Below are 57,193 nucleotides of genomic sequence, written 5' to 3'. Positions count from 1 at the left end.
CCCGGCTGGCGGCCGGTGGCGACACCCCGGAACTCCCGGAGTCGTTGCGCGACGGCTTCTTCCTGTCACCCACCGTGCTCGCCGACGCCACCATGTCGATGGGCGTGGCGTCCGAGGAGATCTTCGGTCCGGTGGCCGTCGTGATCCCGTTCGACGACGAGGACGACGCCGTGCGGATGGCCAACGACAACCGCTACGGCCTGGGCGCCGGGGTGTGGACCCGCGACGTCGGCCGGGCACACCGGGTGGCGGGCCGCATCGTGGCGGGCATGGTGTGGGTCAACGACCATCACCGCCTCGAGCCCTCACTGCCCTGGGGTGGGGTCAAGGAGTCCGGCACCGGCAAGGACGCCGGGGCGGAGTCCTTCGACGACTTCTCCTGGGTCAAGACCATCGTGGTGCGCACGGCTGCCGAGCCGGTCGACTGGTACGGCGGCCGCGAGCACGGGCGGTTGAACTGATGAGCGCCGCGCAGGCGACCGGGTGGCGCCACGAGATCACCCGCGTGCAGTGGCTGGTGCTGGCCGGCACCACCCTGGGCTGGGGTCTGGACGGCTTCGCCGCGAGCCTCTTCGTCCTGGTGCTCGGGCCCACCATGGGCGAATTGCTGCCGCACAGCGGCATCGAGGCCTCCGCCTCCGCGGTCGGCTACTACGGCGGCATCACCGTCGCACTGTTCCTGTTGGGCTGGGCGGTGGGCGGCATCCTGTTCGGGATGCTCGCCGACTACTTCGGCCGCACCCGGGTGCTGTCGGTGGGCATCCTCACCTACGCGGTGTTCAGCGCGTTGGCCGCGTTCTCCGACACCTGGTGGCAGCTGGGCCTGCTGCGCTTCGTCGCCGGCGTCGGATCCGGCGTCGAGGCCCCCGTGGGCGCGGCGCTGATCGCCGAGACGTGGCGCAACCGCTACCGCGCCCGTGCGGGCGGTCTCATGATGGCCGGGTACGCCGGCGGCTTCTTCGCCGCGGCCGCCGCCTACGCGGTGCTGGGCCACTACGGCTGGCGGGCGATGCTGCTGCTGGCCGGCGTTCCGGCGCTGCTGGTGTGGTTCATCCGCCGCTACGTCCCGGAGCCACCCGAGGTCCAGGCGAGCATGGACGCGCGACGCAGCCGGAAGGACGTCGGCGGCAAGGCTTCCCGTGAGCGCTTCGTCCTACGCCGGCTGTTCGCGCCGCCGTTGCTGCACCCCATGCTGGTGTGCACGACGCTGGCGACCGGTGCGCTGATCGCGTTCTGGAGCGTCAGCACGTGGTACCCCCAGGTGATCCGCGGCATCACCGCCGCCGAGGACCTCTCCCGCGCCGTCGCCGACCACCGAGTGGCCATGGCGGCCATGCTGTTCAACGCAGGCGGCATCATCGGCTACGCGTCCTGGGGCTTCCTGGCCGACGCCATCGGCAGGCGCACCAGCTTCGTGGTGAGCTTCGCGGTGTCGGCGGCGTCGGTCGCGTGGGCGTTCCCGTTCGAACGCAGCTACGCCGAACTGACCGTCGCCATGCCCTTCCTGGGCTTCGGCCTCTTCGGCGCCCTGTCCGGAACGTTCATCTACGGACCCGAACTGTTCCCCCCGAGCGTGCGGGCCACCGCACTGGCCACCTGCAACAGCGTCGGCCGCATCGTGACGGCGCTGGGACCGCTGACCGCGAGCGCCATCGCCACCTCGTGGTTCGGGGGCAATCTCGGCATGGCCACCGCATCGGTCGCGGCCCTCGGACTCGTCGCCGTCGTCGGTCTCGGCTTCGCGAAGGAGACCCGGGGCCTACCCCTGCCGACGGACGCCGACGTCCCCTCCGGCGCGATTCCGACCGATCCCACCCCGGCCACCCTCACCGGCCCCCGCAACGAGAAGAGCTCGTCATGACCAGCTACGCCCACGCCACCGCCATCGTCGTCGGCGGTTCCATCGGCGGCCTCACCACCGCACTACTGCTGCGCGACATCGGATTCCACGTCGACGTCTACGAGCGCACGCCGACCGCGCTGGACGGCCGCGGCAGCGGCATCGTGCTCCAGCCCGACACGGTGCGCTGGTTCACCGAGCGCAGCTCCCAGCACCTCGACGACCTGAGCACCTCCACCAACTACGTGCAATACCTCGATCGCACGGGTGACGTCGTCTACCGCGAGCAGGCCACCTGGACCTACACGTCGTGGGGCACGTTCTACCGCGCCCTGCTCGCCGACTTCGGTACCGACCACTACCACTACGGCGAGTACGCGTGCGGCTTCGACCAGGACGACGAGCGCGCCTCCGTCCGCTTCGTCAGCGGCAGAACGGAATCCGCCGACCTGGTGGTGTTCGCCGACGGCGTGACGTCGGCCGCGCGTGAACGCTTCGATCCCGACGCGCGGTTGCGCTACGCCGGCTACGTCGGCTGGCGCGGAACGTGCCGACTGCGCGACCTGAGCGCGCAGGCCCGGGCCACGCTCGCCGACGCCATCACCTACGACGTGATCCCCCACTCACACATCACGATGTATCCCATTCCGGGTGAGACGAGCCTGGCGCTCGAGGACCGGCTGATGAACTACGTGTGGTACCGCAACGTGCCCGCGGGACCCGACCTCAGCGAGATGCTGATCGACAAGCGCGGTTTCGGCGGCACCGTCTCGGTGCACCCCGGGCAGGTCCAGGACCGCTACGTCGCCGAGCTGAGGGCCGCCGCGTCGGAGCTCCTCGCCCCCACCGTCGCAGAGGCCGTGCTCGCCACCGAACAGCCCTACCTGCAGGTGCTCTCGGACGTGCGCTCGTCCCGGATGGCGATGGGACGCGTGGCGCTGATCGGCGACGCGGCGTGCGCCTCGCGCCCCCACGCCGCGGCCGGGACGGCCAAGGCCGCTGCCGACGGCTGGGCGCTGGCCGATGCGCTGGTCGACGCCGGCGGCGACATCGCGGCCGCGCTCACCAAGTGGGAACCCGCCCAACTGCAGCTCAGCGATGCGCTGCTGCGTCGCGTCGTGGCGATGGGCGAACGGTCGCAGTTCGAGAACACCTGGACGCCAGGAGATCCCGACCTGCGCTTCGGGCTCTACGGCCCGGGGCACTGAGGCCGCCGTGTCCGCCCTCTTCAGCCCATTGACCCTGCGCTCGGTGACGTTCGCCCACCGCGCCTGGATGTCGCCGATGATGCAATTCGCGGCGGTGCCCGCCGGTCCCGACGAAGGCGCCCCGACGGATTGGCACGTCCAACATCTCGGCTCGCGCGCGACCGCAGGCGCCGCGCTGGTGATGACCGAGGCCACCGCCGTTCACCCCGTGGGCCGCAGCAGCGTCTACGACCTCGGACTGTGGAACGACCGCCAGGCGGCCGCCCTGCGCAGGATCACCGACGTCGTCGGCTCCCAGGGCGCGGTGCCGGGCATTCAGCTGGTGCACGCCGGGCGCAAGGGTGCGACGGGCCGGCCCTGGGGCGAGCCTGGTCCGCGTTGGGACACCGTGGCGCCCAGCGCCGTTCCGTTCGGCAGGCTGCCGAGCCCCGCCGAGCTGTCCGTCGCCGAGATCGCCGGCATCGTCGAGGCGTTCGCCGCCGCCGCCGCCCGCGCTGCCACGGCGGGCTTCCGCGTGCTGGAACTGCATGGCGCACACGGCTATCTGATCCACCAGTTCCTCTCGCCGCAGTCGAACGTGCGCACCGATCACTACGGCGGCGGCCTGGAGAATCGGCTGCGCTTCGCGCTCGAGGTGGTCACCGCCGTGCGTGCCGTGTGGCCCGCCCAGCTGCCACTGCTGTTCCGGGTGTCGGCCACCGACTGGCTGGCCGGAGACACCGCCGATCCCCGGCCCGGGTGGACCGTCGAGGACACCGTCGTGCTCGCCACGCGCCTGAGGGACCTGGGTGTGGACCTCGTCGACGTGTCCACCGGGGGCGCGGTGCCCGACGCCGCGATCCCGGTGGCGCCCGGCTATCAGGTGCCGTTCGCCGAGCGCATCCGTGACGCCGTCGGCATTCCGACCAGTGCGGTCGGACTCATCACTACCGCAGACCAGGCCGAGGAGATCGTCGCCGGCGGCCGGGCCGACGCGGTGTTCTTGGCCAGGGAACTGCTGCGCAACCCGGGGTGGGTCTGGCAGGCCGCGCACCACCTCGGCGCGTCGGCCCACCATCCACCGCAGTACGCGCGGGCATTCGCCTGACCGCATTGCTGCTAGCCGGAAACATCGCGGCCCGGGTGGCCGGAAGCCGGGTTGACCGGGAGCGGGGTCGACGTGGACGCCGGGATGCACCAAGATCAACGTGTCGGCGACGCTCGAGCCGCCCGACCCGAGCCAGGGAGGACAGCCCCATGAACCACCACGATCACGCCGTCGCGCGCCCCGTGCCGGTGCGCCGCGCCGCGGTGCTGCTGGGCGGGCTCGCCGCCGTGACCATGGTCGCGCTGGTCGGGTGCTCGAACAGCGAGAGCCCCGCCCCGTCGTCGCCGTCGTCGACCACGGAGACCACGTCGGTCACCACGACGACGGAGCAGCCGGCCCCCACCTCGGCCACCGAACCGCCGGCGGAGCCCACCGAGAAGAGCATCAACCCCACGGGCGGCAACCTGTTCACGCCGTCGGTGCTCGCCCCGCCCGCGCCCACCGAGCCGCCCGGCGTCCACCGCAACAACTGAGACCGGATCGCCGAGAAGGAAGCCATGTCCATGACCCACACCTCGCGCCGCGACGTCACCTTCACCGCGGGAATCGTCGCCGCCGCAGCGGCCGCGCTGCTCGCCGGCTGCGGTTCGTCGTCGCAGGAGTCGCCGTCCACCTCGACGACGCCGACCACGTCGGCCACGACGTCGGCGCCGGAGACCACCCCGTCGGGCGCCGTCACTCCCGAGCCCACCGAGAAGGGCGTCGAGCCCACCGGTGGCAACCTGTTCACCCCGGACGTCAAGGCGCCGAACCCGCAGACCATCGCGCCGGGGCAGCACCCAGGCATCAACGGCATCCCCTGATCGGCCTGAACACCGGTGCGCGTCAACGGATTTCGTTCCGGGGCGCGTGCCGATGCCCGGGTAGCCGTCGCGACGGATTCGGACACGGGGACGGCCTATGACTGCCCACCGATCACGTCAGCCACGTTCCGCCGCCTTTTAGCGCCACGCCTATTGCCTCATGAACTCGTATCCGTTGCCGGTGCTCGTCGACGAGGCAGCGGTCGATGGTCGCCGCCGACATCACACTCAGCAACACGGCGGCGCCCTCGGTGATGGTCAGCTTCCCGAAGCGCCTCAAGACCGCGACCAGTTAGTGAGCATTGGAGCCAGCCGCTTGCCGGCCGGCATCTCGAACACCTGCCAACAGACCCTCGGGTCAACGCGGACCGGCAGATGTCAGACCTCGAATGTATGTTCGAAGCATGCGGGCGGGGATGGTGTCAGACGCGGTGTCAGACGCGGTGGCAGCGTTGCGCGCCGCCGTCGACGCGCTGGCCGCCTGCGACCTCGAATCACTCGACGCCGCTGAACGGGTGGGACTCCTCGCCGAGCTGGAGACCCACCGCTGCCAGATTCCGGCGGTGGAGCACCGGCTCGTTACCTCCCTGAACGCCGACACCCCGCCATCCCAGTTGGGTGCCAAGAGTCTCGCCGACGCACTCCAGGTGCGGCTGAACCTGCACCCCAGGGAGGCCAAGCGCCGCGTCGCCGTGGCCGCTGACCTCGGCCCCCGACGGTCCCTGACCGGCCAACCCATGCCACCCAAGTTGCCCGCCACCGCGATCGCGGTGGCGCGCGGGGTGATCAACGCCGACCACGTGACCGTGATCCGGGACGCCGTCGCGAAGATCCCCGGCCACGTCGACCCGATCCGACGACAAGCCTTGGAGGTCGCCTGGGCGCGGGCGGCCACCACCATGGCGCCCCATCAGCTCGCCACTGATCTCAAGCGTGCGCTGTACCTGCTCGATCAGGATGGACCGGAACCCACCGACGAGGACGGGGTGCGGCGTCGCGGCATGACCGTCGGCAAGCAGGGCCCCGACGGCACCGTCGCCGTCTCGGTGGTGATGACCGCCGCCGCCTGGGCCGCACTGGAAGTCCTGTTGGCGAAGTTCGCCGCCCCCGGCATGTGCAACCCCACCGACGAGCACCCGTGCACCTCCGGCACGCCGTCGCAGGCGCAGATCGACGCCGACGACCGCACCCTGGCCCAGCGCCGCCACGACGCCTTGGCGTTCCTCCACCGCACGGCCCTGGACAAGGGCGAGTTGGGCCGGCTCAACGGGATTCCCACCGCGATCCTGATCCGCACCACGTTGAGCGATCTGGAGTCCCGCGCCGGCGTCGGGGTCACCGGCGGCGGCACCGTGCTCACCCGCCGCGAGATCCTGCAGCTCGCCGCCCAATCCACCACCACCGGATTCCTCACCCTGTTCGACGATGCCACCGGCAAGGTCCTCGACCTGTTCCAGACCCGCCGCACCGCCACCGTCGTGCAACGCCTCGCCCTGATCACCCGCGACGGCGGCTGCACCAAACCCGGCTGCACCGTCGGGGCGTACGGCTGCCAAGTCCACCACGCCAAGAAGGACTTCGCCCACGGCGGCAACACCAACGTCAACGACACCGCACTGGCCTGCGGCGCGGACAACCGCCTCGTCGGCACGACCGGCGGCTGGACCACCCGCATCAACGCCCGCCACCAGGTCGAATGGCACCCACCCCCACTACTGGACCGCGGCCAAACCCGGGTGAACACCTACCACCACACCGAACGACTCCACCCACCACCGGGTGGCGCGGAAAGTGGCTGCGCGGTGGGAGATTCGCCACAGAAGACCCCGGGCGAAGGCATCGAGGCGGGCGGGGGTGCCCGCGCGGATGCGTCCGTCGACGAGGACGCGGACCGCGAGTTCCACGCCGAATTCGACGTCACCGATCCCTGGGCGCCGGAACATCACGCTCCCGGCGAGACCGTCACCCGCACACCGACGGACCGACTCGGGCGCGACGACCCGTGGGCGCCACACGAGGCGGTCGACGAGAGACCCGGCGGCCCTGAACCACCTGGCGCAACCGGGCGGTAGCGGTGCCCGCCGACCCGGCCGACCCGCACCGACGCGCTACTCCAGGGGTTCCAGCTCCTGCAGCAGCGTCGGCAGCAACTCACTGACCGTCGGGTGGATGTGCATGGTGCGCGAGATCGCGGTGTACGGCAGGTCGGCGGTCATCACGTCCAGGACGTCCTGGATCACCTCGTCGCCACCGACACCGAGGATCGCCGCACCCAAGATCCTCTCGGTCTCGGCGTCGACGACGGCGGACATGAAACCCTGCGTCTCACCCTTCTCCACCGCGCGACCCACCCGCGTCATCGGCCGCTTGGCGACCAGCGCCTTGCGCCCCGACGCGCGCACCTGCGCCACGGTCATCCCCACCCGGCCCAGCGGCGGATCGACGTACAGCGCATACGTCGGAATCCGGTCGCTCACCCGGCGCGGGTCGTCGTCGAGCAGGTTGGCGGCCACGATCTCGAAGTCGTTGTACGACGTGTGCGTGAACGCGCCCTTGCCGTTGCAGTCCCCCAGCGCCCAGATGCCGTCGACGGTGGTGCGCAACTGATCGTCCACCTCGACGTACCCGCGCCCGTCGGTGCGCACCCCGGCGGCCTCCAGACCCAGGTCGTCGGTGTTGGGCCTGCGCCCCGTCGCCACCAGCAGGTGCGACCCGACGATGGGGTCACCACCTCCCCCGGTGTGCAACGCGAAACCCTTGTCGCGCTTGTCGATTCGCATGTCCGACGCACCGACGTGCACCTCGATGCCCCCGCCCTCCAAGATGTCCCGGATGGCCGCAGACACGTCCTCGTCCTCGCGCGGCGTCAGCCGCGGCCCGCGTTCGACCACGCTGACACGCGCCCCGAATCGGCGATACATCTGCGCGAACTCCAGCGCGATGTAGCTGCCACCGACGACCACCAGATGCTCGGGGAGCGCATCGAGTTCGAGGATGCCGACGTTGGTGAGGTAGTCGATGTCCGCCAAACCCGGGATGTCGGGCACCGTGGCCCGACCGCCCACGTTCAGGAAGATCTGCGGCGCGGTCAGCACCTCGTCGCCCACCCGCACCTCGTGTGGACCCTCGAACCGGGCGTGCCCACGGATCAGCGTGCATCCGGACATCCCCTCGAGCCACTCCTCCAGCCCCTGCCGGTCGTCGAGCACGATGCGGTCCTTGCGCGCCTTGACCGCCGCCATGTCCACCGTCACCGGGCCCGTGCTGACGCCGAAATCGGCTGCGCGGCTGGCGATGTGGGCCGCATGAGCACTGGCGACCAAGGTCTTGGTGGGTATGCAGCCGGTGTTGACACACGTGCCGCCGACGAGGTGGCGTTCGATCACCGCCACGGTCTTGCCCGCCGCGGTCAACCTGCCCGCCAGCGACGGTCCGGCCTGGCCGGCACCCACCACGATGGCGTCGAATTCGCGTGTCACCACGTCAGATTACGTGGACCAGGGCAGCGACGGCGAACCCACCGAGCACCGCGAGCACGTCCTCGGTGAGCGCCACCGGCAGGTCCTTGCCGCTGCGCGCCACCAGTGCGCGTCGCGCGTGGAAGCCCGTCAACGTGCCCAGCACCGCGCCGACCATGCCCGCGCCGATCGAGCTGTACGTGTAGTGGAAGCCCGCGCCGATCACCGCACCCGCGAACGCACCCGTCACCAGGCGCGCCACGAACTGCATGGGCACGGTGCGCGCCGGCGTCGACGGCAGCTGATCGGTGACCAACTCGACCACCAGCAGGATGCTGAGCACCGCCACCGTGATCGGGTGGCCGACCCACTGCGCCCAGGTGCCCTCGACGGGCAGCCAACCCAGCATCGCTCCCCAGGCCACGGCAGCGGGTGGCGTCAACGCCCGCAACCCTGCGATGACGCCGATCAACAGGGCCAGCAGCAAGACGAGCGCGTGCGTCATGGCCGCACGCTAACACGTCAAAAGCGACAAAACCTGATGTCGGAAGCCAAGATCGCCTTGGCACCGATGGCCGCGATCTCGTCCATGATCGCGTTGACGTCGCGCCGCGGCACCAGTGCGCGCACGGCCACCCAGTCCGGGTCGGCCAGCGGCGCAATGGTCGGCGACTCCAAACCCGGCGTGACGGCGACGGCGCGCTCCAGCGCGGCCCGAGGGCAGTCGTAGTCGAGCATCAGGTACTGCTGGCCGAACACCACACCCTGGACGCGGGCGGTCAGCTGATCGCGCGCAGCCGCGTTCGCGGGGTCGGCATCGGCGCGCTCGATGAGCACGGCCTCCGACTCGCACAGCGGGTCGCCGAACGCCACCAGCTGATGCAGGCTCAGCGTGCGCCCCGAGCCGACGACGTCGGCGATGACGTCGGCGACGCCGAGCTGGATCGAGATCTCGACTGCCCCGTCCAGCCGGATCACCGTGGCGTCGATGCCCTTGGCGGCCAGGTCTTTCCGGACCAGGTTGGGAAACGACGTCGCGATGCGCAACCCCGCGAGGTCGGCGACCGTCCACTGCCTACCCGCCGGGCCGGCGTACCGGAACGTCGACCCGCCGAACCCCAGCGCCAGTCGTTCACGCACGGAGGCGTCCGAGTCGGCGGCCAGGTCGCGGCCGGTGATGCCGAGGTCGAGCTGTCCGGACCCCACGTAGATCGCGATGTCCTTGGGGCGCAGGAAGAAGAACTCGACGTTGTTCACCGGGTCGATGACCGTCAGGTCCTTGACGTCGCGTCGGCGACGGTACCCCGCCTCGGACAGGATCTCGGCGGCCGACTCGCTGAGGGCGCCCTTGTTGGGCACCGCGACGCGCAGCATGGCCGACGAGCCGTTCCCCCCGCCGGCCTGGGACACGGCGCTCACAGCTTGGCGTACACGTCGTCGAGGGTCAGGCCACGCTTGATCATCAGCACCTGCGTCCAATAGAGCAGCTGGCTGATCTCCCCGGCCAGCTCGTCGTCACCCTCGTGCTCGGCGGCGATCCACACCTCGCCGGCCTCCTCGAGGATCTTCTTGCCGAGCCCGTGCACGCCGCCGTCCAGCGCGGCGACGGTGCCACTGCCCGCCGGGCGGGTGCGCGCGCGCTCGCTCAATTCGGCGAACAGGGCTTCGAAGGTCTTCACGGCACGCGATTGTTTCACGTGCGCGCGCGACGGGTCACGCCGGTTCGCGGCGGCTCAGGTGGCGGCCGTCCTGCGGTCGTCCGCCAGCACCTCGGCGTGCATGTCTTCCAGCGAGACGCCCTTGGTCTCTCGCACCCACTTCGCCACGAACAGGAACGACAGCACCGCGCACAGCGCGTAGAAGCCGTAGGCCAGCCCGAGGGTGTTGCGCAGCTCGGGGAACGTCGCGGTGACGAGGCAGTTGGCGATCCACTGCCCGGCCGCGGCCAGACCCAGCGCGGCCGCGCGGATGCGGTTGGGGAACATCTCCCCCAGCAGTACCCACACCACGGGACCCCACGACATGCCGAACGCCACGACGAACAGGTTGGCGGCCACCAGCGCGATGGGCCCGGTGGCCCCACCCAGCTGCGGCTGGCCGTCGACCTGTGTGGCGGTGCCGAAGATGACGGCCATGGTCGCGAGCGTCACGGCCATGCCGGCCGACCCGATGAGCAGCAGCGGCTTGCGGCCGATCTTGTCGATCAGCGCGATCGCGATCAGCGTGGTCGCGATGTTCACGATCGACGTGATGACCGTGATCGTGAACGACGAACTCTCGTCGAAACCGACGGCCTGCCACAGCACGTTGCTGTAGTAGAAGATCACGTTGATCCCCACGAACTGCTGGAAGATCGACAGGCCGAGGCCCACCCAGACGATGCCGTAGATGCCGCCCGTCGGCTTGCGCATGTCACGCCACGACGGCGGCTTCTCGGCGTCGAGCGTCGCCTTGATCCGGTCGATCGTGATCTCGAGGTTGCGTTCACCCAACAGCAGCGTGAGCACCCGGCGCGCCTCCGGAATACGGTGCGTGGCAACGAGATAGCGCGGCGACTCCGGGATGGTGAACGCGAGCGCGCCGTAGACGACGGCCGGGATCGCCATCATCAGGAACATCCACCGCCACGCCTCGAGGCCCAGCCACAGCGGCTCGCTCGCGCCACCGGCGAGCTTGGCCAGCAGCGCGTCGACGGCGAGCGACAGGAAGATGCCGCTGACGATGGCCAGTTGCTGCAGCGAGCCGAGCCTGCCACGGATGCCCGGCGGCGACGTCTCGGCGATGTAGGCGGGTGCGATCACCGACGCCACGCCCACGGCGATGCCGCCGATGACGCGCAGCACGATGAACATCCAGACGTGGGTGGCCAGACCGGTGCCGATGGCGCTGACGAAGAACAGCACTGCGGCGATCTTCATGACCGACAACCGGCCCAGCTTGTCGGCGATGCGGCCGGCTGTCAGCGCGCCGGCCGCCGCGCCGATCAACGCCGAGGCCACCGCCCAGCCGAGCACGAAGTTGCCCATCTGGAAGTGCTTCTGCACCGATTCCACCGCGCCGTTGATGACGGCGCTGTCATACCCGAACAGCAGACCGCCCAGCGCGGCGACCGACGCGATCCGGATGGCGCTCTTGCCCGAGGAATAGTGGTCGTCGAGGAACGGCGAGGCCGAATCGTCGACCGGAGGACCCTGACCAGCCATGTGTCGCCCCTTCGCAGCGCTGCGGTGACCCGAGCGGGTTCACGGGGTCATTCAAGCACCGCGGGGCCCGGTCCACGGGCGATCCGAGATCGCGATGGCGTCTCGAGGCAGGGACGTTTCAGCGCACGTCGGCGCCGCACCCCTGGCCGGCGTGAATCCCCGCCAGGTCGGCGACCGTCACGACGTCCAGCGAGTCGACACGCGTGCGGCGCGCGCCCAGCGGCACGTCCACCTCCGAGGGCACCACCACCACGACGCACCCGGCGGCCTCCGCCGAGGTGGCCCCGGCCACCGAATCCTCCACCGCCAGGCAGTCGGCGGGATCGAGGTCCAAGAGTTCGGCGGCACGCAGGTAGATGTCCGGCGCCGGCTTGCCGCGGGCCACCTCGTCGCCGCACACGGTCACCGTGAAGTAGTGCCGCCCGATGCTGCTCAAGGCCTGATCGGCGAGGTCCCGGCGGGTGTTGGTGACCAGCGCCATCGGAACGTCCTCTGCGGCGAGCGCATCGAGCATCTCCTTCGCGCCGGGCTGCCACGGCAGCCCGGCGGCGAACAGTTCCCCGGTGTAGGAGTGCAGCCAGTCGCTCTCGCGGCGCATCGCCGCGAGGTCGCGCTCCAACCCCAGGTCGTCGAACACGATGGCCATGAGGTCGTCGGCCGACGCACCGATGGTGGTCTCGCGGACCTCGGGGGTCAGCTCGGCGCCGCGGCGCCGATACAGCTCCTGGAGCGCGACGTCCCACAGCTTCTCGGAGTCGACGAGGGTGCCGTCCATGTCCCAGAGCACTGCGCGCATGTGTTCGATTGTCGCATCACCATGCGGGTGCCCCGGCTCACACCAGACCTTTCGGGGGTGCCGCTAGTCCTCCGGGTTGTAGCCCAGGTTGGGCGCCAGCCAGCGTTCGGCCTCTTGCAACGTCCAGCCCTTGCGCCGGGCGTAGTCGGCCACCTGATCCTGCGCCAAGCGGCCGACCACGAAGTACTGCGACTGCGGATGCGAGAAGTACCAGCCGCTCACCGCGGCCCCCGGCCACATCGCCATGGACTCCGTCAGCTCGATGCCGGTCCGCTTCGTCACGTCGAGCATTTCGAAGAGGGTCTCCTTCTCGGTGTGCTCCGGGCAGGCGGGGTAGCCGGGCGCAGGCCGGATCCCGACGTAGCGCTCCCCGATCAGCTCCGCGTTGTCGAGCTGCTCGTCGGGCTGATAACCCCAGAACTCCTTGCGCACCCGCTCGTGCATCCGCTCGGCGAACGCCTCGGCCAGCCGGTCGGCCAGCGACTCCAGCAGGATCGCGCTGTAGTCGTCGTTCGCGGCCTTGAACTCGGCGATCTTGTCCTGTCCACCGAGCCCGGCGGTGACGGCGAAGGCCCCGACGTAGTCCGCGGTCCCGGTCTCCTTGGGCGCGACGAAGTCGCCGAGCGACCGGTTCGGGATGCCGGGCCGGTGCTCCCCCTGCTGGCGCAGGTTGCGCAGCGTCGTCAGCACCTGCGTGCGGCTCTCGTCGGTGTAGACCTCGACGTCGTCGCCGACGGCGTTCGCGGGGAAGAAGCCGATGACCCCGTTGGCCGTCAGCCACTTCTCCTTGATCAACGTGTCGAGCATCTCCTGGGCGTCGTCGTACAGCTTGCGGGCCGCCTCGCCCGACGCCGGGTTGTTGAGGATGTCGGGGAACCGGCCCTTCATCTCCCAGGCGTTGAAGAACGGCTGCCAGTCGATGTACTCGCGCAGTTCGGCCAGGTCGTAGTCGGAGAAGTCCCGCACGCCCAGACCCTGCGCGGGCACCGGTGGCGCGTAGCCGTCCCACTCGATCGGCGTGCGGTTGGCGCGCGCCTTCTCCAACGTCAGCATCGGCCGCTCGTTCTTCTGCGCATGCCGCTCCCGCAGCGACGCGTAGTCCGCCGCCGTGGCCTCCAACAGGGCGGGCCGCTGCTTGTCGTCGAGCAGTGCGGCGGCCACCGGCACCGAGCGCGACGCGTCCTTCACCCAGACCACCGGACCGGACCGACGCGGCGCCACCTTCACCGCGGTGTGGGCGCGCGACGTCGTGGCCCCGCCGATCAGCAGCGGGATCTCGAGGCCCTCCCGCTCCATCTCGACGGCGAAGTTGACCATCTCGTCCAGCGACGGGGTGATCAGCCCGGACAGCCCGATGATGTCGGCGTCGTGTTCCTTGGCCGCGTCGAGGATCTTCTGGGCGGGCACCATCACGCCGAGGTCGATGACCTCGTAGTTGTTGCACTGCAGCACCACGCCCACGATGTTCTTGCCGATGTCGTGAACGTCGCCCTTGACCGTCGCCATGATGATCGTGCCGTTGGTGTCCTTGGTCTTGGTCTGCGACGCTTCCTTTTCCGCCTCGATGTACGGCAGCAGGTAGGCCACCGCCTTCTTCATCACGCGGGCGGACTTCACGACCTGGGGCAGGAACATCTTGCCCGAGCCGAACAGGTCGCCGACGACGTTCATGCCGTCCATCAGCGGGCCTTCGATGACCTCGATCGGACGGCCGCCGGCTGCGGCGATCTCGGCCCGCAGTTCCTCGGTGTCGTCGTCGACGTGCGCGTCGATGCCCTTGACCAACGAGTGCGTGATGCGCTCGCGCACCGGCAGGCTGCGCCACTCGGCCGCCGCAGGATCGTCGGCCTTCTCGGACGTGTTGAACCGCTCGGCGATCTCCAGCAGGCGTTCGGCGGCGTCGGGGCGCCGGTTGAGCACCACGTCCTCGATGCGGTCCCGCAGCTCGGGGTCGATCGAGTCGTACGGCACCAATGCGCCTGCGTTGACGATGCCCATGTCCAGCCCGGCCTTGATGGCGTGGAACAGGAACACCGCGTGGATGGCCTCGCGCACCGGGTTGTTGCCACGGAACGAGAACGACACGTTGGAGATGCCACCGGAGATGTGCACCCCCGGCAGGTTCTCCTTGATCCACGCGCACGCCTCGATGAAGTCGATGCCGTAGGTGGCGTGCTCCTCGATGCCGGTGGCCAGCGCGAAGCAGTTCGGGTCGAAGATGATGTCCTCGGCCGGGAAGCCGACCTCCTCGGTCAGGATCCGGTAGGCGCGGCCGCAGATCTCCTTGCGCCGCTCCAGGTTGTCGGCCTGGCCCTGCTCGTCGAAGGCCATGACGACGACGGCGGCGCCGTACTTGCGGCACAGCCGGGCCTCGCGGACGAACTTCTCCTCGCCCTCCTTCAGGGAGATCGAGTTGACGATCGGCTTGCCCTGCACGTTCTTCAGGCCGGCCTCGATGACGTCCCACTTCGAGGAGTCGATCATCACCGGGACGCGGCTGATGTCGGGCTCGGCCGCGATCAGCTTGGTGAAGCGATCCATGGCGGCGACGCCGTCGATCATGCCCTCGTCCATGTTGATGTCGATGACCTGCGCACCGACCTCCACCTGCTGCAGGGCCACCGACAGGGCAGTGTCGTAGTCGCCGGCCTTGATGAGGTTGCGGAACCGGGCCGAGCCGGTGATGTTGGTGCGCTCGCCGATGTTGACGAACAGCGAGTCGGAGGTGATGTTGAGCGGCTCCAGCCCCGAGAGCCGGGTCGCGACCGGGATCTGCGGCAGCTCGCGGGGCTTTCTGCCCTCGACCACCTTCGCGATCTCGGCGATGTGCGGCGGTGCCGTGCCGCAGCAGCCGCCGACCAGGTTCACCAGCCCGGCCTCGGCGAACTCGGCGATGTAGGACGCCTGCCGCTCGGGTGATTCGTCGTACTCGCCGAACGCGTTGGGCAGGCCGGCGTTGGGGTAGCAGGACACGAACGTGTCGGCGATGCGGGCGACCTCGGCGATGTAGGGCCGCATCTCGGGGGCACCCAGCGCGCAGTTCAGCCCCACCGCGAGCGGCCTGGCGTGCCGGATCGCGTTCCAGAAGGCCTCGGTGACCTGACCGGACAGGGTGCGACCGGACGCGTCGGTGATGGTGCCGGAGATGATCAGCGGCCAGCGGCGGCCGCGCTGTTCGTACAGCGTCTCCACGGCGAACACCGCGGCCTTGGCGTTCAGCGAGTCGAAGATCGTCTCGATGATGAGCAGGTCCGCACCGCCGTCGACCAGACCGTTGGCGGCCTCCAGGTAGGCCGCCACCAGCTGGTCGTAGGAGACGTTGCGCGCGCCGGGGTCGTTGACGTCGGGCGAGATCGACGCCGTACGCGTCGTCGGGCCGATGGCGCCTGCGACGTAGCGGGGCCGGTCCGGGGTGCCGAACTCGTCGGCTGCCTTACGCGCCAGCGCGGCCCCCGCATGATTCAGCTCGTACGCCAGGTCGACCATGTCGTAGTCGGCCAGCGAGACGGCGTTGGCGTTGAACGTGTTGGTCTCGAGGATGTCGGCGCCCGCCTCGAGGTACTCGCGGTGGATGCCCTCGATGAGCTGCGGCTGCGTCAGGGTGAGCAGGTCGTTGTTGCCCTGGAGGGCGGTCGGCCACTCCGTGAAGCGGTCACCGCGGTAGCCGGCCTCGTCGGGCCGATCCCGCTGGATGGCGGTGCCCATGGCGCCGTCGATGACCACGATCCGCGATCGGAGGGCGGCCGTCAGCTCCGCAGTGCAGTCCGGCCGGATGTTCGGCTCGAACGCCGGTGGCGCGGAGGCGAGCGAATCAGAGGCGTTCACGTACGTTCCCTTCCGTGGCGGAAGGCGTCCTTGACTCTCGCCGAGCGTGGCGGACACCGGCGAACACCCGGATCCGTTGCAACGCCTCTCGGCGAGAAGAGTCTACGTCGTCACCCCGACGACGTCTGGACGCCCAGCTCGACACCGTGGCGAGAGCTGGCGGTGATCCCGTCGGCGATGTCGTCGTCATCCAGGTTAACCAGAGGGCAACCGGTGGTATTTCGTCGACCCGCCGCGTCGCCCGCCGAACCGGCGGTGGTGCAAGCCGCGGCGACGGTGCAGGGCTTACGCTGGTTTGGTGACAGAGTTGCCCGATCTGAACGCCCCCATCGTGGTCGCGGCCTTCGAGGGCTGGAACGACGCCGGGGACGCGGCCAGCGACGCCGTCGAGCACCTCGATGCCATGTGGGAGGCCGAGACCATCGTCGAGATCGACGACGAGTCCTACTACGACTACCAGGTGAACCGACCCGTGATCCGGCAGGTCGACGGCGTGACGCGCGAGCTGGTCTGGCCGTCGATGCGGATCTCCTACTGCCGCCCGCCCGGCAGCGACCGCGACGTGGTGCTGATGCACGGCGTCGAACCGAACATGCGCTGGCGCACCTTCTGCGCGGAGTTGCTGGCCATCGCCGACAAGCTCAACGTCGACACCGTCGTGATCCTGGGCGCGCTGCTGGCCGACACCCCGCACACCCGGCCGGTGCCGGTGTCGGGTGCGGCCTACTCCCCCGACTCGGCCAAGTACTTCGGCCTCGAGGAGACCCGCTACGAGGGGCCGACCGGCATCGCGGGGGTGTTCCAGGACGCGTGCGTGGCCGCAGGCATCCCCGCCGTCACGTTCTGGGCGGCCGTACCGCACTACGTCTCGCAGCCGCCCAATCCGAAGGCCACCGTGGCGCTGCTGCGCCGCGTCGAGGAGGTCCTCGACGTCGAGGTGCCGCTGGCCGACCTGATCACCGCCGCCGAGGAGTGGGAGCAGGCCGTCACCGAGATGACCGCCGAGGACGAGGAGATCGCCGAGTACGTGCAGTCACTCGAGGAACGCGGCGACGCCGAGGTCGACATGACCGAGGCCATCGGCAAGATCGACGGCGACGCGCTGGCCGCGGAATTCGAGCGCTACCTCCGCCGCCGCGGCCCGGGCTTCCGGGGATAGCCCCGGGACGTCACTCCGGGTCACTCCTGGTCGGTGCGTTCCATCTCCTCGGTGTGTGCGCTCGTGGACCGTCCCAGCGCGGCCACCTCGGCGTCCATCCGCGGCAGGATGTCCGGCACGATGGCCCGCACCGGCGCCTCACCGAGCCGCGTCGACAGCACCGGCTTGAGCCACCGGGCCACGGCCACCCACTCCGGACAGAACACCCGCGTCTGGCGCCCCTCGATGCCCTTGACGAATGCGTCGGCGCACTTGCCCACCGACGTGGTGGTCGACAGCGGCCACGGCAGCCGCGACAGCATCTCCCCGAACATCGACAGGTCCGACTTCGTGTCGCGCACCATGGCCGTGTCGATCCAGGACATGTGCGCCGATCCGACGGCGACGCCGCGGTGGGCCACCTCGAGGCGCAGCGCATTGGCGAACTGCTCGACGGCGGCCTTCGACCCGTTGTACGGAGCCAGGCCCGGCGCGGCGGCGTACGCCGCCAACGACGACACGATGAGCACGTAGCCGCGGCGCTCGAGCACCGACGGCAGCGTCGCCCGCACGGTGTGGAACACGCCCAGCACGTTGACCTCCAGCAGCCGCCGGAACGCCTCCGGATCCACCTGCAGCACCGAGCCGTAACTGATGATGCCGGCGTTGGCCACCACGGTGTCGATGCCGCCGAACCGTTCGACGGCCGCCGCGGCGGCGGCGTGCATGGCCGCCAGGTCACGGACGTCGGCCACCGCGGTCAGCACGCGGGTCTGACCCAGCTCGGCGGAGATCGCCGTCAGCTGCGCCCGGTCGACGTCGGTGAGCACCAGCTGGGCACCCTTGGCGTGCAGTCGGCGCGCCACGTCGGCGCCGATCCCGGCGGCCCCGCCGGTGAGGAACACGGTCTTGCCACGAACGTCGGTCCCGGACACCATGGCCGAAACGTACTACAGGGTGACCCCGAGCAGGGCGTCGACGGCCGCAGCGACCGTGCGCGGGGCCCCCGCGTCGTGACCGCCGTACTCCAGGGCATCGGCCGACCAGCCGTCCAGCGCGGCAAGCGCTTTCGGGGTGTCCAGGTCGTCGGCGAGGTACTGCCGGACCCGCGCGACGACGTCGTCGGCCGCCGGGCCCGCGGGCAGCCCCGCCGCCCGCCGCCACGTGGCCAGGCGGGTCTGGGCCTCGGCGAGCACGTCGTCGCTCCAGAACCGGTCGCTGCGGTAGTGGCCGGCGAACAGCCCCAGCCGGATCGCCGACGGCTCGACGCCGTCGGCCCGCAACCGGGACACCAGCACCAGGTTGCCGCGACTCTTGCTCATCTTGTGGCCGTCCCAGCCGATCATGCCGGCGTGCACGTAGTGCCGTGCGAACCGCCGCTCGCCGGTGACGGCCTCGGCGTGCGCGGCGGAGAACTCGTGGTGGGGAAAGATCAGGTCGCTGCCGCCGCCCTGCACGTCGAGGTCGGTGCCCAGACGCGACAGCGCGATCGCCGCACACTCCACGTGCCAACCGGGCCTGCCCGGCCCGAACGGCGACGGCCAGCTGGGCTCGCCGGGACGCTCCGCACGCCACAGCAGCGCGTCGAGCGGATCGGCCTTGCCCGCCCGGTCGGGATCGCCGCCGCGCTCACCGAACAGGCGCAGCATGGTCTCGCGGTCGTACCCCGACTCGTAGCCGAACTGCAGCGTCGCATCGGCCCGGAAGTACACGTCCGGGTACTCGTCGTCCACGACGTAGGCCGCACCCGAGGCCAGCATCTTCTCGACCAGCTCGACGACCTCGGCGATGGCGTCGGTGGCCGCCACGTAGTCGTGCGGCGGCAGCACCCGCAACGCCGCCATGTCCTCGCGGAACAGTTGGGTCTCGCGGTCGCCGAGCGTCCGCCAGTCGATGCCGTCACGCTCGGCCCGCTCGAACAGCGGATCGTCGACGTCGGTGACGTTCTGCACGTAGCGCACGGTGCGGCCGGAGTCCAGCCACAGCCGATGCACCAGGTCGAAGGTCAGGTAGGTGGCGGCATGCCCCAGGTGTGTCGCGTCGTACGGGGTGATGCCGCAGACGTACATCGTCGCGACGTCGCCGGCGGACACCGGGCGCACCTGCCGGTCGGCGCTGTCGAAGAGCCGCAGTTCCGGACCGCGCCCCAGCACCTCCGGCACTGCCGGTGCGGGCCACGATTGCATGGCGTCGACTCTAGTTTCGATGTCCGTCTCCTCGCGTACGGGGGTGTCCGTGTCATGTCGCGCGTCGGCGCGGCGCCTCCATTCGGACGCCTCGCGGGTCCGATCCATTCCCGCGTGCGGGTCAGAGGACGCTTGCGATGGCCGTCAGCAGCGGTTCGGCGAACTCCTGCCGGCACATCAGCAGGTCCGGCAGGTACGGGTCCGGGCGGTTGTAGAGCAGCGGCGAGCCGTCGATGCGCGAGGCGTGCAGGCCGGCGGCCCGCACCACGCCGGCAGGCGCCGCGGAGTCCCACTCCCACTGGCCACCGGCGTGCACGTACGCGTCGACCTCGCCACGAACCACCGCCATGGCCTTGGCGCCTGCGGACCCGATGCCGATCAGTTCGACGTCGATGACGTCGCGCAGGTACCACAGCAGCGTCGGCGGCCGGTGCCTGCTGGTGGCGATCCGGATGGGACCGGGCGCGCGCGGCGGCGGACCGGTGACGGTGTCGGTGCGGTAGACGATGCCGGAGGCGGGCAGGCCCACCACGGCGTCGGAGATGCCACCCGCGCCGGATGCGTCCCCCGCCCCGCGTTGCCACAGCGCGATGTGCACCGCCCAGTCGACGCGGCGCGGGATCGAATACTCCCGCGTGCCGTCGACGGGATCGACGATCCACACGCGGTCGGCCGACAGCCGGGCGAGATCGTCGGCGGCCTCCTCCGACAGCACCGCGTCCCGGGGCCGCTCCTGCGCCAGGCGCTTCAGGATGAGGTCGTTGGCCCGGCGGTCGCCGAGATCGCCGAGACCGTACGGGTCGGCGAACCCCACCTGCTCGCGCAGGGCCAGGAGCAGCTCGCCGGCCTCGGTTGCGATCTGCGCGGCCAGGGCCGCGTCCGTCATGCCTTCGGCACGGCGCCGGGCGCGCGCACCACCATGGGGACCGCCGGGAAGCACGCCGCCATCTCCGACCGCGACCGACGCAGCGCCGCCGTGCCGAAGCCGCGGTGGCGGTGCTCGGGGTGGATCCAGATGCGCACGTTGACCTCGCCTGCCACCAGCTCACCGAACACCATGCCCACCTTCTGGGCGCCGTCCAGGGCGACGAACCACACCGCTTCCTCGGCCGAGACCCGACCCAGCGCGGCGGCGATCTCGTCGTCCAGCGACCCCGCCGGGCCGCCCGAGCCGTCACCGGTGGCGCCGACGTCCTCGGTGCGCGCGGCGAACAGGTCGCGGTCCTCGGTACCGGAGAACGGTCGCAGCGTCAGGTCGTCACCCGAACTGGCCGGGCGTTCGGCGAACGTGAAGGTGAGCTGCTTGTTGAGGTCGTCCAGTTCCTCGGCGATGCGCCTGCGCGAGTCGCGGGTCAGCCGGTCGAACTGCATCGCCATCACGGCCTCCCCGCCCTGCTGCGACGTCTCCAGCAGCGTGGCGATGGCCTTGACCGCGGCCGCCTTGTCCTGCGCCTCGACGATCACGTCGAGCACCTCGTGCCTGCGGTCCAGCGCCTTGAGGAGGGCATCGGTCAGCTCGCGGCGGGCGGCGGCCTTGTCATGATCGGTCATGTGCGCCAGCGTAGAACACGACACCGTTCGGCACGGACCGTTACCGCACCGGACCCTAAAAAGCCGGCCACGGTATGGGGCGGTGCCGATCGGGCGTCGGCATCACCGGATCCTCAAGCAGGGCAATGGTTCTGAGGTACAGCGCGGTGATCTCCTCGGCGGTCACGAAGGGTTCCAGCTGGGCTCCCAGGTCGCCGTCCACCGCGTCGCGCAGCCGTCGGACGTCGGCGAGGACGTCGTCGTCCACGGGCTTGCCCGCCCAGCCCCACAGCACCGTGCGCAGTTTGTCGTCGCAGTGCAGGCTCACACCGTGGTCCACGCCGTAGACCCGGCCGTCCAGGCCGTGCAGGATGTGCCCGCCCTTGCGGTCGGCGTTGTTGATCAACACGTCGAACACCGCCATCAGACGCAGTCGCGGATCGTCGGCGTGCACCAGGGTCACCTCGTCGCCGCGATGGTCGTAGGCCTGCAGGATCGGCAGGTAGCCGGGCGGCACGCGATCGGCGGGAACCAGATCCACGAGGTCGAGGGCATCGCCGGGCATGTCGTCGGGGTCCGGCTGCTCCACCCACCGCTGCACCATGCCCGGGCCCACCGGTCCGTCGCGAACCACGGTGCGGGGTACCACGTTCCACCCCAGCGCGGCCGACACCAGGTAGGCGCCGTACTCGCGGCCGGCCAGCGTGCCGTCGGGAAAGTCCCACAGCGGCGCCTCGCCGCGCACCGGCTTGTACACGCACTGTTCCACCGCATCGCCGAACACCGCCTCGCACAGGAACGTGGCGTTGCTCGCCGACCGGATCCGCCCGACGACGGTCAACTCGCCGCGGAGCAGGACCTCGTCGGCGGCCCCGGTGGCCCCGTCGGCCCCGTCGGCGGCCTCAGAACTCGGCGTCGTCACCATCTCCCCCGCCGAACGCACCGCGCCGGTATCCGTTGGTGCGCACGCAGATGTGGCCTGCGGGGTCGAGCGGCTCGTCACACAGCGGGCACGGGGGCCGCCCCGCGGAGATCACCCGGTTGGACCGCGTCGCGAACTCCCGCGCCGACTCCGGCGTGAGGAACACCCGCACCGCGTCCGGGCCGTCCTCGGCGTCGTCGAGCACCACCGACGCGTCGAACTCCGTCTCGGACACCGCGAGCAACTCGACCACGACCGTCTGCGCCTCGGAGTCCCAGCCCAGGCCCATGGTGCCGACCCGGAACTCGGCGTCGACCGGCATGATCAGCGGGCTCAGGTCGTCCACCTCGCCGGTGTCCGGCGGGATGGGGGTGCCGAACCTGCGGTTGATCTCCAGCAGCAGCGCGGCGATGCGCTCGGCGAGCACCGCCACCTGCTGCTTCTCCAGCATCACCGAGATGACGCGCTTGTCGTGGACCGCCTGCAGGTAGAACGTTCGGTTTCCCGGTTGCCCAACGGTCCCGGCCACGAAGCGGTCGGGTGAGCGGAAGACGTGAATCGAACGGGGCATGGCCCTTCCAAAATACCGGTATCGAGGTGAGGTGGTGCCGTCAGGCGCGCGGCGTCAGTCGGTGGTCAGTCCGTGGTCGGTCCGTGGTCGGTCCATGGTCAGTCCGGGGACCCTCCGACGACGGCGTCGGTGGCGTCGGTAACCGGTGCCTGCTCCGGCTTGGGGACGAGCGCCGACGTGAGCGCGCTGCCCGTGTGGTTGACGTGCAGCACGAACGGGCGCACCGACGTGTAGCGGATCACGCTCATCGACGCCGGGTCGGCGGTGATGCGCTGGAACCCGTCGAGGTGCACGCCCAACGCGTCGGCCACCACGGCCTTGATCACGTCGCCGTGCGTGCACGCCACCCACAGCGCGTCGCCACCGTGGGTCTCGGCCAGTACCCGGTCGTGCTCCCGGATCGCCGCCACCGCCCGCGCCTGCACCTGCGCGAGCCCCTCCCCGTCGGGGAACACCGCGGCGCTGGGGTGCTGCTGCACGACCGCCCACAGCGGTTCCTTCAGCAGGTCGGCGATCTTGCGTCCCGTCCACTGCCCGTAGTCCACCTCGATCAGCCGGTCGTCGACCACCGGGGTGAGGTTGCGGGCGGCGGCCAGCGGGGCGACGGTGCTGGCACAGCGCAGCAGCGGCGACCGCACGATCGCCACCACGGGCAGTTCGCCGACCCGGTCGACGAGGGCCTCGGCCTGCGCCCGGCCCTTGTCGTCGAGGTCGACGCCCTCGGAGCGCCCGGCCAGCGTGTGCGCGGTGTTCGACGTGGAGCGACCGTGGCGCAGCAGGATGACCGTCACGCGACCATTCTTACCGTGACCGCGTGACGCGTCACTGCGCAGCCACGGTTCCCGTGGCCAGCAGGCCCAGCACCACCACGGCGACCACCACGCGGTAGCCGACGAACCAGTACATGCTGTGGTTGACCAGGAACTTCAGGAACCAGGCGATGGCGGCGTAGCCCACCACGAACGCGATGACGGTGCCCACCAGCAGCTGCAGACCCGTGGCGCTCTGCCCGGTGCCCTCCGGGTGGAACGCATCGGGCAGCGAGAACAGCCCCGACGCCAGCACGGCCGGGATGGCCAGCAAGAAGCCGAACCGGGCCGCCGCTTCGCGCTTCTGGCCGAGGAACAGGCCGGTGCTGATCGTCACGCCCGACCGCGAGACGCCCGGGATGAGGGCCAGCGCCTGCGAGGTGCCGATGATCACGCTGTCTCGCCAGGTGAACGTCTCGATGGGCCGGGTCTGCCTGCCGAAGTACTCGGCGGCGGCGATGACCGCCGAGAACACCAGCAGCGCGGTGGCGATGATCCAGAGGTTGCGGATGTCGTCGCGGATGTAGTGCTTGAACGCCAGGCCGACGATGCCGATGGGGATGGTGCCGATGATGACCCACCACCCCAGCCAGTAGTCGGGGGTGCGCCGCTGCGGGTCCCGCAGGCCGCCGAACCATGCGGCCAGGATGCGGCCGATGTCCCTGGCGAAGTAGATCAGCACCGCCAGTTCGGTGCCGATCTGGATCACCGCGGTGAACGAGGCACCCGCGTCACGGTCGAAGAAGACGGTGGAGACGATGGCCAGGTGTCCCGACGAGGAGACCGGCAGAAACTCCGTCAGACCCTGGACGATCGACAGCACGATCACCTGTAGCCACGTCATGGCAGCGTCCATCACGCCGATGACCGTACCGTGAGCGAACTGTCAGCGAGCTGTACGCGGCACCGGCTGCGCCGCGGCCACCGCGTCGCGCACCGCGGCGGCGAGACTCCGTTCGTCGGTCACGTCCACGTGCGCCAAGCTGCGCGACGCCGTCGCCACCACGTCCTCGTCCTGTGGCACCGGCCCGCTGGTGCGCGGCCGATACACCTGGACCAGCAACGTCTGCCGGTCGACCTGGAAGGAGAACGAGCGCCCGTCGCCGACCGAGCCGAAGCCGCTGCCGTACACCCCGGTCGAGATGTCCTCGAACCCGAAGCGGTCGGCGGCCACGTGGTCGTTCGCCGCGAGGGTCATCGAGTGACCATACCGTCGGCCGTACGGTAGGCGCGGCGATACGCGCCCGAGACGGCACCTGCGGCTTGCCTACACTCGACGGTCGACCGTCTCAACGCACACACGTCCGAGAGCTACCCTTTGCCACGCGAACGAAACATCGTCCCTCGGCCACGCCGCGCCGCCCTGGCCGGCCTCACCGCCGTTGCCGCCGTCGTCGCCGTGGCGTGTTCGTCCACCGATCAGGCCGACGCCCCGCCGCCGACCATCGCACCCGCCACGGCCGCCGTGTCACCGCCGGCCACGCAACCGGACGGCGTCGTGCGCAGCCTGACCGCGCCCGGCACGGCCAGCGTGTTCGACGCCCGCACCCGCGTGCTCGCGGTGCTCACCACCGTCCCCCAGGGCACCTCGGCGCTGACGCTGTTCGGCACCGACGGCGGCAGTCGCACCGTGCCGCTGCCCGCGGCGGGCAGCGCGCTGACCGGTGACGGTGACGGCACCGCCTTCGTGGCGACGCGTGGCGGTTACCTGCGCGTCGGGCTCGGCGGGGGCAGTGACGACGGGCGGGTGCGCAGCGTGGCCGTGGACGACGCGGCAGGCGTCGACTTCACCGCGATCGCCCACCGCGCCGACGGCCTGCTCGCGCTCGGCACCGCCGACGGGGCCGTGTACACGCTGGGTTCGGACACGGCGGTCAAGGCCCGGCTGAAGATCTTCGCCCGCGTCGACGCGCTGGCCGTCCAGGGCAACACGGTGGCCGTGCTCGACCGTGGACAGACGTCGGTCACCACGGTGGACCCGTCCGGGGAGAAGGCCCAGCACGCGCTGCGCGCCGGTGAGGGCGCCACCACCATCGCCGCCGACCCGCAGGCCCGGTTCCTGGTGGCCGACACCCGGGGCGAGTCGCTGCTGGTCTTCGGCACGGATCCGCTGATGCTGCGGCAGCGCTATCCCGTGGGCGGCGCCCCCTACGGCCTCGCGGGCTCGCAGAAGCTGGCGTGGGTGTCGGAGACGGCGACGAACGTCGTGGTTGGTTACGATCTGGCCACCGGAATACCCGTCGAGAAGGTGCGTCATAGGACCGTGCAGCAACCGAACTCCCTGGCTTTCGACGACGCCTCGAACACGTTGTTCGTGGTGTCCGGCTCGGGTGCGGGCGTGCAGGTGATCCGCGACGCGGTGCCGGGCTCGTGAGTGCGCAGCGCGGCCGCATGCCCAAGGCGTGGGAGGCCGACCTCTCCGACGACTACGAGTGGATTCCGCTGCGGCTCCCGCCCGACGTGACCCGCCTCACGGCGTCGACGCGATTGTCCATCGAGGCCGAGTACCGAGGATGGGAGCTGACGCGCGTGCGGCTGTACACCGACGGATCCCGGCGGGTGCTGCTGCGCCGCCGCAAGACCGCCGCCGACCGCCTCCTCGGCGACCAGCCGGCATCGTGACGTACCAGCTGCTGCGCCGCGTCCTGTTCCTCGTCGACCCCGAACGCGTGCACACCTGGATCTTCGCCGCGCTGCGCGCCGTCACCGCCCCGGCACCGCTGCGGCGGGCCCTCCTGCGGCGCCTCGGGCCACGCGATCCGGCGCTGGCCTCGACGGTGTTCGGCGTGCGCTTCCCGGGGCCGGTGGGATTGGCCGCCGGGTTCGACAAGGACGGCACGGGGTTGCACACCTGGGGCGCACTGGGATTCGGCTATGCCGAGGTGGGCACCGTGACCGCCGCCGCGCAGCCGGGAAACCCGCGGCCGCGACTGTTCCGCCTGGCCGCCGACCGCGCGCTGCTGAACCGGATGGGCTTCAACAACCACGGTTCGGCCGCACTCGCACGCCGGCTGGCCGCCAGCCGTCCCGACGTGCCCATCGGCGTCAACATCGGCAAGACCAAGGCGACGCCCGCGCACGACGCGGTGGCCGACTACGCCGCGAGCGCCCGCCGCGTCGGCGAGTTGGCGGCGTTCCTGGTGGTCAACGTCAGCTCGCCGAACACCCCGGGACTCCGGGACCTGCAGGCCGTCGAGTCGCTGCGGCCGATCCTCGCCGCCGTGCGCGCGGCGACCTCCACGCCGGTGCTGGTGAAGATCGCCCCCGACCTGTCCGACGACGACGTGGACGCCATCGCCGACCTCGCCGTGGACCTGGGCCTGGCGGGCATCGTGGCCACCAACACCACGATCTCGCGCGACGGCCTCGTCACCCCCGGGGTCGCCGAGCTGGGTGCCGGGGGCATCTCGGGTGCGCCGGTGGCACGGCGCTCCGTCGAGATCCTGCGCAGGCTGTACCGGCGCGTCGGGGGCCGCCTGGTGCTGATCAGCGTCGGCGGCATCGAGACCGCCGACGACGCCTGGGAGCGGATCACCGCGGGCGCATCGCTGGTCCAGGGTTACACCGGTTTCGTCTACGGCGGCGGCCTGTGGGCCAAGCGGCTGCACGACGGGTTGGCGGCGCGGCTGCGCGCCGGGGGCCACGCCTCGCTGGCCGACGCCGTCGGGTCGGCCAGCGGGTGAGCGGCTACTTCTGCTCGTAGGTGCCGTGGATGACGGCCCTGGCGATCGCGTGACCGAACAGGTTGAAACCGAGGTAGGCCGGCGTGGCGTTCTCCGGCAGGTCCAGCTTCTCGACGTCGACCGCGTGCACGGCGACGTAGTACCGGTGGGGTCCGTGCCCGGCGGGCGGGGCCGCGCCGATGAACCGCTTGACCGAGGCGTCGTTGGTCAGCGTGACCGCGTCACCGGGCAGGCTGCTGCCGTCGCCGATGCCGGCGGGCAGCTCGGTGACGGTGGCGGGCAGGTTGGCCACGGCCCAGTGCCAGAATCCCGAGCCCGTCGGCGCGTCGGGGTCGTACATCGTCACCGCGAAGCTGCGGGTCTCCTCGGGGAACCCCGACCAGCTCAGATCCGGTGAGACGTCGGATCCGCCTGCGCCCATGATGCCGCTGACCTGGTCGTTGCCGAACGGCTGACCGTCGGTGATGGCCTTCGAGGTGAGCGTGAAGGTGGGCAGCTGAGGCAAGGCGTCGTACGGAGAGGCGGCCATGGTGTCCTTTCGGGTTCGGGTGTGCGGTCGTCGGTTGCGGTCTTGCTAGCAGGTGCGCAGGAAGCGCTCCAGCACGCGGGCGCCGAATTCCAGCGCGTCCACGGGTACCCGTTCGTCGACCCCGTGGAACAGGGCCGAGAAGTCCAGATCGGCGGGCAACCGCAGCGGCGCGAATCCGAAGCAGCGAATTCCCAAGCGCACGAACGCCTTTGCGTCGGTGCCGCCGGAGAGCATGTACGGCACGGTGCGCGCGCCCGGATCCAGTGCGAGCAGGGCGGCGTTCATGGCGTCCACCAGGTCGCCGTCGAACGTCGTCTCCACCGACGGCAGGTCGCGCTCCCAGGAGCGGGTGACGTCGGGCCCGATCAGCTCGTCGACCTCGCGTTCGAAGGCCTCCTTGCGGCCGGGCAGCACGCGGCAGTCGACCATGGCCTCGGCCGTCGCCGGGATGACGTTGGCCTTGTAGCCGGCCTTGAGCATCGTCGGGTTGGCGGTGTCGCGCAGCGTCGCGCCGACGATGCGGGCGATGCCCCCGAGCTTGGCGATCTGCCCCTCGATGTCGGGGGACGTGACGTCGAACTCGACGCCCATCTCCTCGCCGACGGCGGTCAGGAACTGCTCGACGGATTCGGTGAGCACCACCGGGAATTGGTGGCGTCCCAGCGTGGCGACGGCCTGCGCGACGGCGGTGACCGCGTTGTCGTCATGCACCATCGACCCGTGACCGGCCCGGCCACGCGCCGTCAGCCGCATCCAGGCCAGGCCCTTCTCGGCCGTCTCGACGAGATAGAGCCTGCGCTCGCCGCCGTCGCGCGTCGGCACCGTCAGCGAGAAGCCGCCGACCTCCCCGACGGCCTCGGTGACGCCGGCGAACAGCTCCGGCCGGTGGTCGACGAGCCACTGCCCGCCGTACTTGCCGCCGCTCTCCTCGTCGGACAGGAACGCGAACACCAGGTCACGCGGCGGCACGATGCCGTGCCGCTTGAAGTGCCGTGCGACGGCGATGGTCATGCCGACCATGTCCTTCATGTCCACCGCGCCGCGGCCCCACACGTACCCGTCCTCGACGGCGCCGGAGAACGGGTGCACGCTCCAGTCGGCGGGCTCGGCGGGCACGACGTCGAGGTGCCCGTGGACCATCAGCGCGCCACGGGACGGGTCGGCGCCCGCGAGTCTGGCGAAGACGTTGCCGCGGCCGGGCGCGCCGGCCTCGACGTAGGTGGTCTCGTAGCCGACCTCCTCGAGCTGGGCGGCGACCCAGCGCGCACACTCGGCCTCGCCCTTGGTGGTCTCCAACTCCCCCGTGTTCGAGGTGTCGAAGCGGATGAGTTCACTGACCAGGCCTACGACCTCGGCCGCCACGTCGTCGGCAACGCTCACGTCACCATTCGTACCACCACCGCACCATGCCGGTTTGGGTCCGGGGTGTCCCATCCGTTAACCTAAGTCGCCCACTAGGTCCGAGTGGCGGAATGGCAGACGCGCTAGCTTGAGGTGCTAGTGCCCTATTAACGGGCGTGGGGGTTCAAGTCCCCCCTCGGACACCAGAGCACGAAGGCCACGACACACGTCGTGGCCTTCGTCGGTTAAGTGGCCCCGTCGGTTGTGTGGCCCCGTCGGTTGCGTGGTCCCCGTCGGTTGTGTGACCCCGTGCCCGACACTCCGGTCGATGACGGGCCCCTCGGCGTGTCACGTCATCATCCGTGCGCTCGGCGTCAGTACACGTCGCGCACGTAACGTTTCGTGGCGATGAGTTCGCGTTTGTAGTCGCGGGCGGCGTCGGACGAGAGACCGCCGTGGCGGCGGATCACGGTGGTCAGCGCGTCGTCGACGTCGCGGGCCATGCGGCTGGCGTCGCCGCACACGTACAGGTGCGCCCCGTCCTCGAGCCAGCGCCACACGTCGGCGCCGTGCTCGGTCAACTTGTGCTGCACGTAGATCCGCTCCGCCTGGTCCCGCGAGAACGCCAGGTCCAGACGGCTGAGCAGACCGTCGTGCACCATGTCCTCGAGATCGTCGCGGTAGTAGAAGTTCTCGCGGCGATGCCGGTCGCCGAAGAACAGCCAGTTGCGGCCGGCGTGCCCCAGCGCCCGCCGCTCCTGCAGGAACCCGCGGAACGGCGCCACCCCGGTCCCCGGACCCACCATGATCATCGGGACGTCACCGTCCTGCGGCGGCCGGAAGTGCGGCGACGGTTGCAGGAACACCTCCGCGTGCGTCGCGCGGTCGGCCAGGAACGTCGTCGCCACGCCGCCGCGTGCCATCCCCCGCGGGTTGCGGTAGCGCACCACCGACACCGTCAGCTGGATCTCGTGCGGACTCACCAGCGGACTCGACGCGATCGAGTACTGCCGCGGCGTCAACCGCACCAGCACGTCCAACCACTCCTGCGCGTCCGCGCGCACCCCGAACTCCGCCACCACGTCCAACCCGTTGCGCCCCGACAGCCACCGGTCACGCGCGTCGCCGTCCCTGCCGAGCAGCCGGCGCGCCGCCCGGTCGCCACACCGCTCCGCGACGAAGGACAGCAGGTTCGGGGTCGCGCGGCACACGTCGAACGACCGCGTCAGCGCGTCGCGCAACGCCACGTCGGCCCCGTCGACGTGGACCGCTTGCGAGCCGACGAGACCCGTCGCCGCCAGCCACGCGTCCACCACCTCCGCGGAGTTGCTCACGTACACGCCCAGGGCGTCCCCCACCCCGTACGTCACGTCGTGCTCGGAGACGTCGAACCCGAACTGTCGCACCTCCTTGCGCGCCGTCGGCGGGGTCAGCAACACGTTGCGGCTCAACGGCACCCGCAGCGGACGCGCCCGGGTGAAGGCACCGGGCCGCGTACCCGTCCCGGCGGACCGCACCACCCCCGGCTCCCCCGATGCGGTGGCCTCGGCGGCACCCAGCACGGCCGCCACCCGGTCGAACCAGCGGGCCACCGACGCCTCGTCGTGCGCCTCGGCGTCGACGCGCTCGAGCAACCGGGTCGCGCCCAGCTGCGCCAGCCTGCCGTCCAGCGACCTGGCGTGCCCGCAGAAGTCCGCGTAGGCCCGGTCGCCGATGCCCAGTACCGCGAACCGGGTGCCGTCGAGTGCGGGCGCATCGGCGGCACCCAGACGTTCCCAGAACGCCGCGCCGTCGTCGGGCGGACCGCCGTCACCGAAGGTGCTCGTCACCACCAGCAGGTCGGCGACGCCGTCGAGGTCGGCGGGCGTCGCGTCGGCCATCGCCAACAGGCGTGCGCCCGCCACCCGACGCGCCGCCTCCGCGGCCACGTCCTCCGCGGTTCCGGTTTGGGAGGCCCACAGCACCACGGGCCCCGACGGCGAGCCCGGGCCCGGCGCCGACGTCCGCTCGTCGTCGAGGTCCGGCACCCCGGCGCGCTGCGGCATCGTCTCGGCAGGCATCGTCTCGGCAGGCACCGGCGTCAACCGCACCGCACACGCCTTGAACTCCGGTTGCAGCGAATCCGGGTCGACGGCGTCGTTGGTCACCGCGTTGATCGCCAGCTCGGGGCCGTGGACGTCGTTCCAGTGGAATGGGGCGAAGCAGGAGCCGACGCGGACCCGGTCGGAGATCCTGACCGGCAGCACCGCGCGCCCCCGGCGCGAGGCCACCTGCACGCCCGCGCCCGCCGCGATGCCGAGCCGCCGTGCGTCGTCGGGATGGACCTCCACGAACGGTCGCGGGTCGAGCCTGGTGAGCTTGGCGACGCGGCCCGTCTTGGTCATCGTGTGCCACTGGTGGGGCAGCCGGCCGGTGTTGAGCACCATCGGAAAGTCGTCGTCGGGCAGTTCGTCGGCCTCGAGGTGCGGCCTCGGGTGGAACACCGCACGCCGCGACGGCGTGGGGAACGCCAGCCGCGGGCGGCGTCCGTCCTCGGTGACGTGGACGTCCTGGCTGACACCGTCGTTGAGGTAGCGCACCGGGTTGCGGGCGGGACCGTCGGGGGCCACCGGCCATTGCAGGGGCGTGTCGCGCAGCCGTTGGTAACTGGCCCCGCGCAGGTCGTAGCCGGTCCGCGGATTCCAGAAGCCGCGGATCTCGTCGAACACCTCCGCGCTCGAGGCGTAGCGGAAGTGGGCGCCGAAGCCGAGGTGCTCGGCCACCTGGCAGATGAGCCGCCAGTCGGGCGTCGCCTGACCCGGCGGCGGCACCGAACGGTTCAGCAGCGTGAGGGTGCGCTCGGAGTTCACCATGACGGCATCGGATTCGGCCCACAGCGCGGCGGGCAACACGACGTCGGCGTGGGCGGTGGTGGCGGTGTCCCGGTAGGCGTCCTGGCACACCACCAACTCGGCCTTCTCGAGACCGGCGATCACGGTTCCCCGATTGGCCACCGACGCAACGGGATTGGTGCAGATGATCCAGCAGGCCTTGATCTCGCCCGCCGCCATCGCGCGGAACGTCTCGATGGTGCCGGGTCCGACGTCGCTGCGGATGCTGCCCGGTCGAAGACCCCACCGGCGTTCGACGAACGCGCGATCCTCGGGCGACGTCACCGTGCGCTGCCCGGGCAGGCCCGGCCCCATATATCCCATCTCGCGCCCGCCCATGGCGTTGGGTTGGCCGGTCAGCGACATCGGTCCGCTGCCAAGGCGGCAGATGGCGCCGGTGGCCAGATGCAGGTTGCAGATGGCGTTGGTGTTCCAGGTGCCGTGGGTGCTCTGGTTGAGCCCCATGGTCCAGCAGGACATCCACTCGTCCGCCTCGGCGATCATCCGCGCCGCGGTTCTGACGTCCTGCTCGGCGAGGCCCGTGATCTCGGCGACGACGTGCGGCGGATAGTCGGCGAGGAACTCGGGCATGCCCTCCCAGCCCTCGGTGTGCTCGGCGATGAAGTCCTGATCGACGGCGCCGTCGGCGAGCAGCAGGTGCAGCAGACCGTTCAGCAGCGCGAGGTCGGTGCCGGGGCGGATCTGCAGGTACAGGTCGGCCGCGTCGGCCGTCGCGGTGCGTCGCGGGTCCACCACGACGAGCTTGGCGCCGGCCTTGAGGCGATCGGCCATCCGCAGGTGCAGGATCGGATGGCAGTCGGCCATGTTGGCGCCGATGACGAAGAACAGGTCGGCCCGGTCGAAGTCGACGTAGGACCCGGGTGGCCCGTCGGCGCCGAGGGACTGCTTGAAACCCGTTCCCGCGCTTGCCATGCACAGTCGCGAGTTCGACTCGAGGTGCACGGTGCGCAGGAAGCCCTTGGCCAGCTTGGTGGCCAGGTATTGCGCCTCGAGCGACATCTGCCCGGACACGTAGAGGGCCACGGCGTCCGGTCCGTGCTCGTCGACGATGGCCCGCATCCTGGCGGCCGCCTCGGCCACGGCACCGTCGACGTCGACCTCCCGCAGTTCACCGTCACGGCGCACCAGCGCCGTGGTCAGCCGGCCGTCGGCCGCGGCCATGAGTTCGGCGTGCGTGGCGCCCTTGGTGCACAGCCGCCCGAAGTTGCTGGGATGCAACCGGTCTCCGCTGACCCGGGCGATCACGGGGGCCCCAGCCGGGCCGGGGCGGGTCTGCACGGAGATCCCGCACCCGACGCCGCAGTACGAGCACGCCGTCCGGGTCGTCTGCTCGCTCAACCGACCGGGGCGGGCGCGGGCTCGAGGTGCGCGACCGCACGCGTGGACCGCATCCGCAGGAAGACGAACCAGGTCACCACGGCACACACCACGTAGAAGGCCAGGAACACCCAGAACGCGTTGGTGGCCGACTTCGCGGCGCCGACGTAGGACATCCGCAGGGCGATGTTGATGAACACTCCACCGAGGGCTCCCACCGCGCCTGCGAAGCCGATCAGGGCGCCCGACATGCGCCGCGACCAGTCGGCCTTGGCCTCGGCCGTCCAGCCGTCCTTGTCGGCGGCCTTGGCCTCGAAGATCGACGGGATCATCTTGTAGGTCGAGCCGTTGCCCAGCCCGGAGAGCACGAACAGGACGATGAACCCGACGACGTAGCCGACGAACTGCCCACCCGTCGGGGCGCCGGCCGTCGCGTCGTCGAGCATGCCGGCCGCCACCAGGATGCCCGCCGCGAAGATCATCGCCACGAACGTGTACAGCGTGATCGTGCCGCCACCGATCCGGTCGGCGAGCTTGCCGCCCACCGGCCGCGACAGTGAGCCGAGCAGCGGACCCAGGAACGAGATCTGCGCGGCGTGCAGCGCAGCCTGGGCGGGGGTGTCACCACCGGCCAGGAAGTTGATCTGCAAGACCTGACCGAAGGCGAACGAGAACCCGATGAAGGACCCGAACGTGCCGACGTAGAGGAAGCTCATGACCCAGGAATGCTTGTACCGCAGGGCTTCTGCGAGGGCACCCAGGTTGGAGGTCTGGTTGCGCAGGTTGTCCATGAACAGCGCCGCACCGAGCGCGGCCAAGCCGATGAGCACCAGGTAGACGGCGCAGACGAGTTCGGCAGCGGTGTTGCCGACGGTGGCGATGACCAACAGCCCGACGAGCTGGATGACCGGCACGCCGATGTTGCCGCCGCCCGCGTTGAGACCCAGCGCCCAACCCTTGAGCCGTTGGGGGTAGAACGCGTTGATGTTGGTCATGGACGACGCGAAGTTGCCACCGCCGAAGCCCGCGAACGCCGCCACGACCATGAACGTGGTGTAGGTGGTGCCCGGGGTCGTCATGGCCCACAACGTCAGGATCGTCGGGACGAGCAGCAGCAGCGCGCTGACGATGGTCCAGTTGCGTCCCCCGAAACGCGCGGGGGCGACGGTGTAGGGGATGCGCATGAATGCCCCCACCAGCGTCGGCACCGCCACCAGGTAGAACTTGCCCGCGGCGTCGATGCCGTAGACGTCCTGCGGCATGAACAGCACCATCACCGACCAGATGGACCAGATCGAGAAGCCGACGTGTTCGGCGAAGATCGACCAGAGGAGGTTGCGGCGGGCCACCTTGTCGTTACCGGCATCCCACGCGGCGACGTCTTCGGCGTCCCAGTCCTGGATGTCGCGGTTCCGTGTGAATTTCGACATGCACCGGTTCTACGGGCTGGCCGTGTTGCACCCGTTGCGCCTCGGTGTCCGCGCTGTCAACACCAACTCACATGCGGTGCGCCGCGTCGCGTGCGCACCGGTACTCGTGGCCGACGCATCACCGAAACACGACGGCAACACGACGCCGGCAGCGTGGTCCGGGGCCGGTTCACATCTTGGCGTGGCGGCTGTGCACGAAGCCGTAGACCCCGTACGCCGCGATGCCGATGGCGGCCAGCACCAACAGGAACTGCCCGAACGGCGCGCCGCCGAGGGTCTTGACCGCGGCGTCGACGCCGGACGCCTTGGCGGGGTCGGAGGTGAGGGTCGCGACGATCACCAGGATGCCGGTGCCCACCAGCACGGCGCCCTTGGCGACGTACCCCGTGATGCCGACGGCGGTGACGCCGGCGCCGCCCCGTACGTCGAGATCTTCGAAGAACTTCTTCGTGACGCCCTTGTAGACGTGGTAGGCGCCCACCGCCCCGACGCCGATGGCAACGGCGAACAGCAGGATGCGTCCCCAGGTGGACTGCATCATGGTGGCCGACATCCCGGCGTTCTGCTGGCCGCTGGACTGGCCGCCGCCCATGGCGAACCGTGCGGCCGAGAACGCCAGGGCCACGTGCACGGCAGCGGTGGCGATGGACTTCACGCGATCCTTGACGTCGTCCTCGACGACGGCCTCCACCACGTGCCAGGCGCCGAGGGCTGCCAGGCCCACTGCGGCGAGCCAGAGCATCACGGTGCCACCGGTTTGCGCGGAAAGTGCTGCGAGCGCCCCAGATTGGTCGGCGTTGCCCGCGCTGCCGAAGGCGAGCCGCAGGACGATCCAGGCGATGAACAGATGCAGGACGCCGCTGGCGGCGAACCCCGCGCGCGCCACGCGTTCGAACCACTCGTTGCCGCGGGCGGTGCGCGCCGCCGCCTTGGTGTCGACCATGCCGGGCGGTTACCCGCGTCGTCCGGCGGGCCAAACCCGGAAATTGACGCCAGACACAACGGTGGGCCCCCGATCACGAGGGCCCACCGCCGTCCGAGTCTTGCCCGAGCGTTACTTGGCGGAGTCACCGCCGCCGGACTCGCCGCCCTTGGACTCGCTGCCCTTGGACTCGCTGCCCTTCGAATCGCCGCCGGTGCTGGAGGAACCGGCCTTGGTCTTGGGCTCGGACTTGTTCGCGCCGGCCGTCTTGGCTCCGGTCGTCGAACTCGACCCGGCCTTCTTGGTGTCGGAGCCGGTCTCGGAGCCCGTGCCCGAACCCTTGGAGCCGGTCTCGGAGCCCGTGCCCGAACCCTTGGTGCCGGAGCCCGTCTCGGAGCCCGTGCCCGAACCCTTGGTGCCGGTCTCGGAGCCCGTGCCCGAACCCTTGGTCTCCGTCTCCGAACCCTTGGTGCCGGAGCCCGTCTCGGAGCCCGTGCCCGCACCCGTTTCCGAACCCGTGTCCGAACCCTTGGTGCCCGTGTCCGTCGAGCCGCCGGTGGCCTGCTCGCCGCCTGCGGTCTCCTCGACGGCCGTCTCCTCGGTGGGCGCCGCGACGCTGCGCAGCGTGAGCACGCGCGCCGAGGGGCTCTGCCCGGGAAGCGAGTTCGCCCCCGCCGCCGGCTGGTCCGGGGTGGTGGTGGGGGCTCCGGTGGCGGTGCCGAGCGCCTGGCCGATGGCGGTGTTGAGCGTGGTGCCCGCCTGTCCGAGCGACTGGTTCAGCGTGGTGCCGACCGTTCCCGCCGTCTGGTTGGCGAGCGTGCCCGCCGCGCCGAGCGCCGTGTTGAGCTGCGTGCCAGCGGTTCCGAGCGCGGTGTTCAGCGTGGTACCGGCCACGCCGAGCCCCTGGGCGGTGGCGGCGACGGTCGCGGTGACACCCGTCGCGAGAGCGGCGAGCGCGCCCACGTAGCCGGCGGGGTTGAGCGGGTTGGACAACACGGTGGCCAGAGCGTTGACGCCCGTCGCCAGCAGGCCTGCACCCGCACCGGCGAACGTGGCCAGCGTGGTCGCGCCGGCCGCGGTGAAGCCGGCCAAGGTGGTCGCTCCGGCGCCGGCGATGCCGCCGAGCGCGATGGCGCCCGCCGAGCCGAACCCGGCCAGACCCTGGACGCCCGCGGTCGAGACGCCGCCGAGTGCCTGCTGCAGCGAGGTGCCGACACCGCCCAGCAGGACGCCGACGGCGCCGAGCGGATCGGGTTGGCCCGCCACGGCGGCGGCCTGGACGTCGGCGGTCTGCACGTCGGCGGCCGCGAAGGCCTGCGGTTCGGCGTTCGCCGCCAGCAGGTTGGTGGTCGGCGCCTGCGTGGCAGCCGGGGTGGGCTGCGGAGCCAGCAGACCGAGCGCCTGCTGGATGGCGGTGGACAGCGTGTTGCCGATGCCCTGCAGCGTGGCCAGCGAGGTGGCGCCTGCGGTGCTGAGACCGGAAACCAGTTGTGCACCACCGGCGGTGGCACCGGCCAGCACTGCGGCACCGACGGTGCCCAGGGTGGCGAGCGCGGTGGCCCCGGGGAACAATGCCGTGCCGATGCCTGCGACAACGGTGTTGCCCGCGCCGAAGAGGCCCAGGGCGCCTGCCGTCTGCAGACCGGCCAGCCCGCTCGTCAGGGCATCCGAGCCTGCGGTGAGCAGGGTGCCCAGCGCCAGGCCGTAGTTCGCGGGGTTGAGCGGGTTTGCCAGGATGGCGGCGACGGCGTTGACGCCGCCGACGGCTGCCGTGTTCAGCGAGTTGCTCACCGTGGCGATCGCGGTCGAACCGGCGACCCCGAGCGTGCCGAGACCGGTGGCGCCCGTGGCGGTCAGGTAGGCAAGCGCCTGTGCGGCAGCCTGTCCGACGCCGGCCAGTCCGGCGGTGGCGGCGAGCGACGTGGTGTCCAAAGCCGTGGTCAATGCGGTGCCGACGCTGGCGAGCGCCTGGGTGCCCGCGGTGGCGAAGCCGACGTAGCCGTCGTTCAGTGCGGTGGCCGCACCGGCGGCGAGGACCGCGATCGCGGACAGCACGCCGTCGGGTGCCAGCTCCGCCAGCGCATTGCCGATGGTGGTGTTGAGCGTGGTGCCCGCGAGACCGAGCGCCTGCAGCGCCTGGGTACCCGCGACGCCGATGCCCTGCGCTCCGCCGGTCAGCGCCGACGAGCCGCCGGCGATCAGCAGCGCCAGGGCCGCCGGGTACGCACCGGGGTTCAGCGGATTGGAGGCGATGGCGGCCAGCGAGGCAAGGCCCGTGTTGGCCAGGGCACCCGCGGTCACACCGATCGTGGTGTTGAGCGTGGTGCCCGCCGTGCCGAGTCCGAGGTTGAGCTGGGTGCCGGCGACGCCGAGCCCCTGCCCGAGTTCGGAGAGCGCGGTGGCAAGGCTGGTGGGGGTGTATTCGGCGAACGTCGTCCGGACCTGATCGGCGGTGGCCGAGAAATCGGGAGCGGGCGGCGCAATCGGGGTCAGTGCGATGGCAGTTGCTCCGACCAGCGCGACGCCGGCCGAGAGAGGAGAACGGAGGGCAAGTTGCATGACAACCCCTTGGGCTAGGAATCGACTCGGTGCAGCAAAAGTTACATCATCGAAATAGCGTTCTCCAAGCGTTTGCAAAGAGACCTTTCGTACGCTTTTTTCGATCATGATGAGCGTTTGCCGGATTTGCCAATGGCGAACTTGCTAGTGCAAAAACCTCCCCACCTTCGGGGTCCGTCGGATGACCTTGATTCGACCCCGGATGGCGCTTTCCAGCACAGTCGGCGACCAGCCCTTGGCACCGCGTCCTCGTGTTCGCCATCAAACGCGAGCAGCCGCGACCTTCCTGGTAATCGAATCGTTACCTCGTCGTCGCAGGTTTGCGACGCGCACGCCCGGCCGGCGGCCGAACACCGGGGAGCAACCTTCGACCTTCGGCGTCGCGTCACCGCCCCCGGCGACTCGAATCACCCTGCCATCAGTGCAGCTAGATTCGCTGGCCGCGGATGCCCTGCCGCCACCATCGGTACGCCGCGCGCACCCGGCGGGCGCGGCGCAGGGTTGCCGTCGACCCTGCCGAGTCGATCGGGGCGCATCCGCAGGCCTACCTGCCGCTGACCGGGAACCCGCCGCGCCCAGTCCGTCACCCGACCCCGCCGGAGCCGTGCCCGACGCGTCGTCGACGATTGTCCGCATTCGATGTTTGAACTGGGTGGTGACGGGCAATTCCACGGGGCTGTTCGCGAATCGATTTTCGCCGTCATTTGTTTGCACGCAGCCCAACGAAGATGGGAATTCGCAGCGCCTCCGGACTGGCTGGCCGCCATTGTCATCGCGATTGTGGCTAACCGATATTGTCGCCCTCGTCAACGTTGGGGCCCGATCGGGGACCGGACGCTCGGCTGCTCCGCGAACGCCTCGTCGAGGCGTTTGCCCATCGCGGACAGTTGCGCGTCCCGGTCACTCCGGACCCGACGCGTCACTCGGCGGGCTTGACCGCCAGGACGGGCTTGCGGCACTCCAGCAGCAACCGCTGGGCGGTGCTGCCCAGCAGCAGCTTGCCCACCGGGTTGCGGTACCGGACCCCGATGACGAGCATCTCGGCCTCGGGGTCGTCCATCGCGTCGAGCAACTCGGCCGCCGGGTCGACCCCCACGGGCTGGGCAATCTCGAACGACACCCCGGCACCGGCCAGCCGAGCCTCGAGCGACCGCACCTGGTCGGTGGAGGCGAATGCGGGGTCGGTGTAGGCGTCGCCCGCCGTGGCGTTCACCACGCGTACCGAGGTGTTCCGCACCTGGGCTGCCGCCAGCCCGTGATCCAGCGCGGCCTCGCCGAACTCGTCGGCGGTGTATCCGATGACGATCATCTCTGCTCCTGCCCAATCACCGTTGCGCCGCCTTCTCACGCTGGTCTCGGTCGTCCTCGACGACCAGCAACGTCTCCTCGCTGCGATGCATCAGCCGCAGGATCAGCGGAATCAGCAGCAGCACGGCCATGGCGACGTAGGTTCCGATGGCCACCGGCTCGGTGAACAGACCGCTCCACTCCCCGCCGCCGAGCTGCAGGCTCTGCCGCAGCTGACGTTCGATGCGGGGGCCCAAGATGACGCCGATGATCAGCGGCAGCACCGGCAGCCCGAACCGACGCATCATCAACCCGAGCAACCCGAAGATCAGCAGCAGCGCCAGGTCCAGCGGTTGCACGTTGACGGCGAACGCACCCAGCGTCGCGAAGAACAGGATGCCGGCATACAGGTACGGCCGCGGCGTGCGCAGCAGCTTCGCCCACAGGGGCGCCAGCGGCAGGTTCAGCACCAGCAGCAGGAAGTTGCCGATGAACAGGCTCGCGATGAGCGTCCAGATCAGCAGCGGTTCCTTCTCGAACAGCGTGGGCCCGGGCTGGATGCCGTACGAGACGAACGCCGTGAGCATCACCGCGGCCGTGGCGTTGGTGGGCAGACCGAGGGACAGCATCGGCACCAGGGTTCCCGCCGCCGACGCGTTGTTGGCCGCCTCGGGACCCGCCACGCCCTCGATGGCCCCCTTGCCGAACTCCTCGGGGTGCTTCGAGAGCTTCTTCTCGGTGATGTAGCTCAGGAAGGTCGGCAGTTCGGCGCCGCCGGCAGGCAGCGCACCGAACGGGAAGCCGAACGCCGTGCCCCGCAGCCACGGCTTCCACGACCGGCGCCAATCGTCGCGGCCCATCCAGGGCCGCCCGACGGGGATGACGTCGGCGGGGCGCCGACGCAGGTGCGCGGCCACCCACAGCGCCTCGCCGACGGCGAAGATCGCCACCGCGATCACGACGATGTCGATGCCGTCGGACAGCTGGGCGATGCCGAACGTCGCTCGGGGCTGCCCGGTCAGGAAGTCGATGCCGACGATGCCGATCGCGAGGCCCAGCACCAGCGAGATGGCCCCGCGCAGTTTGGAGGAGCCCAGCACGGCGGTCACCGCGACGAGCGCGAACAACATGATGGCCAAGTACGACGGCGCACCGAGCGTCACCGCGAATCGCGAGATGGTGGGCGCGAACGCCGCCAGCAGCACCGTTCCGATGGTGCCCGCCACGAACGACCCGATGGCGGCGGTGGCCAGCGCCTGAGCGGCCCGGCCCGCCTTGGCCATCTTGTTGCCCTCGATGGCGGTGATCACCGACGACGACTCACCGGGAGTGTTGAGCAGGATCGACGTCGTCGACCCGCCGTACATGCCGCCGTAGAAGATGCCCGCGAACATGATGAATGCCGCGCTGGGGCTGACGCTGTAGGTGATCGGCAGCAGCAGGGCGACGGTCATGGCCGGCCCGATGCCGGGCAGGACGCCGACGGCCGTGCCCAGCAGCACGCCGATGCACGCATACAGCAGGTTCATCGGGGTGGCCGCCTCGGCGAAACCCTGGAGCAGCCAGTCGAAGTTCTCCATCTACAGAATCCCGTCCAAGATGCCTGCGGGCAGCGGGATTCCGAGCCCGGAGTAGAACGCATAGAAGCTCGCGAGCGCCAGCACGGCGCCGATCACGACGTTGCGCACGTAGTGCTTGCTGCCCAGAACCGTTGCGACACCGGCGAAGAACACCGTGCCCATGACCACCCAGCCGAGCGGGTTGACCAACAGGATCATCGCGACGAACAGCGCCACCAGCAGCCCCACCGTGCGCCAGTCACTGGGCATGTCGGGATCGATGTCCTCGCCGGCGTCGGCCTCGCCGCGCGAACCCCGCGGGATCGCCACCGCCAGCACCACGGCCAGGAGCAGGGCGGCGACACCCACGGCGATCGGGAAGAACCGCGGGCCAACGGGATCGACCTTCGCGAACCCGTCGGGCAAGCTCAGCGCGTCGTAGATCAGGAACGCCCCGACGACGACGAGCACCGCGACGACCAGGTACTGCGCATGGTCCTTGCGCTTGACCGGAGGCTCGGGCGCGTTCACAGCAGCCCCAGCTCGGTCAGCGTCGTCGAGACCCGGTCGTCCTGCTCGGTCAGGAACCGATCGAACTCCTCACCGGTCGCGAACGCGTCGGTCCATCCGTTCTTCACCAGGGCCTCCTTCCAGGCATCGGTGGCGTGTAGTTCCTCGAGCACCTTGACCAGCCGCGAGCGGTCGGACTCCGAGATTCCAGGGGGCGCAAGGATTCCGCGCCAGTTGGTGAACGTGAGGTCGATGCCCGCCTCGCGCAGCGTCGGGGCGTCGACACCCTCGACGCGCTCGTCGCCTGACACCGCCAGCACGCGGACCTGGCCGGCCTCGATCTGGTCGACGTACTCCCCCAGACCCGAGGTGCCTGCGGCGATCTTCTTGCCCAGCAGTGCCGTCAGCAGGTCGCCACCACCGTCGTAGGAGATGAAGTTGACCTTGCGCGGGTCGATGCCCGCCGCCCGGGCGGTCTCCATGGGGAACAGGTGGTCCGGGCCGCCGGGCGACGACCCGCCGCCCACGGTGATCTTCGCCGGGTCGGCCTTCCACGCGGCCACCAGGTCGGCCAGGGTGCGGAAGGGCGAGTCGGCGGGCACCAGGATGCCCTCCTGCTCTTCGACCATGCGCGCCAACGGCGTTGCGTCGGAGACCCGGGCGCTGGACCCGTTGGTGTACACGGCCCCGACGACGCCGAGGCCCATCATCATCATGAGGTCGCCGTTGCCGCGCTCGTTCATCAGCCGCGCCATGGCCACCGTGCCGCCGGCGCCGATGACGTTGAACACCTCGACGCGTCCGGTGATGTCGGCGTCCTCCATGATCTTCACCGCGGTTCTGGCGGTGAGGTCGTACCCGCCACCGGGGCTGTTGGGCACCATCATCCGCAGGCGATGCATGCCCGCAGGATCGTCACCGCGGGTGACACCGCACCCGGTGACCGCGACGGCGAGTAACGTCGCCGCTGCCAGCCACCTCATACCTCGTCGAATCATCGACACGACCGTTCCCTTCGGGTGAATGTGACGCTGAGCAATACTGTGCGGAGTGGGTGATCTGAGTCACTCTTTAGGACGCAAAGGAAGTTGTGGTCATTGAGTACACGGGCCGGGCGTACACGGACCGGGCGTACACGGACCGGGCGTACACGGACCGGGCGTACACGGACCGGGCCTACACGGGCCGGGCGCGCGTGGTCGGGGCGCCGGCTCACCGCCCGCAGTCTGGGGGGCCAGTTCCTGGTCTTCCAGCTGCTCGTGGTGGCCGTGGTCCTGGGTGCCGTCGCCGCCGTCTCGGTGGTCCAGTCGTCACACGAGTTCCGTGAGGTCCGTGGCCAGCGGATGATCGCGGTGGCGGAGAACCTGGCGTCCACGCCCATCGTGCGGGACCGGATCGTCACGGTGCACCCCGATCCCCTGATCTCGCGCGTGCTGGCTCCCGACGTCGACCGTGCCGTGGCGCTCTCGGGTGCCCGCCTCGTCGAGATCATCGCGCCGGACGGTCGCATCCGCGTCTCCTCGGACCCGTCTCGGGTCGGTCAGCAGGCCGACTTCGGACCGAGTCGCGTGGTGGAGGGCAGGGCGTGGGCGGGTGACGACGACGTCGACGGCACCCACTCCCTGCTCGGGCAGGTCCCCATCCTGTCCACCGACGGCCGCGTGCTGGCCGCGGTCTCGGTGAGCGAGCCGTATCCGTCGACGTGGCAACTGCTCAGCGGCGCCGGCGAACGCCTACTGGTGTACCTGGGGCTCGGGGCCGCGCTGGGGCTGATCGCGTCGTGGCTGCTGTCGCGACGCATCAAGCGGCACACCCGCGGTCTCGACGTCACCGAGATCGCGAGCCTCGCCGATCACCGAGAAGCGCTGCTGCACAGCATCCGCGAGGGCGTCGTCGCGGTGAACACCGACGGCGTGGTGACGCTGCTCAACGACAGCGCACAGGACCTGCTGGACGTGGGCCCCGACGCCGTGGGCCGGCACGTCGACGACATCGGCATGGATCCGGAGGTGCGCCGCTTCCTGCTCTCCGGTGACGAGCGAAGCGACGTCGTGATCACCACCAGGACAAGGGTTTTGGCGCTCAACCGCCGCGCCGCGAGCACGCGCGGGGAGCGCATCGGTACCGTCACCACGATGCGCGACAGCACCGAGCTGGCCTCGATGCAGGCGCAGCTGTCGTCGCACAAGAGCGTCACCGACACGCTGCGCGCCCAGACCCACGAATTCGCCAACCAACTGCACACCATCTCCGGACTGGTGCAGCTGGCCGAGTTCGACGCCGTGCGCGATCTCGTCGGCACGCTGACCCGCCGCCGCGCCGCGATCAGCGACGCGGTGACCCGGCACGTGTCCGACCCCGCCGTGGCGGCGCTGCTGATCGCCAAGACGACACTGGCGGCCGAGAGCGGCGTGGCCCTGGAGATCGATCCGTCGAGCCATCTCGGCGCGCTGGACCCGGCGTTGGCCACCGACGTGATCACCGTGCTGGGCAACCTGATCGACAACGCCGTCGACGTGTCCGAGGGCTCGCCGCACGCCGTGGTCACCGTGACGGTCCGCGATGGCGACGGCTTGGTGATCACCGTGGCCGATTCCGGCCCCGGCGTGCCCGAGCATCTCCGTGAGTCGATCTTCGCCAGGGGCATCACGTCGAAGCCCGACGTTCCCGGCGGCCGCGGCATCGGGCTGGCGCTGGTGCGGTTGGTGAGCGCCCAGCTTGGCGGCACGGTGACGGTATCCGACGGCGCCGCCCCCGGCGCGGTGTCCGACGGCGCCGCTCCCGGCGCGGTGTCCGACGGCGCCGCTCCCGGCGCGGTCTTCGAGGTCCGGCTGCCGCCGTCACGGGTCAGCGCCCATGCGTGACGTTCTCGTCGTCGACGACGACTTCATGGTCGCCGACATCCACCGCCGATTCGTCGAGCGCGTCGACGGCTTCCGGCCCGTCGGCGTGGCACACACCGGCGCCGATGCGCTGGACCAGGTCGCGGCGCTGGAACCGGACCTGGTGCTGCTCGACGTCTACCTGCCCGACATGTCCGGTCTCGAGGTGCTGCACCGGCTACGGGGACGCGGCGACCGCGTCGGCGTCATCATGATCACCGCCGCCCGCGAGCAGGACACGGTCGCAGGGGCACTCGACGGCGGCGCCGCCGACTACCTGATCAAGCCCTTCGACTTCGACCAGCTGCAGGGCAAGCTGACGGCGTTCGCGGCCAGGATGGACGCGCTGGCCTCGGCCGGCGGCGTCGACCAGTCGCTGATCGACGCGCTGTTCGGCGGTGCGGTGCCGACCCGGCCGGAACAGCTGCCCAAGGGTCTCGGCGCCGAGACCGGCCGCGTGGTGCTCGCCGCGGTGCGCTCGGCCGGTGAGGTGTCGGCGGCGGAATGTGCCGAGGCCGTAGGGATCTCACGGGTGAGCGCCCGCCGCTACCTCGAGCACTATCTCGGGACCGGCGATCTGGAGCTGCGGCTGCAGTACGGCGCCGGCCGCCCCGAGCGGCGTTACCGCGTCGCCGCCCGCTGACCCCGCTCCCCCGCCGCGGCGGGAACCGGCATGGGCGAGAATGGGGCCGTGGCACGCAAAGTCCTGTTCGTCGTCAACGATCCCGTGGCACCGCCGGGAATGCTCGCCGACGTGTTCGCCGAGCTGGGTTACGACCTCGAGGTGTTCACCGTGGTCCCGCCGGAGCGGGGTGCCGACCCCGTCGTCACCGTGGAGTTCCCCGACCCGTTGCACCACGACGTGGTGGTCTCGCTGGGTGCGCGCTGGTCGGCCTACGACGAGCGCCTGATCGACGGCTGGGTGGCCGACGAGATGGCACTGATCAGAGCCGCCGACGCCGCTGGCGTGGGCGTGCTTGGGGTGTGCTTCGGCGGGCAGCTGGTGGCACAGGCGTTCGGCGGGACGGTGACGCGCTCGCAGGCCCCGGAGGTCGGGTGGTTCGACGTCACCAGCGACCGGCCGTCGCTGGTGCCCCCGGGGCCGTGGTTCCAATGGCACTTCGACCGTTTCGATCCCCCGCCGGGGGCCGTCGAGGTGGCCCGCAACGTGCGCGCCTCCCAGGGGTTCGTGATCGGCCGCAGCGTCGGGCTGCAGTTCCATCCCGAGCTGGATGCGCCGCTGCTGGACGCCTGGCTGGCCAACGATCCCCAAGACCTCGAGGCGCTGGGTCTCGACGCCGACCAGATGCGTGCGACCACGCGGGACGTGGAGTCGGACGCGCGGTCGCGGCTACGCCTGCTGGTACGCGGCTTCCTCGATCACGTGGAGGCGGCGCGACCCAGCTGATGGGCCAGCGCAGCCCGCAGGTCCGGGTGCCGGAAGCGGTGCCCCAGACCGTCGAGCGCTGCGGCGACGACGCGCTGGTCGGCCTCGGCGAGTTCGCGGACCCCCTGGGAGCCCAGCAGCAACCGGGGCCCGAACGACGGCACCGGCAGCACCGCTGGCCGGTGCAGCACCGACGCCAGCACCCTGGTGTACTCGTCGTTGCGCACGGGGTGGGGTGCCACGGCGTTGACCGGTCCGCGGACCCGGTCGTCCCACAGCGCCCGGTAGTACACGTCGAGCAGGTCGTCGATGCCGATCCACGACAACCACTGCCTGCCGCTACCGAGGCGGCCGCCCAGCCCGGCACTGAACAGCGGATGCAGCAGTCGTAGCGTGCCGCCCGCGGCGGCCTGAACGATGCCGGTACGCACCGCGACGGTGCGCAGCCCGGCGTTTGCGGCGGGTGCCGTGGCCGCCTCCCAGTCCGCGACGACGTCGGCCAGGAACCCGGTGCCGCGCCCGGAGTCCTCGGTGAGTTGCTCGTCGCCGCGGTCGTAGCCGTAGAACCCGATGGCCGAGGCGCTGACGAACGTCGCCGGGCCGCCGGTGCGGGCCGCCAGCTCGGCGAGTTTGCGGGTGGGTTCGATGCGGCTGTCCCGGATGGCTCGCCGATGCGCCTCGGTGAACCGGCCCGCGATCGAGGCGCCCGCCAAGTGCACCACCGCGTCGACGCCGTCGAGCAGATCCGCTGCGGGCTCATCCGGATTCCACTGCCGCTCAAAAGCATTCGTCGACGGGTGCCGGACCAGCCGCACCACGCGGTGGCCGCCGGTGCTCAGCAGCGCACACAGCGCCGTGCCCACCAGACCCGACGCCCCGGTGACCGCGATCGTCATGGAGCCGGCGCCCGCAGCGGCCGCGTCGCGATGGGCCGCCAGGTCGTCGGCCAACTGGCGATGCCGGTAGTCGAACGTGGACCGCAGCGCGGCCCCGGGGACCGTCGTCTCGACCCGGTCGCGGACCCAGGTGGTTCCCGGCGTCGGGCCCTCGGCGAAGCCGTGCGTGTGCCGCCAATACCCGATGATCCGGGGCGGCAGGGACCGCAGCCCGGACGACGACAGCTCGTCGACGAACCGATGTGGCGGGTCGTAGGCCTCCGCGTCGTGCTGCGCGATCCAGCGCAGGCCACCCGGGAGGCCCAACACCGCCTGGCCGTCGGCCAGCGAGTCCGCCTCGGCGATGACCGACATGGGCTGCCACGGCGGCACCAGCCGGCGCATCGCCCCTGGCCTGGCGTGCCAGGCGAAGACGTCTTCGAGGGGGTGGTCGACGAGGCACTCGGTTTCGATTCCCACGTCCATGATTCGTCGCCGTGCGGCGCGCGGATGGGTGCGCGCGCCAAACCGGAGCGCGATCGGTTCCGAATCACCGGGGTGAGAACCTCCATCGACGCGGCCGTGCTGGTGTTGCCCGGCGGCAAGCCCGTCAGCACCGCGGCGTCTCGGCCGTGGCAGCTGGCCAACGTCCGGGTGAACCTGCTGGCCGGGGCGCTGCGCCGGCGGCTGGGTCCCCGCGTCGAGGTGCGGCTGGTCCGCTACCGGCTGCGGGGGTGGAACGCCGACCGCCTCGACGCCGTGACCGATGCCCGGCGCGCGCTGGCCGAGCTGCGTGACCGGCTGCCCGCCGAACGGCTGGTGGTGGTGGGCCATTCGATGGGCGGCCGGGTGGCTGCCCACCTCGCACGGGACGTGGGTGCCGTCGCCGCGCTGGCCCCGTGGTGGCCGCAGGGTGATGCCGACCTGATCCCCGCGGGACGGCGGCTGCTCGTGATGCACGGCTCGGCCGACACGTGGACCGATCCGGTCGCGGCACGGTCTCAGACCGACCGTGCGCGGTCTCGCGGCGTGGACGCCCACTGGGTGCCGGTGCCGGGGGGCGGCCACTTCATGCTGCGGCCCTACGCGTTGTGGCACCGCACGGTCGCGGACTTCGTGCTGGCCGGTCTCGCGTTCCGACCCTAGGCCGGCGACCGGTGGCGCTCGATCACGTCAACGATGCCGTCCTCGTCGGCGACGTGAAAGGTCGTGGGCCAGTTGGTGATCTGGCCTCCGGGAAGAGGGCCGGCGCTCCAACCAGTCGGTGATCGTGAACGACCGGCTAGTCCCGCTTCGTCGTCTCGGCGTCGGGCGAGGGGTCGGCGGCCGCCCGGTTCTCCCCATCGGCCGCCGTGTCCGTGGCCTCGTCGGCGGCGGCCTCGGCGGTCACCTCGGACTCGCCCTCGAAACCGGGTTCGGAATCGGGCTCGGAATCGGGCTCGGAACCGGTCTCCGGTTCCGGGTGCACGGCGATGGCCGAGGTCTGCGCCTCGGTGTCGCGACCGGCGTCGTCGTCCGGATAGTCCACCGGCGGGGTGGCGATGACGGCCGTGTGGGCGTCGTCGCCGGGCACCCCGTCGGCGTCGTCGGTGCCCTCGCCGGTGTCCGACGTGCCGTCACCGGCGTCGCGCGAGCGGTCGCGCAGGGCGTCAACGATGAGGAGCACGACCCCGATGACGCTGGCTCCGATGCACACCCACGCGATCAGCTCGTTGCTCGTCACGACCGCCGTGACGAGCGCGGCCAACCCGATGACGGCGAGGACGAGCGCGACGATGAGCACGGTTGGGCCGATCGGTTAGTTATTGCCCCGGTTGAACTGGTTGAAGCCGCCGTCGTTGCCCGCGGTCGAGTCGACGGGAGCGGCGGAGCCGCGCTGGCCCAACTCCTCCAGCTGCGATTCCAGGTAGGTCTTGAGGCGGGTGCGGTACTCGCGCTCGAAGGTGCGCAGCTGCTCCAGGCGGCCTTCCAGCACGGTGCGCTGCTGGTTGATGGTGCCCATGATCTCGGAGTGCTTGCGTTCGGCGTCGGCCTGCAGGGCGTCGGCCTTCTCCTGCGCCTGACGCAGCTGGGTCTCCGAGCGCGTCTGGGCGTCGAGCAGCATGGCGTCCGAGCGCTGCTTGGCATCGGCGATGGTGGCCTCGGCCTTCTGGCGGGCCTCGCTCACCATCATGTCGGCCTGGGTGCGCGCATCCGAGAGCATCTTGTCCGACTCCGCCTTGGCGGTGCCGGTGAGACGGTCGGCGGTCTCCTGGGCGAGGCTGAGCACCTTGGCCGCCCGCATCGCGGACTCCTCGCTCTGCGCGGGCGTGGGTGCCTGGTAGGCCGGCTGCTGCTGGGGGGCGACCGGCTCGGGCTCGGGCTCGCGCTCGGGCTCCTGGTAGACGGGCGCGGCCTGCGCGCCGCCGCCGGAACGGGCCGCGGCGAGTTCGGAATCCAGCTCCCCCACGCGCTGGCGCAGGTCGGCGTTCTCCTCGATGAGGCGGCTCAGCTCGTTCTCGACGAGGTCGAGGAACGCGTCGACCTCATCCTCGTTGTAGCCACGCTTGCCGATGGGCGGCTTGCTGAATGCGACATTGTGAACGTCGGCGGGTGTGAGCGGCATTGTCTGCCCCCTTGGAGTCTGGACCGTCAACCGGTTTCAAAGTGTAAAGCCATGGTGGTAGTAACTGGCGTCCATCCTGTCACAGTGGACCCGGCGGTTGCATATGAGGTCGCGAATTGGAACCGAATTACATTGGTGCAATTCATCGTTCAATTGATAATCCGCGTGATAATCCGCCTGGCAAAGCGAAATGCCCACTCCTAGACGGCCGCTCCGAACGCCAACTGCATGCCGATGAACGCCAGCAGCAACAACACCATGATCGACAGGTCGAAACGCACCGCACCTATCGTGAGCTGCGGGATGAGCCGGCGCAGCAACTTCACGGGCGGGTCGGTGAGGGTCAAGATGATCTCCAGGACCACCACGGTGGCGCCGCTGGGACGCCAATCCCTACTGAACGAACGGATGAACTCCACGACGACCCTGGCGATCAACAACAGCCAGAAGACGAACAGCGCGAAGCCGAGAACTTGGAAGAACAGCGCCAACGGGGCGACCTCACTCGGGTGCAGTGTGGGAGATGGTGACACGCGCGCGGGACCGGAGTACCGCGACGGGGTTCGGCTGTCAGCCTACCCGTCCCGCCCGCGTGGGCTCCGTACTGCGTGAGCGGTGGAGACGGGGCTACTGGTAGGCGTAGAAGCCGGCTTCGGCGATCCGGCGCCGCTCCTCGGCGCTGACGTCGACGTCGGCCGGTGAGAGCAGGAACACCTTGGTGGCCACCTTGTCGAACGAACCACGCAGGGCGAAGGCGAGCCCGGCGGCGAAGTCCACGAGGCGCTTGGCGTCGGCGTTGTCCATCGAGACCAGGTCCATGATGACCGGGGTGCCGTCCCGGAAGCGTTCGCCGATGGTGCGGGCTTCGCTGTAATCCTTGGGGCGCAACGTCATGATCTTGGCCAGCGGGCTGCCGGCCTCGAACAGTTCGGCCATGCGCCGGGGCTCCATGGCGACCGCACCACGGGTCGCCCCGCGCAGGGTGTTGAAGCGCGGCCGCTCGAACTCGCGGCGGGCACCGCGGAAGGGGGCCTCGTCGGCATAGCCGGCACCGCGGTACGCGGCCGGCGCGGGGTCCATCTCGCGTCCGAACTCACGCTCGAATTCCCTTGCACCCAAGCGCTCTTCGTAGCCACGGGGCTCCATCCGGCCGTACGACTCGTCCTCGAAGCGCTCCTCGCGGGCCCGGCGGGGGTAGGGGCGCGCAGCGCGCTCCTCGTCCTCGTAGTACTCGTCTTCGTAATCGTCCATCGGTGCCATACCGAAGTAGGCCTTGACCTTGTGCAACGTGCTCATCTAAGGACCCTTCTGATGACTGTGGTTCGTGATGTCTGTGATGAAGGTGTGACTCGTGTGACTACTCAGGGTGACGTTAGCGGGCGTTGCCCCATGAGCGCGGTTCCGACACGCACACACGTGGAGCCGTGTTGCACCGCCACCTCGAGGTCCCCGGACATCCCCGCCGACAGCCCCAGCCGCTGCCCGAACGACCGCTGCACGCGGTCGCGTTCGGCCGCCAACCGCGCGAACGCGTCGCCGGCATCGACGTCCAGCGGCGGAATGGCCATCAAGCCAACGAATTCCAGACCCTCGGTGGAATCGGCCGCACCGCACACGTCGTCGAGCAGCGCGGTGTCCGCCACGTCGACGCCACTGCGCCCCGGATCACCGTCCAGACTCACCTGCACGAAGATGCGCAGCGGCTCGGCCCGGGCCCCGTCGGCCAATGCCGCCACCGCTCCCCTGCCGAGCGCGGCGACCAGCGCAGCCGAATCGACCGAGTGCGCGGTGTGCGCCCACGCCGCAACCGCGCGCGCCTTGTTGCGCTGAATGCGCCCCACCATGTGCCAGCGAATTCGCGACGCCTCGTCCAGCGCCGAATCCGGCGAATCCGGAGTCACCTCGTGCCGCACCTCGAGGATCTTCTTCGACGCCTCTTGCTCACGCGATTCGCCGAATGCGCGACACCCCAAGCGATACAACTCGACGACGTCGGACGCCGGAAAGAATTTCGTCACCGGAAGCAATTCCACGTCGCCGTCGGGGCGCCCGGCGGCCCGGGTCGCCCGGGCGAGGCGCTCCCGCAAGCCCGCCAGCGCGGTCGCCAGTTCGTCTGCCCGGGCGGTCATTCCATCCACACCAATGAAGCCAGCCGCCCCGTCGGCGCGCCCCGCCGATGACTGAACAGCGTCGGATCGCTCACCGTGCAGCGCGGATCCACGTCCACCGCGGTCACCCCCAGGTCGCGCAGCTGCCGCGCCAGGCCCGCCCGGATGTCCAGGCCGGGCGTGCCGCGCTCGGTCGTCGTCCGGCTGCCCGGCAGCGCCGCCTCCACCTCGTCGGCCATCGCCGCGGGCACCTCGTACTTGGCGCCGCTGACCGCAGGACCGAGCAGCACCGACACGTCGGCGACGGCGGCTCCCAGCCGCACCATCGCCTCGACCGTGCGCACCACGACGCCGTGCTGAGCGCCCACCCGGCCCGCATGCACCGCGCCGATCACCCCGGCGCGCGCGTCGGCCAGCAGCACCGGCACGCAGTCGGCGCTCAACACCGCGAGGGCCAGTCGACGGGTCGTCGTCACCATCGCATCGGCATCGGCGACCGTGGGGCCCGGCCCGTCGACCTCCACCACGCGGTCGGAGTGCACCTGGTGCATCCACCGCACCCCGTCGTCACCCAGACCCGTGGAACGCGCCAGCCGCCGCCGGTTGGCGGCGACGGCGGCCGGATCGTCACCCACGTGGTCGCCCAGGTTGAACGCGTCGTACGGCGGTTTGGACACCCCGCCCGCCCGGGTCGTCGTGACGCGGCGAATGCGGACGCTCACCGCTGCGGTCAGTGCCGCATGAACGGCGGCACGTCGACGTCGTCGTCGGCGATGCCGTCGTCTCCGCCGCCACCGATGCTCACCGTCGCGCCGTTGGTGTGCACCGGCACGCTCGCGGGATCGTTCGACTCGCCGAACGGTGAGGACACCTTGCCCGCACGACCCTGCGCGATGTTGCCCGCACCGGGCGCCGCGCCGGCGACCGGCTTGCGGCTGGGGCCCGTCGAGTCGAAGCCGGCCGCGATGACCGTGACGCGCACCTCGTCGCCCAGCGAGTCGTCGATGACGGTGCCGAAGATGATGTTGGCGTCCTGGTGGGCGGCATCCTGCACCAGCGAGGCGGCCTCGTTGATCTCGAACAGCCCCAGATCGCTCCCGCCGGCGACCGACAGCAGCACGCCCTGGGCGCCCTCCATCGACGCTTCCAGCAGCGGCGAGTTGATCGCGATCTCGGCGGCCTTCAACGCCCGGCCGTCACCGCGCGCCGAGCCGATGCCCATGAGCGCGGTACCCGCTCCGCTCATGACGCCCTTGACGTCGGCGAAGTCGACGTTGATCAGACCGGGGGTCGTGATCAGGTCGGTGATGCCCTGCACGCCGTTGAGCAGCACCTCGTCGGCACTGCGGAACGCGTCCATCAGCGACACCGCGGCGTCGCCCATCTGCAGCAGCCGGTCGTTGGGGATGACGATGAGCGTGTCGCAGCTCTCGCGCAGCGCGGTGATGCCGTTCTCGGCCTGGTTCGACCGGCGCTTGCCCTCGAACGAGAACGGTCGCGTGACGACGCCGACGGTCAGCGCACCGAGCTTGCGCGCGATGGTCGCGACGACGGGCGCGCCACCGGTGCCGGTGCCACCGCCCTCGCCCGCGGTGACGAACACCATGTCGGCGCCGCGGAGCAGCTCCTCGATGTCGTCCTTGGCGTCCTCGGCGGCCTTGCGTCCGACCTCGGGGTCGGCGCCTGCGCCGAGACCCCTGGTGGAGTCGCGGCCGACGTCGAGCTTGACGTCGGCATCGCTCATCAACAGCGCCTGGGCGTCGGTGTTGATCGCGATGAACTCGACGCCCTTGAGGCCCTGTTCGATCATGCGGTTGACGGCATTCACGCCGCCGCCACCGATGCCGACCACCTTGATGACGGCGAGATAGTTGTGCGGGGGCGTCATGGGTCGCCTTCCTCCCTCATTGCCTACATGGGTGCCCGAAACCCTCAACCTCAACCATAGGGTTATAGTTATGTCAAGTAGTTCCGCGCAACCAGAACGGTAGGGCCACTTGCCGGACGGTGCGCGCAGGCGCGCCGAAAGTCGCGTGCGAATTCTCGTGTCGCGCCCGTTTCGGCGCGGCGGCCGACGAGCACGCGGCCACCACGATCACTTGACCGTGGGCAGGTCCGGACTCGACACGTCGTAGGTGTGCCCCGGCTGGGTCAACAGCGCCCCCAACTTGAGCGCCTTCTCCTCCGTGCGATCGGTGGTCCCCCACACCACGTCCCGACCGTCGAACAACTTCAGCGTGATCGACGCCACCGATGGCGCGGCGATACGGCTCACCTGCCCGGCCACCTCCGGCCGCAGCGACGACAGCACCTGCAGCGCCGCCCGCGTCGGCGCGCTGTTGGGCCCCGGATCGTCCACGTCGAGGTACGGCAGCCCCGGGGGCGGTGCGCCCGTGGCGAAGTCGACGCCGTCCCGGTCGAACAGGTGCGGACCGTCCGGATAGTCCTTCATGGCCACCGGCACACGCTCCACCACCGTGATGCGCAGCGTCGACGGGTACTCCCGCTGCACCCGCGCGCTCGCGACGCGCCGAATCGTCGCCACGCGCTCGGCGACGGCGTCGGTGTCGATCTGCAGCAGCGGCGTGTCCGGAGCGATCGCGGCCGCCTGCTCCACCTCCGCCTGCGGGATCTCGACCAGGCCGGTGATCACCACGTCGCGCGCCGACATGATCGGCGTGAAGTACAACAGCAGCCCGCCGCCCACGACGACGACGCTCACCACCGCCGTCCACATCAGGGCCTTCAGACCCCGGATCAGCCCGCGCGCAGGGCGTTTCGGCTCCGCGGTCGTGATGCCCGCAGCCTTGCGCTTGGCCTCCCGCCGGGCGTTCTCGATCGCGACGGCCCTGGCCTGCGCGGCGCGGCGCTCCTCACGTTCGCGACGAGCCCGTCGCCGGGGGCCCTCGAAGTCCTCCTCGTCGGCCGCGTCGCCCGCCTCGGCCGCCTCGCTCGCTGCCCCCGACTCCCCCGCGGGCCCCGACTCCCCCGCGGGCCCTGGATCGGCCGCGTCCGCAGCCGCCGGGTCACCCGTCCCGGGGTCGGGCGCGCCGGGGTCGGTCCCCCCGGCGCCGGCGGCCGCGATGTCGACCGGCTCGTCGACGGTCGCGTCGTCGCCGGGTTCCCTCGGACCCGTCATCGCCGCATGGCGCGCTCGGTCAGCGCCGCCAGGATCTCCCGCCCCAGCAGCGTCACGTCGCCGGCGCCCATCGTCACCACCACGTCGCCGGGATGCGCCGCGGCCGCCACCCGGTCCGCCACGGCCGAGAAGTCCGGCACGTAGTGACAGCGCGCGCTCACGTGCTCGGCGATCGAGCCGCCGCTGACGCCGGCGATGGGTTGCTCGCGCGCGGCGTAGACGTCCAGCACGAACACCTCGTCCGCCACCGACAGCGCGGCGGCGAACTGGTCGGCGAACGTCTCCGTGCGCGAGTACAGGTGCGGCTGGAACACCACGATCGAACGGCCGTCGCCGGCGACCGACCGCAGCGCCTCCAGGTTCACGCGCACCTCGGTGGGATGGTGGGCGTAGTCGTCGAACACCCGTACCCCGGCCGCCGTGCCCACCGCCTCGAACCGGCGACGCGTGCCCTCGAAGCCGGCCAGCCCGTCGACCACCGACGCCACGTCGGCGCCCGCCGCGACCGCCGCCAGCGCGGCCGCCACCGCATTGAGCGCCATGTGCCTGCCGGGCACCGCGAGCCGGATCGCCCGCGGCACGCTCTCGCCGGCGAACCGCACCGTGGCGACGCCGCCGGTGCCCTGCTGCTCCCACTGCAGGAGCGCACCGGCCAGCGCCGGATCGTCGCCGCTGCCGTAGCGCAGCACCGTCACGCCGCGCTCGGTGGCGCGCCGCGCCACCGCGGCCGCGCCGGGATCGTCGACACACGCCACCAGCACCCCGCCCGGTTTCAGCCGTGCGACGAAGTCGTCGAACACCGCCGCGTAGGCCTCGGGCGTTCCGAAGAAGTCGAGGTGGTCGGCCTCGACGTTGGTCACCACCGCCACGTCGGGCGCGTACTGCAGCAGCGAGCCGTCACTCTCGTCGGCCTCCGCCACGAAGTGATGCCCGCTGCCGTGGTGGGCGTTGGTGCCGGCCTGACCCAGGTCGCCGCCGATCGCGAACGACGGGTCGAGACCACCGTGCTGCAACGCGACGACGATCATCGACGTCGTCGTGGTCTTGCCGTGCGTGCCGGTCACCAGCACCGTCGTGTAGCCGGCCATGAGCTTGGCCAGCACCACCGGCCGCATCACCACCGGGATGTCGCGCCGCCGCGCTTCCACCAGTTCCGGGTTGTCCTGCGGGATCGCCGCCTGCGTGCTCACCACGGTCGTGGGGCCGCCGGGGAGGTCGTCGAGAGCCGTCGCGTCGTGCCCGATGCGGACGGTGGCGCCTCGGGCCCGCAGGGCGGCGACACCGCGCGACTCCTTGGCATCCGACCCGGACACCGCCGCACCCCGATCGAGCAGGATCCGCGCGATGCCGGACATGCCGGCGCCACCGATGCCCACCATGTGCACGCGCCGGAGTTCGTCGGGCAGCTCGGGCGCGCTCATCGCGTCGTCACCGCGCGGCGCTCGCCGGCCACCGCCAGCGCGATCTCGGCGACCCGGCGAGCCGCGTCCCGGTGACCCGCCCGCGCGGCGGCGCTCGTCATCGCGGCCAACCGGTCGTCGTCGGACAGCAGCGTCGCCACGGTCTGGGCGACGAACCGCGGCGACAGGTCGGCGTCGTCGACCAGCAGTCCGCCACCGGCGTCGACCACCGGCCGTGCGTTGAGGCGCTGCTCCCCGTTGCCGATCGGCAGCGGCACGTACACGGCGGGCAACCCCACCGCGCTCACCTCCGCCACCGTCATGGCACCCGAGCGGCAGATCGCCAGGTCGGCGGCCGCATACGCCAAGTCCATGCGCGACAGGTACGGCACCGCCACGTACGGCGGGGCGCCCGCGGCGGCGGGCAGCTCGAGGGTGTTCTTGGGGCCGTGCGCGTGCAGCACGGCGACGCCCGCCGCGGCCAGGTCGGCGGCGGCACCCGCGACGGCGCGGTTGATCGACTGCGCACCCTGCGACCCGCCGAACACCAGCAGCACCCGGTCGTCGTCGGCGAACCCGAAGTGAGCGCGCGCCTGCGCCCGCAGCGCGGCGCGGTCCAGGGCGGTGATGGTGTCCCGCACCGGCACCCCCACCACCTCGACCCCGCGCAGCCCGGGCTCCGGGACGGCCGAGAGCACGCGGCACGCGGAGCGCGCACCGACCTTGTTGGCCCATCCGGCACTGGCGTTGGCCTCGTGCACCACGACGGGTATCGCCCGGCGGCGCCACGCACCCCCGCGGGCGGCGAGGTAGGCGGGCAGCGCCACGTAGCCGCCGAAGCCGATCACGACGTCGGCATGGACGCCGTCGAGCACCGCCCTGGTCTCGCGGACGGCCCGGCGCACGCGCATCGGAAGGCGCAGCAGGTCGCCCGACGGCTTGCGCGGCAGCGGGACCGGGGTGATCAACTCCAAGTCATAACCGCGTTCGGGCACCAACCGCGTCTCCAGGCCGCGATGGGTGCCCAAGGCCGTGATCTGCGTGTCGGGTGCCAGCGCCACCAGGGCGTCGGCCACGGCCATCGCGGGTTCGACGTGGCCCGCAGTGCCACCACCGGCGAGCACGACCGATATCGCCTGCCCCCGAGGCCCCGATGTAGCGGCGTCGTTCACCCGTAACGCTGGCCTTCCAGTGAGCGGGCCGCACGGCCCGATTGGCGTTGACGGCCTCCATGATGCACTGCTTCGCTGGAACGACGGTCGCCCGCCTGCCCGGAGCGGACCCGGGGTGCGCGCACCTGACGGGCCGCGCGCTGCGGTTGCGCCTCACCCCGCCCGTGGTCGCGGGTCCGCGCCGCGCCGTCCCTGCTACCGGACGCGCCGCCGGCCCGCGC

The 57,193-nt window shown here is 70.8% G+C and carries 52 protein-coding genes, 1 tRNA gene and 1 riboswitch (1 of these 54 cut by a window edge); of the genes, 16 read left to right on the top strand and 37 right to left on the bottom strand.

Annotated features, from left to right (window positions below; translation table 11 throughout):
* The 7 genes from AC30CM_RS10690 to AC30CM_RS10660 all read left to right on the top strand — a co-directional run.
* Positions 1–461: the 3' portion of an aldehyde dehydrogenase family protein gene (locus AC30CM_RS10690; protein WP_490116834.1), read on the top strand. It extends 1,021 nt beyond the left edge of the window; only the last 461 of its 1,482 coding nucleotides appear in the window; its start codon lies beyond the left edge, outside the window; its stop codon occupies positions 459–461.
* The gene (locus AC30CM_RS10685; RefSeq protein WP_490116833.1) at positions 461–1,861 is read left to right on the top strand and encodes an MFS transporter; all 1,401 of its coding nucleotides are present in this window, start codon (positions 461–463) and stop codon (positions 1,859–1,861) included. The genes AC30CM_RS10690 and AC30CM_RS10685 overlap by 1 nt, the downstream gene beginning before the upstream one ends.
* Positions 1,858–3,048, top strand: a complete 1,191-nt coding sequence (locus AC30CM_RS10680; RefSeq protein WP_490116832.1) for an FAD binding domain-containing protein — start codon at positions 1,858–1,860, stop codon at positions 3,046–3,048. The genes AC30CM_RS10685 and AC30CM_RS10680 overlap by 4 nt, the downstream gene beginning before the upstream one ends.
* A 7-nt stretch (positions 3,049–3,055) precedes the next feature.
* Positions 3,056–4,135 carry an NADH:flavin oxidoreductase/NADH oxidase gene (locus AC30CM_RS10675; protein ID WP_490116831.1) on the top strand — a complete coding sequence of 360 codons (1,080 nt, stop codon included), beginning with the start codon at positions 3,056–3,058 and terminating at the stop codon, positions 4,133–4,135.
* Between the two features lie 149 nt (positions 4,136–4,284).
* Positions 4,285–4,608: a hypothetical protein gene (locus AC30CM_RS10670; protein ID WP_490116830.1), complete on the top strand. Its 324-nt coding sequence runs from the start codon at positions 4,285–4,287 to the stop codon at positions 4,606–4,608.
* 30 nt (positions 4,609–4,638) lie between these two features.
* A complete protein-coding gene (locus AC30CM_RS10665; RefSeq protein WP_490116829.1) occupies positions 4,639–4,938 on the top strand; it encodes a hypothetical protein in 300 nt (99 codons plus the stop codon).
* A 389-nt stretch (positions 4,939–5,327) separates the two neighbouring features.
* Positions 5,328–7,010, top strand: coding sequence for an HNH endonuclease signature motif containing protein (locus tag AC30CM_RS10660; RefSeq protein ID WP_490116828.1), 1,683 nt, complete (start codon positions 5,328–5,330; stop codon positions 7,008–7,010).
* 36 nt (positions 7,011–7,046) lie between these two features.
* Here the strand turns inward: AC30CM_RS10660 and AC30CM_RS10655 are convergent, their stop codons facing one another.
* From AC30CM_RS10655 to metH, 7 genes are all read right to left on the bottom strand, one after another.
* Positions 7,047–8,417, bottom strand: a complete 1,371-nt coding sequence (locus AC30CM_RS10655; protein WP_490116827.1) for an FAD-containing oxidoreductase — start codon at positions 8,415–8,417, stop codon at positions 7,047–7,049.
* 4 nt (positions 8,418–8,421) lie between these two features.
* Positions 8,422–8,901: a DUF4126 family protein gene (locus AC30CM_RS10650; protein WP_490116826.1), complete on the bottom strand. Its 480-nt coding sequence runs from the start codon at positions 8,899–8,901 to the stop codon at positions 8,422–8,424.
* A 17-nt stretch (positions 8,902–8,918) separates the two neighbouring features.
* Positions 8,919–9,770, bottom strand: a complete 852-nt coding sequence (gene hisG / locus AC30CM_RS10645; protein WP_490116878.1) for an ATP phosphoribosyltransferase — start codon at positions 9,768–9,770, stop codon at positions 8,919–8,921.
* 41 nt (positions 9,771–9,811) lie between these two features.
* Entirely contained in the window at positions 9,812–10,093 is a 282-nt protein-coding gene (locus AC30CM_RS10640; protein ID WP_490116825.1) for a phosphoribosyl-ATP diphosphatase, read from the bottom strand.
* A gap of 36 nt (positions 10,094–10,129) precedes the next feature.
* The gene (locus AC30CM_RS10635) at positions 10,130–11,599 is read right to left on the bottom strand and encodes a sugar porter family MFS transporter (protein ID WP_490116824.1); all 1,470 of its coding nucleotides are present in this window, start codon (positions 11,597–11,599) and stop codon (positions 10,130–10,132) included.
* A gap of 118 nt (positions 11,600–11,717) precedes the next feature.
* Complete coding sequence (locus AC30CM_RS10630; protein WP_490116823.1) at positions 11,718–12,395, bottom strand: HAD family hydrolase; 678 nt, start codon at positions 12,393–12,395, stop codon at positions 11,718–11,720.
* A 63-nt stretch (positions 12,396–12,458) separates the two neighbouring features.
* Positions 12,459–16,220: a methionine synthase gene (gene metH / locus AC30CM_RS10625; RefSeq protein WP_490116822.1), complete on the bottom strand. Its 3,762-nt coding sequence runs from the start codon at positions 16,218–16,220 to the stop codon at positions 12,459–12,461.
* Positions 16,221–16,235: 15 nt separating this feature from the next.
* Positions 16,236–16,316: riboswitch (S-adenosyl-L-homocysteine riboswitch) on the bottom strand.
* 202 nt (positions 16,317–16,518) lie between these two features.
* Here metH and AC30CM_RS10620 point away from each other — a divergent pair.
* Positions 16,519–17,379, top strand: coding sequence for a PAC2 family protein (locus tag AC30CM_RS10620; protein ID WP_490116821.1), 861 nt, complete (start codon positions 16,519–16,521; stop codon positions 17,377–17,379).
* Positions 17,380–17,399: 20 nt separating this feature from the next.
* Here AC30CM_RS10620 and AC30CM_RS10615 read toward each other — a convergent pair whose 3' ends face one another.
* The 9 genes from AC30CM_RS10615 to AC30CM_RS10575 all read right to left on the bottom strand — a co-directional run bounded on the left by AC30CM_RS10615 (position 17,400) and on the right by AC30CM_RS10575 (position 24,574).
* Complete coding sequence (locus AC30CM_RS10615; protein WP_490116820.1) at positions 17,400–18,296, bottom strand: SDR family oxidoreductase; 897 nt, start codon at positions 18,294–18,296, stop codon at positions 17,400–17,402.
* 12 nt (positions 18,297–18,308) lie between these two features.
* A complete protein-coding gene (gene mshC / locus AC30CM_RS10610; RefSeq protein WP_490116819.1) occupies positions 18,309–19,544 on the bottom strand; it encodes a cysteine--1-D-myo-inosityl 2-amino-2-deoxy-alpha-D-glucopyranoside ligase in 1,236 nt (411 codons plus the stop codon).
* A gap of 121 nt (positions 19,545–19,665) precedes the next feature.
* Positions 19,666–20,430 carry a 3'(2'),5'-bisphosphate nucleotidase CysQ gene (locus AC30CM_RS10605; protein ID WP_490116818.1) on the bottom strand — a complete coding sequence of 255 codons (765 nt, stop codon included), beginning with the start codon at positions 20,428–20,430 and terminating at the stop codon, positions 19,666–19,668.
* Positions 20,427–21,095: a GNAT family N-acetyltransferase gene (locus AC30CM_RS10600; protein ID WP_490116817.1), complete on the bottom strand. Its 669-nt coding sequence runs from the start codon at positions 21,093–21,095 to the stop codon at positions 20,427–20,429. The genes AC30CM_RS10605 and AC30CM_RS10600 overlap by 4 nt, the downstream gene beginning before the upstream one ends.
* Before the next feature lie 55 nt (positions 21,096–21,150).
* Complete coding sequence (locus tag AC30CM_RS10595) at positions 21,151–21,999, bottom strand: SCO1664 family protein (RefSeq protein WP_490116877.1); 849 nt, start codon at positions 21,997–21,999, stop codon at positions 21,151–21,153.
* Positions 21,977–22,567 carry a DUF3090 domain-containing protein gene (locus tag AC30CM_RS10590; RefSeq protein ID WP_490116816.1) on the bottom strand — a complete coding sequence of 197 codons (591 nt, stop codon included), beginning with the start codon at positions 22,565–22,567 and terminating at the stop codon, positions 21,977–21,979. Before AC30CM_RS10590 ends, AC30CM_RS10595 begins: the two co-directional genes overlap by 23 nt.
* 98 nt (positions 22,568–22,665) lie before the next feature.
* The gene (locus tag AC30CM_RS10585; protein WP_490116815.1) at positions 22,666–23,358 is read right to left on the bottom strand and encodes a histidine phosphatase family protein; all 693 of its coding nucleotides are present in this window, start codon (positions 23,356–23,358) and stop codon (positions 22,666–22,668) included.
* 31 nt (positions 23,359–23,389) lie between these two features.
* Complete coding sequence (locus tag AC30CM_RS10580) at positions 23,390–24,220, bottom strand: undecaprenyl-diphosphate phosphatase (RefSeq protein WP_490116876.1); 831 nt, start codon at positions 24,218–24,220, stop codon at positions 23,390–23,392.
* Positions 24,221–24,262: 42 nt separating this feature from the next.
* Positions 24,263–24,574 (bottom strand): hypothetical protein, encoded by a 312-nt coding sequence (locus AC30CM_RS10575; RefSeq protein ID WP_490116814.1) that lies wholly within the window; start codon positions 24,572–24,574, stop codon positions 24,263–24,265.
* Between the two features lie 120 nt (positions 24,575–24,694).
* Between AC30CM_RS10575 and AC30CM_RS10570 the strand changes: the two genes are divergently transcribed.
* From AC30CM_RS10570 to AC30CM_RS10560, 3 genes are read left to right on the top strand one after another with little or no spacing between them, the layout of a single operon-like run.
* Positions 24,695–25,750 (top strand): YncE family protein, encoded by a 1,056-nt coding sequence (locus AC30CM_RS10570; protein ID WP_490116813.1) that lies wholly within the window; start codon positions 24,695–24,697, stop codon positions 25,748–25,750.
* A gap of 17 nt (positions 25,751–25,767) precedes the next feature.
* Entirely contained in the window at positions 25,768–25,998 is a 231-nt protein-coding gene (locus tag AC30CM_RS10565; RefSeq protein WP_490116875.1) for a DUF5703 family protein, read from the top strand.
* Positions 25,995–27,059 carry a quinone-dependent dihydroorotate dehydrogenase gene (locus tag AC30CM_RS10560; protein WP_490116812.1) on the top strand — a complete coding sequence of 355 codons (1,065 nt, stop codon included), beginning with the start codon at positions 25,995–25,997 and terminating at the stop codon, positions 27,057–27,059. The genes AC30CM_RS10565 and AC30CM_RS10560 overlap by 4 nt, the downstream gene beginning before the upstream one ends.
* Before the next feature lie 4 nt (positions 27,060–27,063).
* Here AC30CM_RS10560 and AC30CM_RS10555 read toward each other — a convergent pair whose 3' ends face one another.
* Positions 27,064–27,588: a YbhB/YbcL family Raf kinase inhibitor-like protein gene (locus AC30CM_RS10555; RefSeq protein ID WP_490116811.1), complete on the bottom strand. Its 525-nt coding sequence runs from the start codon at positions 27,586–27,588 to the stop codon at positions 27,064–27,066.
* A 45-nt stretch (positions 27,589–27,633) separates the two neighbouring features.
* A complete protein-coding gene (locus tag AC30CM_RS10550; RefSeq protein ID WP_490116810.1) occupies positions 27,634–29,022 on the bottom strand; it encodes a M20/M25/M40 family metallo-hydrolase in 1,389 nt (462 codons plus the stop codon).
* Between the two features lie 24 nt (positions 29,023–29,046).
* Between AC30CM_RS10550 and AC30CM_RS10545 the strand changes: the two genes are divergently transcribed.
* Positions 29,047–29,135 (top strand) — tRNA-Leu (locus AC30CM_RS10545).
* Positions 29,136–29,303: 168 nt separating this feature from the next.
* Here AC30CM_RS10545 and AC30CM_RS10540 read toward each other — a convergent pair.
* From AC30CM_RS10540 to AC30CM_RS10505, 8 genes are all read right to left on the bottom strand, one after another.
* Entirely contained in the window at positions 29,304–33,098 is a 3,795-nt protein-coding gene (locus AC30CM_RS10540; RefSeq protein WP_490116809.1) for a bifunctional nitrate reductase/sulfite reductase flavoprotein subunit alpha, read from the bottom strand.
* Positions 33,099–33,154: 56 nt separating this feature from the next.
* Positions 33,155–34,567: a nitrate/nitrite transporter gene (locus tag AC30CM_RS10535; protein ID WP_490116808.1), complete on the bottom strand. Its 1,413-nt coding sequence runs from the start codon at positions 34,565–34,567 to the stop codon at positions 33,155–33,157.
* 169 nt (positions 34,568–34,736) lie between these two features.
* Positions 34,737–35,510: a DUF1206 domain-containing protein gene (locus AC30CM_RS10530; RefSeq protein ID WP_490116807.1), complete on the bottom strand. Its 774-nt coding sequence runs from the start codon at positions 35,508–35,510 to the stop codon at positions 34,737–34,739.
* 111 nt (positions 35,511–35,621) lie between these two features.
* Positions 35,622–38,048: a hypothetical protein gene (locus AC30CM_RS10525; RefSeq protein ID WP_490116806.1), complete on the bottom strand. Its 2,427-nt coding sequence runs from the start codon at positions 38,046–38,048 to the stop codon at positions 35,622–35,624.
* Between the two features lie 919 nt (positions 38,049–38,967).
* A complete protein-coding gene (locus tag AC30CM_RS10520; protein WP_490116805.1) occupies positions 38,968–39,357 on the bottom strand; it encodes a universal stress protein in 390 nt (129 codons plus the stop codon).
* Between the two features lie 16 nt (positions 39,358–39,373).
* Positions 39,374–40,915, bottom strand: a complete 1,542-nt coding sequence (locus tag AC30CM_RS10515; protein ID WP_490116804.1) for a tripartite tricarboxylate transporter permease — start codon at positions 40,913–40,915, stop codon at positions 39,374–39,376.
* The gene (locus AC30CM_RS10510; RefSeq protein WP_490116803.1) at positions 40,916–41,425 is read right to left on the bottom strand and encodes a tripartite tricarboxylate transporter TctB family protein; all 510 of its coding nucleotides are present in this window, start codon (positions 41,423–41,425) and stop codon (positions 40,916–40,918) included.
* Positions 41,422–42,387, bottom strand: a complete 966-nt coding sequence (locus AC30CM_RS10505) for a Bug family tripartite tricarboxylate transporter substrate binding protein (protein WP_490116802.1) — start codon at positions 42,385–42,387, stop codon at positions 41,422–41,424. Before AC30CM_RS10505 ends, AC30CM_RS10510 begins: the two co-directional genes overlap by 4 nt.
* 270 nt (positions 42,388–42,657) lie before the next feature.
* On the opposite strand from AC30CM_RS10505, the gene AC30CM_RS10500 reads away from it, so the two are divergent.
* The 3 genes from AC30CM_RS10500 to AC30CM_RS10490 are packed head-to-tail and all read left to right on the top strand — an operon-like array spanning position 42,658 to position 45,694.
* On the top strand, positions 42,658–44,268 hold the full coding sequence (locus tag AC30CM_RS10500) for a sensor histidine kinase (protein WP_490116874.1): 1,611 nt from the start codon (positions 42,658–42,660) through the stop codon (positions 44,266–44,268).
* Positions 44,261–44,929, top strand: a complete 669-nt coding sequence (locus AC30CM_RS10495; protein WP_490116801.1) for a response regulator — start codon at positions 44,261–44,263, stop codon at positions 44,927–44,929. Before AC30CM_RS10500 ends, AC30CM_RS10495 begins: the two co-directional genes overlap by 8 nt.
* A gap of 48 nt (positions 44,930–44,977) precedes the next feature.
* The gene (locus AC30CM_RS10490; protein ID WP_490116800.1) at positions 44,978–45,694 is read left to right on the top strand and encodes a type 1 glutamine amidotransferase; all 717 of its coding nucleotides are present in this window, start codon (positions 44,978–44,980) and stop codon (positions 45,692–45,694) included.
* Here the strand turns inward: AC30CM_RS10490 and AC30CM_RS10485 are convergent.
* The gene (locus AC30CM_RS10485) at positions 45,667–47,028 is read right to left on the bottom strand and encodes a TIGR01777 family oxidoreductase (protein WP_490116799.1); all 1,362 of its coding nucleotides are present in this window, start codon (positions 47,026–47,028) and stop codon (positions 45,667–45,669) included. The genes AC30CM_RS10490 and AC30CM_RS10485 overlap by 28 nt on opposite strands.
* Before the next feature lie 78 nt (positions 47,029–47,106).
* On the opposite strand from AC30CM_RS10485, the gene AC30CM_RS10480 reads away from it, so the two are divergent.
* Positions 47,107–47,694: an alpha/beta fold hydrolase gene (locus tag AC30CM_RS10480; RefSeq protein ID WP_490116798.1), complete on the top strand. Its 588-nt coding sequence runs from the start codon at positions 47,107–47,109 to the stop codon at positions 47,692–47,694.
* Between the two features lie 136 nt (positions 47,695–47,830).
* On the opposite strand, the gene AC30CM_RS10475 is transcribed toward AC30CM_RS10480, so the two are convergent.
* From AC30CM_RS10475 to murG, 10 genes are all read right to left on the bottom strand, one after another.
* Positions 47,831–48,331, bottom strand: coding sequence for a hypothetical protein (locus AC30CM_RS10475; RefSeq protein WP_490116797.1), 501 nt, complete (start codon positions 48,329–48,331; stop codon positions 47,831–47,833).
* A 15-nt stretch (positions 48,332–48,346) separates the two neighbouring features.
* Positions 48,347–49,153 carry a DivIVA-like cell division protein Wag31 gene (wag31, locus tag AC30CM_RS10470; RefSeq protein ID WP_490116796.1) on the bottom strand — a complete coding sequence of 269 codons (807 nt, stop codon included), beginning with the start codon at positions 49,151–49,153 and terminating at the stop codon, positions 48,347–48,349.
* 200 nt (positions 49,154–49,353) lie between these two features.
* Positions 49,354–49,644, bottom strand: coding sequence for a YggT family protein (locus tag AC30CM_RS10465; RefSeq protein WP_490116873.1), 291 nt, complete (start codon positions 49,642–49,644; stop codon positions 49,354–49,356).
* Between the two features lie 136 nt (positions 49,645–49,780).
* Positions 49,781–50,449, bottom strand: a complete 669-nt coding sequence (locus AC30CM_RS10460; RefSeq protein WP_490116795.1) for a cell division protein SepF — start codon at positions 50,447–50,449, stop codon at positions 49,781–49,783.
* A 65-nt stretch (positions 50,450–50,514) separates the two neighbouring features.
* On the bottom strand, positions 50,515–51,282 hold the full coding sequence (locus tag AC30CM_RS10455) for a YggS family pyridoxal phosphate-dependent enzyme (RefSeq protein ID WP_490116794.1): 768 nt from the start codon (positions 51,280–51,282) through the stop codon (positions 50,515–50,517).
* The gene (gene pgeF / locus AC30CM_RS10450; protein WP_490116793.1) at positions 51,279–51,983 is read right to left on the bottom strand and encodes a peptidoglycan editing factor PgeF; all 705 of its coding nucleotides are present in this window, start codon (positions 51,981–51,983) and stop codon (positions 51,279–51,281) included. The genes AC30CM_RS10455 and pgeF overlap by 4 nt, the downstream gene beginning before the upstream one ends.
* Before the next feature lie 8 nt (positions 51,984–51,991).
* Positions 51,992–53,149 carry a cell division protein FtsZ gene (ftsZ, locus tag AC30CM_RS10445; RefSeq protein WP_490116792.1) on the bottom strand — a complete coding sequence of 386 codons (1,158 nt, stop codon included), beginning with the start codon at positions 53,147–53,149 and terminating at the stop codon, positions 51,992–51,994.
* A gap of 207 nt (positions 53,150–53,356) precedes the next feature.
* Positions 53,357–54,400 carry a cell division protein FtsQ/DivIB gene (locus tag AC30CM_RS10440; RefSeq protein ID WP_490116791.1) on the bottom strand — a complete coding sequence of 348 codons (1,044 nt, stop codon included), beginning with the start codon at positions 54,398–54,400 and terminating at the stop codon, positions 53,357–53,359.
* Positions 54,397–55,821, bottom strand: coding sequence for a UDP-N-acetylmuramate--L-alanine ligase (gene murC / locus AC30CM_RS10435; RefSeq protein WP_490116790.1), 1,425 nt, complete (start codon positions 55,819–55,821; stop codon positions 54,397–54,399). The genes AC30CM_RS10440 and murC overlap by 4 nt, the downstream gene beginning before the upstream one ends.
* Complete coding sequence (gene murG, locus AC30CM_RS10430) at positions 55,818–56,882, bottom strand: undecaprenyldiphospho-muramoylpentapeptide beta-N-acetylglucosaminyltransferase (RefSeq protein WP_490116872.1); 1,065 nt, start codon at positions 56,880–56,882, stop codon at positions 55,818–55,820. The genes murC and murG overlap by 4 nt, the downstream gene beginning before the upstream one ends.
* Between the last annotated feature and the right edge of the window lie 311 nt (positions 56,883–57,193).

This window comes from Mycobacterium sp. DHQP2018-32-09, from assembly GCF_058148405.1.
Note: the sequence above shows the minus strand (reverse complement) of the source record. Positions and strands in the feature narration are given on the sequence as shown.

Excerpts from the sequence above, each read along its gene's own strand:
- AC30CM_RS10685 (WP_490116833.1), top strand. The coding sequence starts at position 461 with ATGAGCGCCGCGCAGGCGACCGGGTGGCGCCACGAGATCACCCGCGTG.
- AC30CM_RS10680 (WP_490116832.1), top strand. The coding sequence starts at position 1,858 with ATGACCAGCTACGCCCACGCCACCGCCATCGTCGTCGGCGGTTCCATC.
- AC30CM_RS10670 (WP_490116830.1), top strand. The coding sequence starts at position 4,285 with ATGAACCACCACGATCACGCCGTCGCGCGCCCCGTGCCGGTGCGCCGC.
- AC30CM_RS10665 (WP_490116829.1), top strand. The coding sequence starts at position 4,639 with ATGACCCACACCTCGCGCCGCGACGTCACCTTCACCGCGGGAATCGTC.
- AC30CM_RS10660 (WP_490116828.1), top strand. The coding sequence starts at position 5,328 with ATGTATGTTCGAAGCATGCGGGCGGGGATGGTGTCAGACGCGGTGTCA.
- AC30CM_RS10650 (WP_490116826.1), bottom strand. The coding sequence starts at position 8,901 with ATGACGCACGCGCTCGTCTTGCTGCTGGCCCTGTTGATCGGCGTCATC.
- hisG (WP_490116878.1), bottom strand. The coding sequence starts at position 9,770 with ATGCTGCGCGTCGCGGTGCCCAACAAGGGCGCCCTCAGCGAGTCGGCC.
- AC30CM_RS10635 (WP_490116824.1), bottom strand. The coding sequence starts at position 11,599 with ATGGCTGGTCAGGGTCCTCCGGTCGACGATTCGGCCTCGCCGTTCCTC.
- AC30CM_RS10630 (WP_490116823.1), bottom strand. The coding sequence starts at position 12,395 with ATGCGCGCAGTGCTCTGGGACATGGACGGCACCCTCGTCGACTCCGAG.
- AC30CM_RS10615 (WP_490116820.1), bottom strand. The coding sequence starts at position 18,296 with ATGGTGTCCGGGACCGACGTTCGTGGCAAGACCGTGTTCCTCACCGGC.
- mshC (WP_490116819.1), bottom strand. The coding sequence starts at position 19,544 with ATGCAATCGTGGCCCGCACCGGCAGTGCCGGAGGTGCTGGGGCGCGGT.
- AC30CM_RS10605 (WP_490116818.1), bottom strand. The coding sequence starts at position 20,430 with ATGACGGACGCGGCCCTGGCCGCGCAGATCGCAACCGAGGCCGGCGAG.
- AC30CM_RS10600 (WP_490116817.1), bottom strand. The coding sequence starts at position 21,095 with ATGACCGATCATGACAAGGCCGCCGCCCGCCGCGAGCTGACCGATGCC.
- AC30CM_RS10595 (WP_490116877.1), bottom strand. The coding sequence starts at position 21,999 with ATGGTGACGACGCCGAGTTCTGAGGCCGCCGACGGGGCCGACGGGGCC.
- AC30CM_RS10590 (WP_490116816.1), bottom strand. The coding sequence starts at position 22,567 with ATGCCCCGTTCGATTCACGTCTTCCGCTCACCCGACCGCTTCGTGGCC.
- AC30CM_RS10580 (WP_490116876.1), bottom strand. The coding sequence starts at position 24,220 with ATGACGTGGCTACAGGTGATCGTGCTGTCGATCGTCCAGGGTCTGACG.
- AC30CM_RS10575 (WP_490116814.1), bottom strand. The coding sequence starts at position 24,574 with ATGACCCTCGCGGCGAACGACCACGTGGCCGCCGACCGCTTCGGGTTC.
- AC30CM_RS10565 (WP_490116875.1), top strand. The coding sequence starts at position 25,768 with ATGCCCAAGGCGTGGGAGGCCGACCTCTCCGACGACTACGAGTGGATT.
- AC30CM_RS10555 (WP_490116811.1), bottom strand. The coding sequence starts at position 27,588 with ATGGCCGCCTCTCCGTACGACGCCTTGCCTCAGCTGCCCACCTTCACG.
- AC30CM_RS10550 (WP_490116810.1), bottom strand. The coding sequence starts at position 29,022 with ATGGGACACCCCGGACCCAAACCGGCATGGTGCGGTGGTGGTACGAAT.
- AC30CM_RS10535 (WP_490116808.1), bottom strand. The coding sequence starts at position 34,567 with ATGTCGAAATTCACACGGAACCGCGACATCCAGGACTGGGACGCCGAA.
- AC30CM_RS10530 (WP_490116807.1), bottom strand. The coding sequence starts at position 35,510 with ATGGTCGACACCAAGGCGGCGGCGCGCACCGCCCGCGGCAACGAGTGG.
- AC30CM_RS10525 (WP_490116806.1), bottom strand. The coding sequence starts at position 38,048 with ATGCAACTTGCCCTCCGTTCTCCTCTCTCGGCCGGCGTCGCGCTGGTC.
- AC30CM_RS10520 (WP_490116805.1), bottom strand. The coding sequence starts at position 39,357 with ATGATCGTCATCGGATACACCGCCGACGAGTTCGGCGAGGCCGCGCTG.
- AC30CM_RS10515 (WP_490116804.1), bottom strand. The coding sequence starts at position 40,915 with ATGGAGAACTTCGACTGGCTGCTCCAGGGTTTCGCCGAGGCGGCCACC.
- AC30CM_RS10505 (WP_490116802.1), bottom strand. The coding sequence starts at position 42,387 with ATGAGGTGGCTGGCAGCGGCGACGTTACTCGCCGTCGCGGTCACCGGG.
- AC30CM_RS10495 (WP_490116801.1), top strand. The coding sequence starts at position 44,261 with ATGCGTGACGTTCTCGTCGTCGACGACGACTTCATGGTCGCCGACATC.
- wag31 (WP_490116796.1), bottom strand. The coding sequence starts at position 49,153 with ATGCCGCTCACACCCGCCGACGTTCACAATGTCGCATTCAGCAAGCCG.
- AC30CM_RS10460 (WP_490116795.1), bottom strand. The coding sequence starts at position 50,449 with ATGAGCACGTTGCACAAGGTCAAGGCCTACTTCGGTATGGCACCGATG.
- AC30CM_RS10455 (WP_490116794.1), bottom strand. The coding sequence starts at position 51,282 with ATGACCGCCCGGGCAGACGAACTGGCGACCGCGCTGGCGGGCTTGCGG.
- ftsZ (WP_490116792.1), bottom strand. The coding sequence starts at position 53,149 with ATGACGCCCCCGCACAACTATCTCGCCGTCATCAAGGTGGTCGGCATC.
- AC30CM_RS10440 (WP_490116791.1), bottom strand. The coding sequence starts at position 54,400 with ATGACGGGTCCGAGGGAACCCGGCGACGACGCGACCGTCGACGAGCCG.
- murC (WP_490116790.1), bottom strand. The coding sequence starts at position 55,821 with ATGAGCGCGCCCGAGCTGCCCGACGAACTCCGGCGCGTGCACATGGTG.
- murG (WP_490116872.1), bottom strand. The coding sequence starts at position 56,882 with ATGGCCGTGGCCGACGCCCTGGTGGCGCTGGCACCCGACACGCAGATC.